Genomic DNA, 57098 nt, shown 5'->3' on the forward strand with positions numbered 1-57098 from the left:
AAGGCTCCCAGTAGACGACTGGGTTGATAGGCCGGATGTGGAAGCCCAGTAATGGGTGGAGCTGACCGGTACTAATAGGCCGAGGGCTTGTCCTCAGTTGCTCGCGTCCACTGTGTTAGTTCTGAAGCAACGAACAGTTGCTGGTTTCGGAGCTGGAACACAACTACAGAGTGTGCTTGTTCGCTCGAAACCGATAGGGTTTCGGTGGTCATAGCGTTAGGGAAACGCCCGGTTACATTCCGAACCCGGAAGCTAAGCCTTTCAGCGCCGATGGTACTGCAGGGGGGACCCTGTGGGAGAGTAGGACGCCGCCGAACAAATCTTCAGGACCTCTGGTCCCAGCGTTCACGCTGGGACCAGAGGTCCTTTTGTTTTTTTCTTGACTTTTCCGAGGCGCGGCCGGGTGCCGGCTGCGCGAGAATGACTGCAGTACCCGAAGACAGGAGTCACACCGATGTCCACCAACTCTCCCGACGACCGTCCGGAGCGCGAGCCGCGTCGCAGGGACGGTGCCGGTGGCGACCGGGGTGGCTACCGTGGGCCCCGTCGTGACGACAACCGTGGTGACAGCCGTGGCGACAACCGCGGTGGGGGTGGCTTCCGTCGCGACGACAACCGCGGTGGTGGCGGCTACCGCCGTGACGACCGAGGCGGCGACAGCCGTGGCGGTGACCAGCGCGGTGGTGGCGGTTTCCGCCGTGACGACCGTGGTGGCGACCAGCGTGGCGGCGGCTTCCGTCGCGACGACAACCGTGGCGGTGGCGGCTTCCGTCGCGATGACCGTGGTGGCGACCAGCGTGGCGGTGGGTTCCGTCGTGACGATCGTCGGGATGAGCGTCCGTCGTCGTTCCGTCGTGACGACCGTCCCTCCTTCCCGCGTGACGACCGCCGTGACGACCGTCGCGACGACCGTCGCGACGACAACCGCGGTGGCGGCTTCCGTCGTGACGACCGCGGTGGCGACCAGCGCGGTGGCGGCTTCCGTCGTGACGACCGCGGTGGCGACCAGCGCGGTGGCGGCTACCGCCGCGATGACCGCGGTGGCGACAACCGCGGCGGTGGCTTCCGTCGTGACGACCGTGGCGGCGACCAGCGTGGTGGCGGCTTCCGTCGTGACGACCGTGGTGGTGACCAGCGTGGCGGTGGGTTCCGTCGTGACGATCGTCGGGATGAGCGTCCGTCGTCGTTCCGTCGTGACGACCGTCCCTCCTTCCCGCGTGACGACCGTCGCGACGACAACCGCGGTGGCGGCTTCCGCCGTGACGACCGCGGTGGCGACCAGCGCGGTGGCGGCTACCGTCGCGATGACCGCGGTGGTGACCAGCGTGGCGGTGGGTTCCGTCGTGACGATCGTCGGGATGAGCGTCCGTCGTCGTTCCGTCGTGACGACCGTCCCTCCTTCCCGCGTGACGACCGCCGTGACGACCGCCGCGACGACAACCGCGGTGGCGGCTTCCGTCGTGACGACCGTGGCGGCGACCAGCGTGGCGGTGGCTACCGTCGCGATGACCGCGGTGGCGACAACCGCGGTGGTGGCTTCCGTCGTGACGACCGTGGCGGCGGTTTCCGTCGTGACGACCGTCGTGACGACCGTCGGGACGACCGCGGTGGGTACCGTGGGCGGGACGACCGGGGTGGTTACGGGCGTCGGGACGACCGTGGGGACCGGGAGCGGAGCGACCGCGCGCCGCTCAAGCGGCTGCCGATCCCGCCGGAGGTCACCGGTGAGGAGATCGACCCCGATGTGCGCCAGGAGCTGATGAGCCTGCCCAAGGGGCTCGCCGACGACGTGGCCCGTAACCTCGTCATGGTCGCGCAGCTGATCGACGAGGACCCCGAGAAGGCCTACGGCTACTCCCGGGTCGCGCTGCGGCTCGCCTCGCGCGTCGCCGCCGTCCGCGAGGCCGCCGGCTTCGCCGCGTACGCCAACCAGAAGTACTCCGAGGCGCTGGCCGAGTTCCGGGCCGCGCGGCGGATGAGCGGTGGCGTCGACCTGTGGCCCGTCATGGCCGACTGCGAGCGCGGCCTCGGCCGGCCCGAGCGGGCGCTCGCCATGGCCGGTGAGCCCGAGGTGCAGAAGCTCGACAAGGCCGGGCAGGTCGAGATGCGGCTCGTCGCCGCCGGCGCCCGCCGGGACATGGGGCAGCTCGACGCCGCCATCGTGACCCTGCAGAGCCCCGAGCTGGCGTCCAACGCCAACCACCCGTGGACCGCGCGGCTGCGGTACGCCTACGCCGACGCCCTGCTCGCCGCCGGGCGGGAGCAGGAGGCCCGTGAGTGGTTCGCCAAGGCCCTGGAGGCCGACAAGGACGGTGCCACGGACGCCTCCGACCGTCTTGCCGAGCTCGACGGGGTCGAGTTCGTCGACGCCTTCGACGAGGACGAGGACGAGGACGAGTCGGACGGCGAGCAGGCCGAGCGGGCCGAGCAGGACGCCGCCGACGAGGGCGACGACGATGAGGACGAGGACGACCGGAGCTGAGGCTCGGTGACATGAGGAAGGGGCGGCACCCGGTGGGTGCCGCCCCTTCCGCGTTCCGTGCGCGGGTCAGTCGAGGGCGAGGCTGCGGAGGACCAGGCCCGTGGCCGGCTTGGGGCCGAAGGAGGTCGACTTGCGGGGCATCGTGACGCCCTGGCGGGCCAGGTCGCGGACGACCTCCTCCCGTACCGGGTGCATCAGGACCGCCGTACCGCCGCGGCGCTCGGCCTGGGCGACGGCCGCGGCCGTGTCGTGGATGTAGGCGATGTCCTCGGGGGCGTCCGGGACGTGCCAGACGTGCTCCAGGAGCGTGGCGTGCAGGACGGTCGCGTCCAGGGTCCGCCAGGCCTCCGGGCGGTCGGCGCGGACCGTGCGGGCCAGCAGGGCCGGGTCCGGGTGGTCCAGGAGGTGGAAGGCGCCGTCACCGGCGAGGAGGAAGGCGTTGCCGTCGGCGGCGGCCTCGGCGAGGGCCTCCAGGGCCTGGGGCAGGGGGCGTTCGACGCGGCGGACGCGGAAGGCGTCGCCGACGGCGTCGAGGGCGTCCGCGACCGGCAGGCGGCTCAGGAGGCGGTGGATCGCGCGGACCCGCAGGGGGTAGCGGACCGTGTCGATGAGGAGGACCAGGCCCTGGTTCCAGGGGCCGGGGAAGGGGTGCTCGTCGCGCAGCCGCAGATAGGTCGCCCAGCGGTGGTGGCCGTCCGCGATGAGCGCCTGGTGGCGGGCGAGTTCGGCGGTGATCGCCGCCTGTTCGGCCGGGTCCGTGACCGCCCACAGGCGGTGGTGGAAGCCGTCCTCGGTGGTCGTCGCGAGCAGCGGTTCACGCAGGACCGCGCGCTCGATCACCGCGTCGGCGCCGTCGCCGTCCCCGGGGTAGGTGAGGAGCAGCGGCTCCAGGTTGGCGGCCGTCGTGCGCATCAGGGCCGCGCGGTCCTCGACGACGTGCGGCATGACGTCCTCGTGGGGGAGGACGATCCCCTCGGCGGGGGTGGACAGTTCGAGGGCGCCGATGATGCCGCGCTGGAGGATGCCGTCGCCGCGCTGCTCGTACACGTACAGGGCGGGGTCCGGATCGGGGGCGAGGACGCCGTCGGCGAGCCAGCGGTCCATCGTCACCGCGGCCTTGCGGTGGCGGGTGCCCGCCGCGACCGCCTGGGGGAGGATCAGCCGGACGATGTTGTGGGGGTCGGCGGATTCGAGGTGGAGCAGTCCGTCAGGTCGTACGACGACGTCATAGGGCGGGGAGGTGACGGCCGCGAGGCTGCCGACCCGGTCGGGGACGTACCGGATGCCGCGGAACGGGTGCAGGCGCAGTCCCGCCGTGTCGTCGCGGACGGCGTCGGCCGCGTGACCTGAGGTGTTCATCTCGTCATGGTAGGCGGGCGGCGGGCATGAGCGATGATCGGGGGAGCGGGGGACGGACCGGTGGTGAGTGAGGAGCGGGTGGTCATGGCGCGAGACGGCCAGGAGCGGCGGACGGAACGGAGTCGGCCCGGCGGCAGCGCGGTCGCGCTGAGCGAGGCGTACGACACGGCGCTGCTCGACCTCGACGGGGTCGTGTACTTCGCGGGCGGGGCGGCGATCCCGTACGCCGTCGAGGCGCTCGGGGCGGCGCGCGAGCGGGGGATGCGGCTGGCGTACGTGACGAACAACGCGCTGCGGACGCCGGACACGGTGGCCGGGCACCTCACCGAGCTGGGCGTGCCGGCCGAGCCGGGGGACGTGGTGACCTCGGCGCAGGCCGTGGCGCGGCTCGTCGCGGAGGACGTGCCGGCCGGGTCCCGGGTGCTCGTCGTCGGCGGCGAGGGGCTGCGGGTGGCGCTGCGCGAACGGGGGCTCGTGCCGGTCGAGTCGGCCGATGACGGGCCGGTGGCCGTCGTGCAGGGGTACGGCGGGCCGGACATGGCCTGGGGCCGGTTCGCGGAGGCGGCGTACGCGATCGGGCGGGGCGTGCCCTGGTACGCCTCCAACACCGACCTGACGATCCCGGGCGCGCGCGGGATCGCGCCGGGGAACGGCGCCGCCGTCGAGGTCGTGCGGATCGCCACCGGTGGGCGGGTCGAGCCGAAGGTCGCGGGGAAGCCGCAGCCGCCGATGCACCGGGAGACCGTGCTGCGGACCGGGGCGCGGCGGCCGCTGGTCGTCGGCGACCGCCTCGACACCGACATCGAGGGCGCCTTCCACGGCGGGGTCGACTCGCTGCTCGTGCTGACCGGGGTCACCGACGGGGCGACGCTGCTCGCGGCGGTGCCGGAGCACCGGCCGACGTATGTGGCGGCCGACCTGCGGGGGCTGCTCGTGGGGCAGCCGGAGGTCGTGGCCGAGGCGGACGGCGGTTTCCGGTGCGGCGGGTGGCGGGCCTCGGCGCGCGGGGAGGAACTCGTCCTGGAGGGCGCCGCGGACTCCGAGGCGGTCGACGGGCTGCGGGCGCTGTGCGGGGCGGCGTGGACGTGGGCGGGGTCCGGGGCGTGCGGGCTCGACGCGGGGAAGGCGCTGGCCCGGCTCGGACTCTAGGGAGAGCGGGGGCTTTCGGATTCGAGGCCCCGGTCGCTGCTAGATCAATATTGGGTAGGCTAACCTAACTCCGTGTTGGTCGAGAGTCCCTCCCGTACGAGCGCGGAGCCGGTGAAGTCCGGGCAGTCCCCGAAGCGCCGGAACTCCGTGCGCGCCCTCGGGCTGCTCGCAGCCGTCGGTGCCCTGCTGCTTGTCTGTGTCCTCAGCATCATGATCGGTGCCAAGCCGGTGCCGCTCGGTGACGTGTGGCACGGGCTGTTCCACGACAGCGGCGTCGGAAACGACGTCGTCATCCACGACGTGCGCGTGCCGCGCACCCTGCTCGGGCTGCTCGTCGGCCTGGCGCTCGGCCTGGCCGGCGCCGTGATGCAGGGGCTGACCCGCAACCCGCTGGCGGAGCCCGGGCTGCTCGGGGTCAACGCGGGCGCGTCCGCCGCCGTCGTCTCGGCCATCGCCTTCCTGGGCGTCACCGACGTCCGCGACTACGTGTGGTTCGCCTTCGTCGGCGCCGCCGTCGTCTCGGTCGTCGTGTACGTGCTCGGCGGCAGCCGCAGCGCGACGCCGGTGCGGCTCGCGCTCGCCGGCACCGCCGCCACGGCCGCCCTGTACGGCTTCGTCAACGCCGTGCAGCTGCTGAACTCGGCCGCCCTCGACCGGCTCCGCTTCTGGACCGTCGGCTCGCTGGCCTCCGCCGACATGGACACCGTCGGCCGCGTCGCGCCCTTCATCCTCGTCGGCGCCGTGCTGGCGCTCGGGATCGCCCGGCCGCTCAACGCCATGGAGATGGGCGACGACTCCGCCCGCGCGCTCGGCGTGAGCATCAACCGGACCCGGGTCGTCGCCATGCTCGCCGTCACCCTGATGTGCGGGGCCGCGACCGCCGCCTGCGGGCCGATCGTCTTCCTCGGCCTGATGGTGCCGTACATGGTCCGCGCGATCACCGGGCCGGACATGCGGTGGATCCTGCCGTACGCGGCCGTCCTCGCGCCCGTGCTGCTGCTCGGCTCCGACGTCCTCGGCCGGGTCGTCGTCCGGCCCGCCGAACTCCAGGTCGGCATCGTGACGGCGCTCGTCGGCGGGCCCGTCTTCATCCGACTCGTACGCCGCAAGAGGATGGCCCAGCTGTGACCACCAAGACCCTGCGGACCGGCGGCGGAGTCTCCGTACGGTACGCGCCGCGGGCGGCGTTCTCCGGCCTCGGGCTGATCCTGCTCGCCCTCGCCGTCGGCACCGTCCTCGTCTGCACCGGCGACTTCCCCATGACCCCGGGCGAGGTCCTCGACACGCTGCTCGGCCGGGGGACCGTCATCCAGGAGTTCGCGGTGATGGAGCTGCGGCTCCCGCGGGTCCTCGTCGCGATCCTCGTCGGTGCCGCGCTCGCCCTCGGCGGGGCGGTCTTCCAGTCGGTCTCGCGCAACCCGCTCGGCAGTCCCGACGTCATCGGCTTCGGGCAGGGCGCCACCGTCGGCGCGCTCACCATGATCGTCCTCTTCCAGGGCAGCGCGGTCGCCACCGCCCTCGGCGCCGTCGTCGGCGGCGTCCTCACCGGCGCCGTGATCTACCTGCTCGCCTGGAAGCGGGGCGTGCACGGCTACCGGCTCGTGCTCGTCGGCATCGGCGCCGCCGCCATGCTGACCTCCGTGATCCACTACCTCATCACCAAGGCCAACCTGGTGGACGCCACCCGCGCCACCGTGTGGATGACCGGATCCCTCGACGGCCGTGACTGGACCCAGTTCTGGCCGCTGCTCGCCGTCTGCTGCGTGCTCGTGCCGCTGGTCCTCGGCCACGGACGGGCGCTGCGGATGCTGGAGATGGGCGACGACGCGGCGTACGCGCTCGGCGTGAAGGTCGAGCGGACCCGGATCGTGCTGATGGCCTCCGCGGTGCTGCTCGTCGCCGTCGCCACCTCGGCGGCCGGGCCGATCGTCTTCGTCTCCCTCAGCGCCCCGCAGCTGGCCCGCCGGCTGACCCGCGCGCCCGGCCCGAACCTGGCGGTCTCCATGGTCATGGGCTCCGCGCTGCTGCTGAGCGCCGACTGGATCGCCACCCGCGCCTTCGGCGACCGCCAGCTGCCCGTCGGTGTCGTCACCGGCATCCTCGGCGGCTGCTACCTGCTCTGGCTGCTCGTCAGCGAACGCAAGGCGGGCCGGATATGAGCGCGCCCCAGGACCACCCGAACCAGGACACCAGGAGTACCCCCATGAGCGATCGGCAGCGGCAGCGGCTCGGGGCCGAGTCGGTCACCCTCGCGTACGAGCAGCGGGTCATCGCCCGCGACCTGTCCGTCGAGATCCCCGACCACTCCTTCACCGTCATCGTCGGGCCCAACGCCTGCGGCAAGTCGACCCTGCTGCGGGCCCTGTCCCGGATGCTCAAGCCCACCCAGGGCCGGGTGCTGCTCGACGGGCAGTCCATCCACTCCCTGCCGGCGAAGAAGGTCGCCCGGACCCTCGGCCTGCTGCCGCAGTCCTCGATCGCGCCCGACGGCATCACCGTCGCCGACCTCGTCGCCCGCGGCCGCTACCCCCACCAGGGGCTGCTGCGCCAGTGGTCGCCGGAGGACGAGCGGATCGTCCAGGAGTCGATGGAGTCCACCGGCGTCGCCGAACTCGCCGACCGCTTCGTCGACGAGCTCTCCGGCGGCCAGCGCCAGCGGGTGTGGATCGCCATGGCCCTCGCCCAGCAGACCCCGCTGCTGCTGCTCGACGAGCCGACCACGTACCTCGACATCCAGCACCAGATCGACGTCCTCGACCTCTGCGCCGAGCTGCACGAGACCCAGGGGCGGACGCTCGTCGCCGTCCTGCACGACCTCAACCACGCGGCCCGGTACGCCACCCACCTCATCGCGGTGCGCGGCGGCGAGGTCGTCGCCGAGGGCCCGCCGTCGGAGGTGGTGACCGCGGAGCTGGTCGAGCGGGTCTTCGGGCTGCGCTGCCAGGTCATCGAGGACCCGGAGACGGGCACCCCGCTCGTCGTCCCCGCCGGGCGGCAGGCGCGGGCCAGGCGGTCCGTGCCGGCGCAGGAGGCCGTTCCGGGCGATGCGCAGGAGGCCGCGCTACAGAAGTGAGCGCAGCCGCAGCAGGTCGCGGAAGCCGGCCTCCAGGCCGACCCGGCCGGAGGCCCAGGCCTTCGCGAAGTGCAGCCGGCCGTCCACCATCGCCACCAGGTCGTCGCCGGTCATCCTGAGGCGGATCTGCGCCTTCTCCGGCGGCGGCCCCGCCACCGTCGACTCCACGACCATCCGGCCGTCCGCGAGCCGGCCGGTGAAGGTCGTGTCCAGGTCCGTGAGGTGGCAGCTCAGGGTGCGGTCGAGCGCGGCCGCGCCCCGCACGGAGCCGTCCGCGCCCGCGAGGCCGTCCGCCAGCTTGTCGAGCGCCGCGCGGCACTCCGTGATCGTCGCCATCGCCGTCGACCGTACCCCAGGGCTTCGCGGTAGCGTCGAGGCATGAGCGAAGCGATGACGGACGCCGGTGCGGACGCCGGTACGGTTCCGGCCGCGGCGGACGGGCCCACCGCGGCGCCGCTGGGGGTCGACCGGGAGCCCACCGGACTGCCGGCCGTCGACGCGCTCCTGGAGCGGCTCGCCGAGACCGACCACCTCACGGCGGACGGACACCTCGCGGTGTACGAGGATGTACACCGAGGCCTGCGCGCCGAGCTGACCTCGCTCGACGCGCACCCCGCCTCCGCACCCCGTCCGCACGACCCCAGGAGCTGAACCCAACGTGGCAGGAGTGGCACGCCGCCGACTCGACGCCGAGCTCGTCCGGCGCAAACTCGCCCGCTCGCGCGAGCACGCCGGCCAGCTGATCGCCGCCGGCCGGGTGACCGTCGGCAAGACCGTCGCCACCAAGTCCGCCACCCAGGTCGAGACCGCCGCGGCGATCGTCGTCTCCCAGGACGACTCCGACCCCGACTACGTCTCGCGCGGCGGCCACAAGCTCGCCGGCGCCTTCGCGGCCTTCGTCCCGCTCGGGCTCGCCGTCGAGGGCCGCCGGGCGCTCGACGCCGGCGCCTCCACCGGCGGCTTCACCGACGTGCTGCTGCGCGCGGGCGCCGCACACGTCGTCGCCGTCGACGTCGGCTACGGACAGCTCGCCTGGTCGCTCCAGAGCGACGAGCGGGTCACCGTCAAGGACCGCACCAACGTGCGCGAGTTGACATTGGACGCCATCGACGGAATCCCCGTCGACCTCGTCGTCGGCGACCTCTCCTTCATCCCGCTGGGCCTCGTGCTGCCCGCGCTCGCCGCCTGCACCGCACCCGGCGCCGACCTCGTCCTGATGGTGAAACCGCAGTTCGAGGTGGGTAAGGAGCGGCTCGGCTCCGGCGGCGTCGTGCGCAGCGCCGAGCTGCGCGCCGACGCCGTGAAGAACGTCGCACGGCAGGCGGCCGAGCTGGGGCTGGGCGTGCTCGGCGTCACCGCGAGCCCGCTGCCCGGGCCGTCCGGGAACGTCGAGTACTTTCTGTGGCTGCGGGCCGGGGCGCCCGCACTCGATCCGGCGGATGTCGACCGAGCCGTGGCGGAGGGACCTCGTTGACAGAGACAGCGGCACCACAGGAACCACGTACCGTCCTGCTGCTCGCGCACACGGGCCGGCCGGCCGCCGTGCGCAGCGCCGAACTCGTCGTCCTGGGGCTGCTGCGCAGCGGCATCGGCGTCCGTGTCCTGGAGGCGGAGGCGGCCGACCTGCCGCTGCCGCCCTCCGTGGAGCGGATCCCGGACGAGTGCCCCGAGGCGCTCGACGGCTGCGAACTGATCATCGTCCTCGGCGGTGACGGGACGCTGCTGCGCGGCGCCGAGTTCTCCCGCGCCTCGGGCGTGCCGATGCTCGGCGTCAACCTCGGCCGGGTCGGCTTCCTCGCCGAGGCCGAGCGCGACGACCTCGACAAGGTCGTCGACCGGGTCGTCACCAAGGCGTACGAGGTCGAGGAGCGGATGACCCTCGACGTCGCCGTCTACCAGAACGGCGACACGCTGCACCGCGACTGGGCGCTCAACGAGGCGGCCGTCCAGAAGGTGTCCCCGGAGCGGATGCTGGAGGTCGTCCTCGCCATCGACGGACGCCCGGTGACCGGCTTCGGCTGCGACGGGGTGATCTGCGCGACGCCGACCGGTTCGACCGCGTACGCCTTCTCGGCCGGCGGCCCGGTCGTCTGGCCCGAGGTGGAGGCGCTGCTCATGGTGCCGATCGGGGCGCACGCGCTCTTCGCCAAGCCGCTCGTCACCACGCCCGAATCCGTCCTCGCCGTCGAGGTCGAGCCGCACACCCCGCACGGGGTGCTGTGGTGCGACGGGCGGCGGACCGTCGAGCTGCCGGCCGGTGCCCGGGTCGAGGTCCGGCGCGGCGCCGTCCCCGTCCGGCTCGCCCGGCTCCACCACGCCTCCTTCACCGACCGGCTCGTCGCCAAGTTCGCGCTGCCGGTCTCCGGCTGGCGGGGCGCGCCCCACTGACCACCCCGAGGTGGGGGTGATGTCGCGTCCCGGCACGGAAACCTCGTATGGTCTGGGGCGTGCTGGAGGAGATGCGGATACGGTCGCTCGGGGTCATCGACGACGCGGTGGTCGAGCTGTCGCCCGGCTTCACCGCGGTGACCGGTGAGACCGGTGCGGGCAAGACCATGGTCGTCACGAGCCTGGGGCTGCTGCTCGGCGGCCGGGCCGACCCGGCCCTCGTACGGATCGGGGCGGGATCGGCGGTCGTCGAGGGGCGGATCACCCTGCCGCCCGGCGCGCCCGCCGCGGCGCGGGCCCGGGAGGCCGGGGCGGAGCTCGACGAGGGCGCCCTGCTCGTGACCCGCACCGTCTCCGCCGAGGGGCGCTCACGGGCCCACCTCGGCGGGCGTTCGGTGCCCGTCGGGCTGCTCGCCGAGCTCGCCGACGAACTCGTCGCCGTCCACGGCCAGACCGACCAGCAGGGCCTGCTGAAGCCCGCTCGGCAGCGCGGCGCGCTCGACCGGTACGCCGGCGAGGCCGTCTCCGGTCCGCTCGCCGCCTACGGCGAGGCGTACCGCCGGCTGCGGGCCGTCACCACCGAGCTGGACGAGATCACCACCCGGGCACGTGAGCGAGCCCAGGAGGCCGATCTGCTGCGCTTCGGGCTCGCCGAGATCGAGGCGGTCGCGCCGCGGGCCGGTGAGGACGAGGAGCTGGCCGCCGAGGCCGAGCGGCTCGGGCACGCCGAGGCGCTGGCCTCCGCCGCGGCGCTCGCGCACGCCGCGCTCGCCGGGAACCCGGAGGACCCCGAGTCCGTCGACGCGACCACGCTGGTCGGCGGTGCGGGCCGGGCCCTGGAGGCCGTACGGTCGCACGACCCGGCGCTCGCGGCGCTCGCCGACCGGGCGGGGGAGATCTCCATCCTGCTCGCCGACGTGGCGCAGGAGCTCGCCGGGTACGCGGACGATCTGGACGCCGATCCGCTGCGGCTCGCCGCGGTCGAGGAGCGGCGGGCCGCGCTCACCCAGCTCACCCGGAAGTACGGCGAGTCCGTCACGGCCGTCCTGGCCTGGGCGGAGGAGAGCGCGGAGCGGCTCGGGGAGCTCGACGGCGACGACGAGCGGATCGGGGAGCTGACCGCCGAGCGGGACCGGCTCCGCGACGAGCTGTCCGTCCTCGCGCAGCGGCTCACCGACGCCCGCGCGGAGGCCGCGGACCGGTTCGCCTCGGCGGTCACCGCCGAGCTGGCCTCGCTCGCCATGCCGCACGCGCGCGTGTCCTTCGACATCCGGCAGACCGAGGCGGCCGAGGAGGCGAACGGCGTCCGGGTCGACGGGCGGTGGCTCGCGTACGGGCCGTCCGGCGTCGACGAGGTCGAACTGCTGCTCGCCCCGCACCCCGGCGCGCCGCCCCGGCCCATCGCCAAGGGCGCGTCCGGTGGTGAGCTGTCACGGGTCATGCTCGCCGTCGAGGTGGTCTTCGCCGGGGTCGACCCGGTGCCGACCTACCTCTTCGACGAGGTCGACGCGGGCGTCGGCGGCAAGGCGGCGGTGGAGATCGGCCGCCGGCTCGCCAAGCTGGCCCGTACCGCGCAGGTCGTCGTCGTCACCCACCTGCCGCAGGTGGCCGCCTTCGCCGACCGGCAGCTCCTGGTGGAGAAGACCAACGACGGCTCGGTGACCCGCTCGGGCGTCACCGTCCTGGAGGGCGAGGAGCGGGTCCGCGAACTCTCCCGCATGCTCGCGGGCCAGGAGGACTCCGAGACCGCCCGCGCCCACGCGGAGGAACTCCTGGCGGCGGCCAGGGCGGACGCCTGAGGGCGCCCGCTCCTGCGCGGGGGCTTCCCGCGCGGAGCCCGGTCTGTCGGGATCCGCGTGAGGGGGGTGCCGGGCGGGCCGGGCGCGCGCGGGGACTTCCCCTGCGGGGCCGGTCTGCGGGGATCTGCGTGTGCCGGGATCTGCCTGTGCCCGGGATCCGCGTGTGCCGGGATCCGCGTGAGGCGGGCGAGGGTGGGCCGAGGGGGCGCGCGGGGTTTCCCGTGCGCTCGCTCGGACGGGTGAATCTCGGGGTGGGGCCGTGCGACCGGCGCCCGGCGGGGCGGGGAACGTCGCGGTGTCGGTGCCGGAACGTGCGTACGGGTGGCCGCCGGGGCTGGCATCCTTGGGCGCGTGACACAGCTCCGTACGGTCCAAGTGCTGGGCGGCGGCAGCGCGGGCAGCAGCGCTCACGTCAGATCACTTGCCTCGGGGCTGGTGGCGAGGGGCGTCCGGGTGACCGTCTGCGCTCCGGCCGAACTCGACCGCCTCTACGACTACTCCGGGGTCGGCGCGCACGTCGTGCCGCTGGCGCGCCGCAACGACCCGGCGACCGTCGGCGTGCTCCGCAACGCCTGCATCGGCGCCGATGTCGTCCACGCGCACGGACTGCACGCCTCCGTACGGGCCGCGCTCGCCGTCTCCGGCGCCGTCGGGCCCGCCCGCACCCCGCTCGTCACCACCTGGCACGGGCGGCCGTACGCCGACGGGCCCACGGCAGGACTCGTACGGCTCCTGGAGCGGCGGACCGTACGGGCGGCGGCCGTCGTCCTCGGCACCTCCTCCGAACTCGTCGACCGGGCCCGGCGGCGCGGGGCGCGCGACGCCCGGCTCGCCCCCGTCACCGTGCCCGCCGCGGGCGGGCCCGTCTGCCTCCACGACGGCAAGGCCCGCGCCGAACTCGGCGCCGTCGACCGGCCGCTGCTCATGGCCGTCGGCGCGCTCGAACCCGGACGGGGATACGGGACGCTGCTCGACGCGGCGCGGGAGTGGCAGGAGCTGGAGCCGCAGCCGCTGCTCGTCATCGCCGGCGAGGGGCGCGACCGGGCCGCGCTGCAGCGGCGGATCGTGGCGGAGGGGCTCGCCGTGCGGCTCATCGGGCGCCGCGACGACATCGCCGAACTCCTCGCCGCGGCGGACGTCGCGGTGCTGCCGTCGCGCTGGGAGTCCCGGTCCCTGCTCGCGCAGGAGGCGCTGCGGCTCGGCGTGCCGCTGGTCGCCACGGCCGTCGGAGGCGTACCGGAACTCGTCGGCGACGCGGCGGAGCTGGTGCCGTACGGGGACGCGGAGGCGCTCGCGGCGGCGGTGCGGGGGCTGCTCGCCGACGCGGAGCGGCGGATGGACCTCGCGGCGGCGGGGCGGGTGCAGGCGGGGACGTGGCCCACGGAGGACGACACGATCGCCCACGTCCTGAGCGTGTACGACGAACTCGCGGCGACGCGCTAGCACACCGGACGGCGCCCTTGCCGGCCCACAGACCTACGGCGTGTGCCGCCGCGCCCTGAGCGCCAGTGACAGGGCCAGGACCGTCTGGGGGTCGTCGAGGTCCGTGCCGAGGAGTTCGGAGATGCGGGCCAGGCGGTTGTAGAGGGTCTGGCGGTTGAGGTGGAGCTCGCGGGCCGTCTCCGCCTTGCGGCCCGCGTGCGCCAGGTACGTCTCCAGCGTGGGCAGGAGCGGCGGACGGGAAGCGCGGTCGTGGTCCCGGAGGGGGCCGATCGCGCGGTCGACGAAGGCCGCCAGGTCCGGGTGGTCGCGCAGCCGCCACAGCAGCAGGTCGATGTCGAGGCGCCGGGCGTCGTACCAGGGCCGGTCCGTCAGGCCCTGCGCCGCCGTCGCGGTCTCCGCCGCGTGCCGCAGGCCCGCCGACGCCGCCGCCCAGCCGCCGGCCATGCCGACCACCACGACCGGCGGGTGCGCGCCGGCGCCTTCGAGGCCGGCCCGTTCGACGCCGGCCCGCAGCGCCGCCGCGACCCGGTCCGCGACCGCCGTCCGCTCCGACTCCGAGCGCAGGCCCAGGAGGAGCGGGACGCGGCCCTCGACCGGGCGGACGCCGAGGAGGGCGGGGACGCCGACGGCGGCCAGCTCCTCGTGGACGGCGCGGGCGAGCAGCGCCCAGCTGCCGGAGGGGGAGAGTTCGGGGGCGAGCCGCATGACGACGGGGAGCAGCGGGCCGTCGCCGGGGCGGAAACCGAGGACGCGGGCCTGCGCCGGGGCGTCCTCGGCCGAGATCCGGCCCTCCGCCAGGTCGGTCAGGAAGTCGCCGCGGCCCCGGGCCGCCAGCTCCTCCTCCTGCCGGGCCTGCATGAGGACGACGGCGAGGAGGCCCGCCGCCCGCTCGGCGGCCATCCGGTGGACGGGGGAGAGGGCGCCGGAGACCGCGAGGAGGACGAGACGGGCCCGCACCGAACCCGTGCCGGGGCCTCCCCCGCCGGGGACGTCGACGAGGACCGTGCCGGTCGGCGGACCGGACTCGCGGGCGGCGCGCTGGCCGCGGAGCCCGTCCCAGACCTGGAGCGGGTCGGCGGGCCCGGACTCGGTGCCCGCCGCGTACAGGAGCTGTCCCTCGGCGGTCTCCAGGAAGACCGGGTTCGCGGCGAAGTCGGAGAGGATCCGCAGGACCTGGGGCACCCCGCCGCCGCCGAGGAGCGCCTCGGTGCACTGCCGGTGGACCTCCTCGGCCCGTCGCTGGAGCGCGTAGTGGCCGTTGACGATCTCGGTGTGGATCTCCTCCGTGACGGCGACGAAGGGGACCTCGCGGTGGAGCTGGACGAGCGGCAGCCCGGCGGCCCGCGCGGTCTCCACTATCGTCGCCGGCAGGCGGGCGAAGCGCGGGCCGAGCTCGACGACGAGGGCGGCGATGCCGCGGTCGGCGAGGCGGCGGACGAAGGCCCGCTGCTCGGCCGGGCGGGTGCCGAGGCCCAGGCCGGTCGTCAGCAGCAGCTCGCCGCCCTTCAGCAGGGACGCGATGTTGGGCACCTCGCCGGCGTGCACCCAGCGCACGGTCCGCTGGAGCCGGTCCGCCCCGGCGACGACCTCCGGAAGGCCGCTGCGGAGCCCCGGCAGTTCGAGTGCCCGTTGTACGGTGATGCCGCCCTGCGTGTCCATGGGCGGACGGTATCGCCCGCCGTGTTTCCCGGACATCACCCGATCGTCAACCAGTCGGACAGTTCGTACAACGGACCGGCAACTCGTCGTGCCGTGGCGGGAATTGTGTGACCACCTGTCGCTTGTGGCCTACATCACTTCCGAGGATGCTCTCGCGCCATGGCAGACACCTCCAGCACGGGGCGGGCGCCCCGCGTCGACCGGCTCAAGGCGAACTCCGTCGGGCTCGTCGGCGTCGTCTTCATGGCCGTGGCCACCGCCGCGCCGATCACCGCGATGACCGGAAACCTCCCCATCGCCGTCGGCTTCGGCAACGGCACCGGCGCGCCCGCCGGCTACCTCTTCGCCACCCTCGTCCTCACCGTCTTCTCCGTCGGCTACGTGGCCATGGCCAAGCGGATCACCGCCGCCGGGGCCTTCTACGGCTACATCTCGCACGGCCTCGGCCGGATCGCCGGCATGGCCTCCGGCATGCTCGCCGTCCTCGCGTACATCGTCTTCGAGGCGTCCATCGTCGGCGTCTTCTCCTACTTCGCGAAGACCACCGTCGCCGACCAGCTCGGCGCCGACCTGCCGTGGATCCTCTACGCGGCCGCCATGCTGGCCGTCACCGCCGTCCTGTCGTACTTCGACATCAACCTGACCGCCAAGGCCCTCGGCGTCATGCTCATCGCGGAGATCGCCGTCCTCTTCGCGGTCGCCACCGCCGTCCTCATCCACGGCGGCGGCCCCGACGGCATCCCCGTCGAGCCCGTCAACCCGAAGAACGCCTTCACCGGCGCCTCCGCCGGGCTCGGCCTCTTCTTCGCCTTCTGGTCCTGGGTCGGCTTCGAGTCGACCGCCATGTACGGCGAGGAGTCCCGCGACCCCAAGCGGGTCATCCCCCGCGCCACCCTGATCTCCGTCATCGGCGTCGGCCTCTTCTACATCTACGTCTCCTGGATGGCGATCGCCGGCAACGGCCTCGCCGGCTCGGTGGAGCTGTCGTCCTCCGCCAGCCCGCTCGACCTCTTCTTCGCGCCCACCAGGACCTTCATCGGCGCCTGGGCCGTCGACGCCTTCCAGTGGCTGCTGCTCACCGGCTCCTTCGCCTGCGGCATGGCCTTCCACCAGTGCGCCTCGCGCTACCTCTACGCCATCGGCCGCGAGGGCTTCCTCCACCCGGCCCTCGGCCGCACCCACCCGAAGCACGGCTCCCCGTACCTCGCCTCCTTCGCGCAGAGCGCCATCGCCGTCGCCCTCGTCGGCGCCTTCTGGCTCACCGGCCAGGACCCCTACATCCACCTCTACACGCTGCTCGCGATCCTCGGCACGATGGCGATCCTCATCGTGCAGACGCTCTGCTCCTTCGCCGTCATCGGCTACTTCCGCAGGAACCACCCCGAGGACCGGCACTGGTTCAGGACCCTCACCGCGCCCCTCCTCGGCGGCATCGGCATGACCGTCGTCGTCGTCCTGCTCGTCGTCAACATGGAGACGGCGGCCGGGCTCGCCGCCGACTCCCTCTTCTTCGCGGCGATCCCGTGGATCGTCGGCGGGGTCTTCCTCGGCGGCCTCGCCCTCGGCCTCTACCTCAGGGCCAGGCGGCCGGAGCGGTACGAGATCATCGGCCGGATCGTCCTGGAGGACGCCGCCGAACGCGACGACGAGCAGGCGGAGCCCGTCACCGCAGCCCACAGCTGACCCCTCGTCCCCCCCCAGGAGCGCCCCATGGCACGCACCCACCCGATGCACCTCCTGAACCGCCTCGCCGCCGACCACGCCGACGCCCGCCGGCTCGGCCTGCCCGTCGACGAGCTGCGCGGCCTGCGGCAGGACCCGCTCGGCCGCCGCACCCTCCTCAAGGCCGCCGCCGCGGCCGGCCTCGCGGTCGCCGCCGGATCCGGAGCCGCGGCCGCGCCCGCCGTCGCCGCCGTGCCCGACCGGCCGGTGCGGTCCGACGCCCGGATCGCCGTCGTCGGCGCCGGCATCGCCGGACTCACCGCCGCCCTCACCCTCCAGGACGCCGGCCTCGCCCCCGTCCTCCACGAGGCCGACCCGGCCCGCGTCGGCGGCCGCATGTGGACCCAGCGCGACCACTGGGCCCACGGGCAGACCTCCGAGATCGGCGGCGAGCTCATCGACACCAGCCACAAGAAGATGCTGGAACTCTGCCGCCGCTTCGGCCTCCCCACCGAGGACTTCCTCGGCGGCGGCCCCAACGGCGCCGAGGAGGTCCTCTGGTTCGACGGCGGCTACTACCCGCGCCACCAGGCCGACGAGGACTTCAAAGGCGTCTACCAGGCGCTGCGCCGCGACCTGTCCGAGGCGGGGGAGGTCTTCTGGAACCGGACGACCCCGACCGGCACCGCCCTGGACGAGATGTCGGTGTACGAGTGGATCGAGAGCCGCGTCCCCGGCGGGCACGCCTCGCCGCTGGGGAAGTTCATCGACGTCGCCTACAACGTCGAGTACGGCGCCGACACCACCGAACAGTCCTCGCTCGCCCTCGTCCTGCTCATGGGCTACCAGACCAATCCCGGCAACTTCAACATCTGGGGCCTGTCCAACGAGCGCTACCACGTCACCGGAGGCAACGACCGGCTCCCGAACGCCATCGCCGGGGCCCTGAACCCCGGCACGCTCCGGATGGGCTCCTCCCTCCAGGCCGTACGGGCCAACTCCGACGGCACCCAGACGCTGACGTTCGCCGAGGACGGCACCACCCGGACCGTCACCGCCGACCACACCGTCCTGTGCGTCCCGCTGCCGGTCCTCCAGCGGCTCGACCTCACCCGGGCCGGCCTCGACCCGCTCATGACGAACCTGCTCCGGGACGCCCGCATGGGCCACTGCACCAAACTCAACATGCAGTTCGGCACCCGCCCCTGGCGCGGCACAGGACCCTGGCCCGGGGTCTCCGCCGGCGACTGCTTCACCGACCTGGACGTCCAGCAGACCTGGGACACCACCAAGGTCCAGGGCGGCACCGGCGGCATCCTCATCCAGTACAACGGCGGCAGCCTCGCCCGGAACCTGAACCCCGCCGGCCCCTTCTCCACCGAATCCGACCCGTACGTCCGCGGCCTGGTGAGCCGCTACCTCGCCGGGATCGACGCCTTCTTCCCCGGCACCTCACGGGCCTGGAACGGCCGCGCCCAGCTCTCCGCCTGGCACGAGAACCCGCACGCGCTCGGCGCTTACTCCTGCTGGCCGGTGGGCTACCTCCACCGGTACGCGGGGTACGAGGGCACCGCCCAGGGCAACGTCCACCTCGGCGGCGAGCACTGCTCCTACGATTTCCAGGGCTTCATGGAGGGCGGCGCCACCGAGGGCGAGCGGGCCGCGCGGGAGGTGATCGACGCCCTGCGGTAGGGCTCAGGCCGCCGGCCGGATGTTGTGGTTGTGGCGGAAGACGTTGTCGGGGTCGAAGGCCGCCTTCACCGCGGCGAGCCGGGGCAGGTTCTCCTCGCCGAACCCGGCGACGACCCGCTGCTCGCCCTCCGCGCCGATGAAGTTGAGGTACACGGCGTCCGTGGTCCACGGCCGCATGTCCGCGCGGACGTCGTGCACCCACTGCACCGCCCGCCCGTCGTCCGCCGGGTCCTCCCAGGTCGCGAACGGGTGCACCACCCACGGCGCGGTCCGCCACGGCAGCGGATAGCCGGACGGACCCGCCGCCACCGCCCCGCCCATCATGAACAGCACGTGCTGGGTCGCCGTCCCGGCCGGGATCCGCTCGCCGCGCGCGCAGAAGACGTCCACGGCCTCCTCGGGGAAGCCGCTCAGATACTCGGCCGACCAGTAGTTCCGCAGCCCCGGCGGGTCGTCCAGCATGCACTGCAGCTCCGCGTACGGGATGTCCGCGACGATCTCCACCACCGGCCGCAGCGCGAGCAGCGACTCGGCGACCTCGCGGACCCGGGACACCGGCCCCGCGCACGTCACCAGGGCGCCGCACACCAGCTGCCCCACCAGGTGCTCGGGCACGAACGGCTCCGGCGGGGCCGGGAAGTAGATGACCCCGCCCCCGGCCTCGTCCGGCGCCCACCCGGCCAGCTTCCGGTAGGCGTGCACGACCTCGGGGCCGTACCGCGGCAGGAAGAGGAGCATCGCCATGCTCATGTGCGGCAGCTCGTGCAGCCGCAGCGTCAGCGAGGTCGCCACGCCGAAGTTGCCGCCGCCGCCGTGCAGCGCCCAGAACAGCTCCGGGTTCTCCTCCTCGCTCGCCACCACGTGCCGGCCGTCGGCCGTGATCAGCTCGACGGCGAGCAGGTTGTCGCTGGCCAGGCCGAACTTCCGCTCCAGCCAGCCGGAGCCGCCGCCGAGCACGAAGCCGCCGACGCCGGTCGTGGAGACCCGCCCGCCGGTCGTCGCCAGGCCGAACGGCTGGGTCGCGTGGTCCAGGTGGCTCATGGTCGCCCCGCCCTCGACCCGTACCGTCATGTGCTCCGGGTCCGCGACCACCGCGTGCATCCGGCGCAGGTCGACCACGAGCGCCCCGTCGACGACGGAGGCACCGGCGACGGAGTGGCCGCCGCCGCGCACCGCGATCTGCAGCCCGGTCTCGCGGCCGAAGAGGATCGCGTTGGCCACGTCGGCCTGGGTCGCGCACTGGGCGATGACCGCCGGACGGCGGTCGATCATCCCGTTGTGGACGGTCCTGGCCTCGTCGTAGCCGGGATCGCCCGGCACGTACACCTCACCGGCCAGATCCTCGCGGAGTCCGGCCAGGGCGCTCGGCGGAACGGTGATGTGGGGAGCCATGGCCGCCCCCCTTTCGGTACGGGGGCCAGGAACACCTCTCATCGTAGATCCGGGCCCCCGGGGCCGCCGCTCAGCCGCCGTACGCGCCGCTCGCCGTCAGCCGCAGGGCCGTGTCGATCAGCGGGACGTGGCTGAACGCCTGCGGGAAGTTGCCGACCTGCCGCTGGAGCCGGGGGTCCCACTCCTCGGCGAGCAGCCCCAGGTCGTTGCGGAGCGCGAGGAGCTTCTCGAAGAGGGTGCGGGCCTCGTCGACCCGGCCGATCATCGCCAGGTCGTCGGCGAGCCAGAACGAGCAGGCGAGGAACGCGCCCTCGTCGCCCTCCAGGCCGTCGACGCCCGCCTCCTCGCCGGCCGTCGGATAGCGCAGCACGAAGCCGTCCTCCGTGGACAGCTCCCGCTGGATCGCCTCGATCGTGCCGATCACCCGCTTGTCGTCCGGCGGCAGGAAGCCCATCTGCGGGATCAGCAGCAGCGAGGCGTCCAGCTCCTTGGAGCCGTACGACTGGGTGAAGGTGTTCCGCTCCTTGTCGTAGCCCTTCTCGCAGACGTCCCGGTGGATGTCGTCGCGCAGCTCGCGCCAGCGCTCCAGCGGGCCGTCCGCGTCCCCGGACTCGATCAGCTTGATCGTGCGGTCGACCGCCACCCAGGCCATCACCTTGGAGTGGGTGAAGTGCCGGCGCGGGCCGCGGACCTCCCAGATGCCCTCGTCGGGCTGGTCCCAGTGGGTCTCCAGGTAGTTGATCAGCTTGATCTGGAGCAGGGAGGCGTAGTCGTTGCGGGACAGGCCCGTCATGTGGGCGAGGTGGAGGGCCTCCGCGACCTCGCCGTAGACGTCCAGCTGGAGCTGGTTCGCCGCGCCGTTGCCGACCCGGACCGGGCCGGAGTTCTCGTACCCCGGCAGCCAGTCCAGCTCCGCCTCGCCGAGCTCCCGCTCGCCCGCGATGCCGTACATGATCTGCAGGTTCTCCGGGTCGCCCGCGACGGCGCGGAGCAGCCAGTCCCGCCAGGCGCGGGCCTCGTCGCGGTAGCCGGTGCGCAGCAGCGAGGAGAGGGTGATGGCCGCGTCCCGCAGCCAGGTGTAGCGGTAGTCCCAGTTCCGTACGCCGCCGATCTCCTCCGGCAGCGAGGTCGTCGGCGCGGCGACGATCCCGCCGGTCGGCGCGTACGTCAGCGCCTTCAGGGTGATCAGCGAGCGGACCACCGCCTCCCGGTAGGGGCCGTGGTACGTGCAGTGCTCCACCCAGTCGCGCCAGAAGGCGACGGTCGCCTCCAGGGAGCCCTCCGGGTCCGGCAGCGCCGGCGGCTCCTTGTGCGAGGGCTGCCAGGACAGGGTGAAGGCGATCCGGTCGCCGGGAGTGACGGTGAACTCGGAGTAGGTGGTGAGGTGCTCGCCGTGGGTCTCGGCGTCGGTGTCGAACCAGACGGAGTCCGGTCCGGCGACGGCGACCGTCCGCTCGCCGACCTTGTGGACCCAGGGGACGATCCGGCCGTAGCTGAACCGCATCCGCAGCGCCGAGCGCATCCGCACCCGGCCGCTGATCCCCTCCACGATCCTGACCAGCTGGGGGGCGCCGTCGCGCGGCGGCATGAAGTCGGTCACCCGGACCGTGCCGCGCGGGGTGTCCCACTCGGACTCCAGGACCAGCGAGTCGCCCCGGTAGCGGCGGCGGTCCGCCGGGGCGGGCTCGGCGTCGGCGGGCCCGGCCGGGCCCACTCTCCAGAAGCCGTGCTCCTCGGTGCCGAGCAGCCCCGCGAAGACCGCGTGCGAGTCGAAGCGGGGGAGGCAGAGCCAGTCGACACTGCCGTCCCGGCAGACCAGCGCCGCGGTCTGCATGTCTCCGATGAGTGCGTAATCCTCGATACGCCCGGCCACGTGCTTCACTCCAGTCGAACGGCCCGTCCGCCCCTCGGGGCGCGTGCAGCAGATGTTGCGAGTTGCGAGAGGTGCCCGCGGTGCCAGTGTGCGGGATGGCCGGCTCCGGCAGCGGGTCGAGGGGAGGCGACACGGGCTCCCGGTCCGGTTCCACGGGCGGGGGTGGTGCCGTCGGCCGGCCGCCCGGCGACACGGCCGGGCGGGATGGTCCGCACAGTAGTGACCGTGGTGATCACCTGTGTAACGCGCTGCTCCACACGGGTGAACAGCTGCTGTCGATACGCCCCCGGAGCCCCGCCGAGCACCCCCGACGGCCCCGCCCAGGCCCCGGGAAGCTCCCGGAATAGGACCCGGGAAGGTCCCGGAAAAGACCCCGGGAAGGCCCGTCCCGCCCGGTCGGCGGGCGCGCCGCCCGTGTGGCCGGAAGCGGTCTCCGGATGTCACTGATACCCTGGTACCCCGTGGACCGGTGGGAAACGGCGCCAGCCGAAACCCCCGAAACCGCAGCGACGGCACCCCCGATTCTTCCGGAGGACCTGCCGCTTCGCACCTCCAGAACGCGACCACGGGAGCCCCCTCTTGGCGATGCCGCCCAAATCCACGACGACCAAGCACATCTTCGTCACCGGGGGTGTCGCCTCCTCGCTCGGCAAGGGCCTCACCGCCTCCAGCCTGGGTGCGCTCCTGAAGGCGCGGGGCCTGCGGGTCACGATGCAGAAGCTCGACCCGTACCTCAACGTCGACCCGGGCACGATGAACCCGTTCCAGCACGGTGAGGTGTTCGTCACCAACGACGGCGCCGAGACCGACCTGGACATCGGCCACTACGAGCGCTTCCTCGACGTCGACCTCGACGGCTCGGCCAACGTCACCACCGGCCAGGTCTACTCGCAGGTCATCGCCAAGGAGCGGCGCGGCGAGTACCTCGGCGACACCGTGCAGGTCATCCCGCACATCACCAACGAGATCAAGTCGCGGATCCGCCGCATGGCCACCGACGACGTCGACGTCGTCATCACCGAGGTCGGCGGCACCGTCGGCGACATCGAGTCGCTGCCCTTCCTGGAGACCGTCCGCCAGGTCCGCCACGAGGTCGGCCGCGACAACGTCTTCGTCGTGCACATCTCGCTGCTGCCCTACATCGGCCCCTCCGGCGAGCTGAAGACCAAGCCGACCCAGCACTCGGTCGCCGCCCTGCGCAACATCGGCATCCAGCCCGACGCGATCGTGCTGCGCGCCGACCGCGAGGTCCCCACCGCCATCAAGCGCAAGATCTCGCTGATGTGCGACGTCGACGAGGCCGCGGTCGTCGCCGCCATCGACGCCCCGTCGATCTACGACATCCCGAAGGTGCTGCACACCGAGGGCCTCGACGCCTACGTCGTCCGCAAGCTCGACCTGCCCTTCCGCGACGTGGACTGGACCGTCTGGGAGGACCTCCTGGACCGCGTCCACAACCCCGACCACGAGGTCACCGTCGCGCTCGTCGGCAAGTACATCGACCTGCCCGACGCCTACCTGTCGGTGACCGAGGCCATGCGCGCCGGCGGCTTCGCCAACAAGGCGCGGGTCAAGGTCAAGTGGGTCACCTCCGACGACTGCAAGACCCAGGCCGGCGCCGAGAAGCAGCTCGGCGACTGCGACGCCATCCTCATCCCCGGCGGCTTCGGCGACCGCGGCGTCTCCGGCAAGGTCGGTGCCATCCAGTACGCCCGCGAGCACAAGGTGCCGCTGCTCGGCATCTGCCTCGGCCTCCAGTGCATCGTCATCGAGGCGGCCCGCAACCTCGCGGACATCCCCGAGGCGAACTCCACCGAGTTCGACCCGGCCACCGCGCACCCCGTCGTCTCCACGATGGAGGAGCAGCTCGCCTACGTGGAGGGCGCCGGCGACCTGGGCGGAACGATGCGCCTGGGCCTCTACCCGGCGAAGCTCGCCGAGGGTTCGGTCGTCCGCGAGACCTACGACGGCGAGCCGTACGTCGAGGAGCGCCACCGCCACCGCTACGAGGTGAACAACGCGTACCGCGCCGAGCTGGAGAAGAAGGCCGGTCTGGTCTTCTCCGGCACCTCCCCGGACAACAAGCTCGTCGAGTTCGTCGAGTACCCGAAGGAGATCCACCCCTACCTGGTCGCCACCCAGGCGCACCCGGAGCTGAAGTCCCGCCCGACCCGCCCGCACCCGCTCTTCGCGGGCCTGGTCAAGGCGGCCGTCGAGCGCAAGACGGGCAAGAAGTAGCCAGGCGTTAACGTTGCCGGGGTACGGGTCCTGACGGGCCGGTACCCCGGTTTTCGTATGTGGTTCGGGTACGGGAGGACAGAGATGAAGGTGCAGGACACCCCGGAGGAGTGGCAGGTCGTCGCCACCACCACCCCCTTCACGGGAAAGAAGACGAGTGTCCGCACGGACGACGTGGTCATGCCGGACGGGTCGGTCGCCCGCCGCGACTACCAGGTCCACCCCGGCTCCGTCGCCGTGCTCGCCCTGGACGACCAGGACCGGGTGCTCGTGCTGCGGCAGTACCGCCACCCGGTGCGGCAGAAGCTGTGGGAGATCCCGGCGGGCCTGCTCGACGTGCCCGGCGAGAACCCGCTGCACGCGGCGCAGCGCGAGCTGTACGAGGAGGCGTACGCCAAGGCGGGGGAGTGGCGGGTCCTCGCCGACGTCTACACCACGCCGGGCGGCTGCGACGAGGCCGTACGGATCTTCCTGGCGCGGGACCTCGCCGAGGCGGAGGGGGAGCGGTACGCGGTCTCCGAGGAGGAGGCGGACATGGAGGTGGCGCGGGTGCCGCTCGCCGAGCTGGTCCGCGGGGTGCTCGCGGGCGAGCTGCACAACAACTGCCTGGTGGTGGGGGTGCTGTCGCTCGTCGCGGCGCGTGCGGGTGACGGGGTCGACGCGCTCCGCCCGGCCGACGCGCCGTGGCCGGCCCGCCCGTTCGAGGCGTAACGCCGTTGCCGGCCGCACCGCCGTCCGTTGTGGGCATGCGTTCCGCCGGGGCGATGGGGGTCCCCCCTGCTGGAGCGAAGCCGAGAGCTTGGGGGAGGGTGGGCACAACGGGCGGCGCCTTTGCCGGCGCCAGAGGCTTCCGCGCCTGGACCCGCACGCCTTGGTGCGCCGCGCTCGTGGTGCGGGTCAAGGCGCGGAACGCGGAGGCGCCGCTGAAGGGCGCCGTCCCGTGTGCCCACCCGTCCCGCCCTGCGGGACGCCTGCCCACACGGGCGGGGGTGGGCATGGCTCGTGATGGGGCGGTGTGACTGTCGGCTGATCCGATCGGGGGATGCGCCCGCCGCGCTCCGCAAGGTGGGCGGCAGGGGCTGAACTACGCTCGTACACGCCCGTGCGGAGTCCCCCGCGGGGATCGGCTCGTGCGCAGGTGGACGGGAGCGTGGCCCGTGACGGATCAGGCGGTGGCAGCGGCCGGCAGCCGGCAGTTCTACGGCCGGCAGCGGGAGTTGAAGGCCCTCCGCGCCGACATCGAGCGGACCGGTCTCGACACCCTCACCGGCCGCAAGGAGCCCCGCGCCCGCGTCCTCCTCGTCGCGGGCCGGCCCGGCTCCGGGCGGACCTCGCTCGCCGAGGAGCTCATCGCCTCGGTCGCCGCCCGCTACCCCGACGGGGTCTACCGGGCGCGGCTCACCGAGCCCGGCGGGGAACCCGTCCCCACCGCCAGGGCCGCCCGCGGGCTGCTGCGCGACCTCGGGGTCGCCGAGCCGCCCGGCGCCGCCGAGGACGAGCTGACCGAACTGGTCCGCGAGGCGCTCGGCACGCGCCGGGCGATCCTCCTGCTCGACGACGCCGTCGACGCCGAGCAGGCCGATCCGCTGCTCCCCGACAACCCCGACGCCCTGGTCGTCGCGGTGGCCCGGGGGCCGCTGACCGGGATCCCGGACGTCCGGCCCTGCACGCTGGGCGGCCTCGACCCGAAGTCCGCGATCGAGCTGCTGACCTCGGCCACCGGCTCGGTCCGGATCACCGTCGACCCGCAGGCCGCCGAGGCGCTGGTCGAGGAGTGCGGCGGACTGCCCGCCGCGGTGGTCCTGGCCGGCGGCTGGCTGGCCGGCCGGCCCGAGACCTCCGTCGCCGACCTCGCCAAGCGGCTGCGCGGCCTGAGCGGCGACCCCCTCACCCGTACCTTCCTCCTGGCCCACCAGGCGCTGCCCCAGCCGGCCGCCCGGATACTGCGCTTCCTGGCGCTCGCCCCGCTCGGCCGGGCCGACGCCCACACCGCCTCCGCCCTGGCCGGCTGCTCGGTCTCGGCGGCGGCGACCACGCTCGCGGACTTCGCCCGCCTCGGCCTGGTGGCCGAGACCGCCGACGGGCGGTACGAGGTCCCCGGCCACCTCGTCCCCCTCCTTCGCGCCCAGCTGGAGGAGCGCGACCGGCCCGCCGAGGTGCAGCTCGCCCGGGCCCGGATGCTGGAGCGGACCGTACGGCTCCTCCAGTCCTGCCGTGCGGTCACCGAACCCGAGGGCTCCCCGGCCCGGCGCAAGCTCGCCGGTCTGCCGCGCGCCCTGCGCTTCGCCACCGTCGAGGACGCCGCCGACTGGCTGGCCTCCCGCCGCACCGAGCTGCTCGCCTGCGCCCGGCTCGCGGTCGCGGACGGCGAGCTCGACACCCTCGCCCGCCGGCTCATCGCCTCCCTGGTGCGGGCGCTGACCGCGCACCGCGGGGCCGAGGCGGCGGCCCCCGACCTCTACGGGCTGCACCGGCTCGTCCTCGACGTGGCCGAGCGGCGCGGACTCCACCGCGAGCGGGCCGCCGCCCTCCTCAACCTCGGCGACCTCGACGCCAAGACGGGCCGCACGAAGGACGCCCTGCTGCGATATCGGTTGGCATGGGAGGTCGGAAGGCGGGCAAATGATCCGTACGCCACCGGTCGGGCGATGGAATCCGTAGGCGGCAGCTATCAGGAGCTCGGCGACTGGCAGCGGGCCGGCGACTGGTACGGCCGCGCCCTGGCCCAGCGGCTCGCCCATGACGAGCGGGCCGACCAGGCGCGCCTGTACGCCCGCCTCGGAGCCGTACAGACCTATGCCGGGCGGTACGGGGAGGCCCTGCGGCACTGGCGGGCGGCCGCGTCCGGCTACCGCAGGCTCGGCGATCTCCCGGGCCACGCACGGGCGTTGAGCGAGGCGGCCCGGGTGCAGGAGTACGCCGGACGGCCCGAGGAGTCGCTGCGGACCTGCGAGGAGGCGGTCGAGTGGGCCCGCCGTGCCCGGGACACCCGGCTCCAGGCGGCGCTCCAGCTGCGGCTCGCCGACACCCTGGACCGGCTCGGGGACCCGGCCGCGGCGCGGCTGCACCGGGCCGCCGCGGACCGTCTGCTGGAAACCGACCGCTGTGCCTACGAAATCCGCAGTGGGTCTGCGGAAGATTAGTACTTTGAAAGGCTAGACAGCGGGAACTCCTTCATTAGACTGGTTCCGCCGCGTTCGAACGTGGTCTGCTCCGGTGTGCCGCAGTGCATCCGGGTATGTATCGCAGTGCACCAGTTATCCCCCCGATTCAAGGACCGTGATCGACGATGAAGGTCGGCATCCCCCGCGAGGTCAAGAACAACGAGTTCCGCGTGGCCATCACCCCCGCCGGTGTCCACGAGCTCGTCCGCAACGGCCACCAGGTCTTCATCGAGCAGAACGCCGGCGTCGGCTCCTCGATCACGGACGAGGAGTACGTCGCCGCGGGCGCCGCGATCCTCGCCACCGCCGACGAGGTCTGGGCCACCGCCGACCTGCTCCTCAAGGTCAAGGAGCCGATCGCGGAGGAGTACCACCGCCTCCGCAAGGACCAGACGCTCTTCACCTACCTGCACCTCGCCGCCTCCAAGGAGTGCACGGACGCCCTCCTGGAGTCCGGCACCACCGCCATCGCCTACGAGACGGTCGAGACCGCGAACCGCGCGCTCCCGCTGCTCGCCCCGATGTCCGAGGTCGCGGGCCGCCTGGCCCCGCAGGTCGGCGCGTACCACCTGATGCGCTCGGCCGGCGGCCGCGGTGTCCTGCCCGGCGGCGTCCCCGGCACCCACGCCGGCAGGGCCGTCGTCATCGGCGGCGGCGTCTCCGGCTGGAACGCCGTGCAGATCGCCGTCGGCATGGGCTTCCACGTGACCCTGCTCGACCGCGACATCAACAAGCTCCGCGAGGCCGACAAGATCTTCGGCACCAAGGTGCAGACCGTCGTCTCCAACGCCTTCGAGCTGGAGAAGGCCGTCGTCGAGGCCGACCTCGTCATCGGCGCCGTCCTCATCCCGGGCGCCAAGGCCCCGAAGCTGGTCACCAACGAGCTCGTCGCCAAGATGAAGCCCGGAAGTGTCCTTGTCGACATCGCGATCGACCAGGGCGGCTGCTTCGAGGACTCGCACCCGACCACGCACGCCGAGCCGACCTTCCAGGTCCACAACTCGGTCTTCTACTGCGTCGCCAACATGCCCGGCGCGGTCCCGAACACCTCCACCTACGCGCTCACCAACGCCACGCTGCCCTACATCGTGTCGCTGGCGAACAACGGCTGGGTCGAGGCGATCCGCCGCGACGCCGCCCTCGGCCTGGGCCTCAACACCCATGACGGCAAGGTGGTTTACAAGGAGGTGGCCGAGGCGCACGGCTACGAGCACGTCGAGCTGAGCACCCTCGTCGGCTGACCTCGGAGCGCCCTCGCGAGGGCTCCGGCGGCGGCCCCGTCAACGCCCGCCGTCAATGTCACGCACCCGGCCGGACCTTGTTCGACAAGGTCCGGCCGGCTGTGTCTCCGGCCACGCCAAAACGTTCGGTCAACTCGCCTCGAACGTAACCCTTTAACCGTTTCGCACACCCCTGAAACGTGTGGATGCGTGGTCGCGCACCCTTGACAGAGCCGTGTTCGGTTGCCGACACAACGGGCCGGGTCCGGGCGATTGTGTTGCTGCGGAGCGGTGACACGCCATAGAGTCGCCAACCGTCGGCATGGTGCCACGCTGACAGATCGATAAATGTTCCTGGTCACATCCAAGGAGGTAAGACGACTTGTGAATAAGTCGACATTTACTCCCGGGAGCGGTGCGCCAGGTGCCCCGGTCGGCTCCGTCGCGGTGCGGACCTTCGCGACGCACCAGCCCATGACGACACCCCACACGCTGAAGACGATGGACGGCCTACACGTGAACGCCACGGCCGGCAACGAGATGGGCCGAGAGTCCACCCACTTCGCCGCCTACGACGAGCTGCCCGAGGGGCACTTCTACGACCCCGACGCCGAGTACGAGCCCGACCCGGAGTACGCGGCCACCCTCGCGCCCGACGCTGCCCGCCAGCGCCGCGAGCGGATCGGCCCCACCGGACGGCCGCTGCCGTACTTCCCGATCCCGGGCCCGCTGACCGACCACGGCCCCGCCAAGATCATCGCGATGTGCAACCAGAAGGGCGGCGTCGGCAAGACCACGTCGACCATCAACCTGGGCGCCGCGCTCGCCGAGTACGGACGACGGGTGCTGCTCGTCGACTTCGACCCGCAGGGCGCCCTGTCGGTCGGCCTCGGCGTGAACCCGATGGAGCTCGACCTCACCGTCTACAACCTGCTCATGGAGCGGGGCATGTCGGCGGACGAGGTGCTGCTCAAGACGGCGGTCCCCAACATGGACCTGCTGCCGAGCAACATCGACCTCTCCGCCGCCGAGGTGCAGCTGGTCTCCGAGGTCGCGCGCGAGTCGACGCTGCAGCGCGCCCTCAAGCCGCTGATGAACGACTACGACTACATCGTGATCGACTGTCAGCCCTCGCTCGGCCTGCTGACCGTGAACGCCCTGACGGCCGCTCACAAGGTCATCGTGCCGCTGGAGTGCGAGTTCTTCGCGCTGCGCGGTGTCGCCCTGCTGACCGAGACCATCGAGAAGGTCCAGGAGCGGCTCAACCCCGAGCTCGAGCTCGACGGCATCCTCGCCACCATGTACGACTCCCGGACCGTCCACTCCCGCGAGGTGCTCGCCCGCGTCGTCGAGGCCTTCGACGACCACGTGTACCACACGGTGATCGGCCGGACGGTGCGCTTCCCGGAGACCACCGTCGCCGGCGAGCCCATCACCACGTACGCCTCCAACTCCGTGGGCGCCGCCGCCTACCGCCAGCTCGCCAGGGAGGTGCTCGCCCGGTGTCACGCCGAGTGAGTCTGCCCGGAGCCGACGAACTCTTCCGTACGACCGGGGGGACGGCACTGCAGTCCTCGTCGCCCCGCCGAACCGTTCCCGCTCCGGCGGGAGAGAGCGACACGGCGGCCGGCGTGGACGGCGCCGCCGCCGGCTCCGCCGAGCACACGGCCGCCGACTCGGAGGCGGCCGAGCCGCGCGCCCGGGAGACCGAGTCGGTCCCCGCGCAGCAGCAGCCCGCCCCCGTGAAGGCGGCCGCCCAGGCCGGCGCCCCCGCACGGCGCCGGGGCGGCCGGGCCGCCGCGCGGCGGCCCAGCGGCCGGGAGCGGCACGACGAGAAGATCACGGTCTACGTCTCCGCCGAGGAGCTCATGGACCTGGAGCACGCGCGCCTCGTGCTGCGCGGCGAGCACGGCCTGGCCGTCGACCGCGGCCGGATCGTCCGCGAGGCGGTCGCCGTCGTCCTGGCGGACCTGGAGTCCCGCGGCGAGGCGAGCATCCTCGTCCGCCGTCTGCGCGGCCGCTGACGGTACCCTGCGGGCGGCCCCGCCCCCCGCACCTCCTGGAACCGCCCCGATGCACCCGCACGCCGACGAAACGTCCCGCCCACCGCGCCGCCGCACGCTGGGCCGGGGCGGCGGGCTCGACGGGCCCCCCGAGGGCCCCGCGACGGAGCCCGCACCGGAGCCGGAGCCCGAGCCCGTACCGGAGCCGGAGCCCGTACCCGCTCCGGAGCCGGAGGCCGAGGGGACGGGAGGCGCCGGGGACGGGCGGTTCACCGTGCGGCTCGCGAACTTCGAGGGGCCGTTCGATCTGCTCCTCCAGCTGATCACCAAGCACAAGCTGGACGTCACCGAGGTCGCGCTCTCGCAGGTCACCGACGAGTTCATGGCCCACATCCGGAACCTCGGTCCCGACGGGGACCTCGACCAGACCACCGAGTTCCTGGTCGTCGCCGCCACCCTGCTCGACCTCAAGGCCGCCCGGCTGCTGCCCGCCGCCGAGGTCGAGGACGAGGCCGACCTCGCCCTCCTGGAGGCCCGCGACCTGCTCTTCGCCCGGCTCCTCCAGTACCGCGCGTACAAGCGGATCGCCGAGATCTTCGCCGAGCGCTGGGAGGGCGAGGGCCGGCGCCACCCCCGGACCGTCGGCCTGGAGCCCCACCACGCCGAGCTGCTGCCCGAGGTCGTCATCTCGATCGGCGCCGAGGGCTTCGCGAAGCTCGCCGTGAAGGCCATGCGGCCCAAGGCCGCGCCCCAGGTGTACGTCGACCACATCCACGCCCCGCTGGTCAGCGTCCGCGAACAGGCCGGGATCGTCGCCGCCCTGCTGCGCGAGTGCGGCACCGCGGACTTCCAGGAGCTGGTCGAGGACGCCGGGGACACCCTGACCGTCGTCGCCCGCTTCCTGGCCCTCCTGGAGCTGTACCGGGAGAAGGCCGTCGCCCTCGACCAGGAGGACCCGCTGGGCCGGCTCACGGTCTCCTGGACCGGCGGCGACGGCGAGACCCGGGTGACCGAGGAATTCGACACGGAGGACCAGCCGGTATGAGCGACCTCAAGCCCGCCCTCGAAGCCGTCCTGATGGTCGTCGACGAACCCGCCACCGAGGCCCACCTCGCCAAGGTCCTCGACCGCACCCCGCGCGAGGTCGCCGACGCCCTCCACGAGCTGGCCGACGAGTACACCGCCGACGGGCGCGGCTTCGAGCTGCGCCGGATCGCCGGCGGCTGGCGCTACTACACCCGCCCCGCCCACGCCGCGGCCGTCGAGGCCTTCGTCCTGGACGGCCAGCAGGCCCGGCTGACCCAGGCCGCCCTGGAGACCCTGGCGGTGGTCGCGTACCGCCAGCCGGTCAGCCGTTCCCGGGTCTCCGCCGTCCGCGGGGTCAACTGCGACGGCGTGATGCGGACCCTCCTCCAGCGCGGCCTTGTGGAGGAGGCGGGCGCGGAACCCGAAACAGGTGCGATCCTGTACAGGACGACGAACTACTTCCTGGAGCGGATGGGCCTCAGAGGCCTGGACGAGCTCCCGGAGCTCGCGCCCTTCCTCCCCGAGGCGGACGCGGTCGAGCCGGACTCCCTGGAAGGCGTTCCGTCGTTCGATCCCGACCGGGACGAAGAACCCGGCCGGGGCGAGCCAGCGGACGAAGAGACGACGGAAGTGTGATGCGAAGCAGCAGCGGCAGGAACAGCGGAAACAACGGCGGGAGCCGTGGTGCCAAGAGCGGCGGCCGCGGCAACAACTACCGGGGCGCGGGCAACGGCCGCGACGAGCGCGGCCAGAGCGCCGGCCGCCCCCGGAAGACCCGCCCCGAGGAGCGCAGCTACGACGTGAGCATGCCCTCCGACGCCCCCCGCAAGGGACGCGGCGACGCGGCCCGCGGCGGCGCCAAGGGCGGCCCCAAGCAGTCCCCGAAGCAGCCCGCGGGCGGGCAGCGGCGGGGCCCCGGCGGCCGTACGGCCCCGGCGCGCTCGCGCGAGTACGACGCCAGGACCGAGGAGCGCAACCGCGAGCGGTACGCGAACAAGCCCCAGGTCAAGACCCCCAAGACCTTCCCGGGCGCCGAGCAGGAGGGCGAGCGGCTGCAGAAGGTCCTCGCCCGCGCCGGCTACGGCTCCCGCCGCGCCTGCGAGGAGCTGATCGAGCAGGCCCGCGTCGAGGTCAACGGCGAGATCGTCCTGGAGCAGGGCCTCCGCGTGCAGGACAGCGACGAGATCCGCGTCGACGGCCTGTCCGTGGCGACCCAGTCGTACCAGTTCTTCGCGCTGAACAAGCCGGCCGGCGTCGTCTCCACCATGGAGGACCCCGACGGCCGCCAGTGCCTGGGCGACTACGTCACCAACCGCGAGACCCGGCTCTTCCACGTCGGCCGGCTCGACACCGAGACCGAGGGCATCATCCTGCTCACCAACCACGGCGAGCTGGCCCACCGTCTCACCCACCCCAAGTACGGCGTGAAGAAGACCTATCTGGCCGCCGTCACCGGCCCGCTGCCCCGCGAGGTCGGCAAGCGGCTCAAGGACGGCATCGAGCTGGAGGACGGCTACGCCCGCGCCGACCACTTCCGCGTGGTCGAGCAGCTCGGCAAGAACTACCTGGTCGAGGTCGTGCTCCACGAGGGCCGCAAGCACATCGTGCGCCGGATGCTCGCCGAGGCGGGCTTCCCGGTCGAGAAGCTGGTCCGCACCGCCTTCGGTCCGATCGGGCTCGGCGACCAGAAGTCGGGCTGGCTGCGCCGCCTGTCCAACACCGAGGTCGGCATGCTGATGAAGGAGGTCGGTCTCTAGGACCGCCTGGTTCCCGTGCTTTCCGGCAGGGGCCCGTATCCGCGACGCGGATACGGGCCCCTGCCGTCTTTCGGGCTTGTGCGCGACCCCCGCCGCCTTTTATAGTCAGAATGACTCTTAAGGAGGCGGGCGTGAGCCTCGCGGACGTACTCGAACCCCTCCAGCGGCCCCTCTTCACACTCCTCGACACCCCCGTCGGCTGGACCGAGGTCCTCGGCTTCGGCAGCGGCGCCCTCTGCGTCTGGCTCGTCGCCCGGCAGCACCTCGCCAACTGGCCGATCGGCATCGCCAACAACCTCTTCTTCGTCCTGCTCTTCACCCAGGCGGGCCTCTACGCCGACGCCGGCCTCCAGATCGTCTTCATCGTCCTCGCCGCGTACGGCTGGTGGACCTGGACCCACGGGGGTGGACCAGGCTCCGCCGAGACCCTTCCGGTGCGGCGCACCACCCGCACCGAATGGACCTGGCTGCTCGCGGCGGGGACGGTGGGGACCCTCGCCCTCGCCCTCCTCCTCGACCGGGCCACCGACTCCACCGTCCCCTTCTGGGACGCCCTCACCACCGGCCTCTCCCTCATGGCCACCTACGGCCAGTGCCGCAAGCGCCTGGAGTCCTGGTGGCTGTGGATCGCCGCCGACGTCGTCTACGTGCCGCTGTACGCGTACAAGGGCCTCTACCTGACCTCGCTGCTGTACGTCGGCTTCCTGGCCCTCTGCGTGGCCGGCCTGCGCGGCTGGAGCCGCGACCCCGCCGCCGCGCGCCGCCCGCTGGAGGCCGTGGCATGACCTCGTACGGCCACGGGCTCGTCCTCGGCAAGTTCTATCCGCCGCACGCCGGCCACCACCACCTCGTCCGCACCGCCCTCGCCGCCTGCGAGCGCGTCACCGTCCTCGTCTGCGCCTCCTCCGTCGAGTCCCTGCCGCTGGAGGAGCGGGTCGCCTGGATGCGCGAGGTCCACCCCGACGCCCTCGTCGTCGGCGCCGTCGACGACATCCCCGTCGACCTCACCGACCCCGACGTCTGGGACGCCCACATGGCGGTCTTCAGAGCCGCCGTCCCCGAGCCCGTCGACGCCGTCTTCACCTCGGAGCCGTACGGCGAGGAGCTCGGCCGCCGCTTCGGCGCCGCGTCCGTCGCCGTCGACCCCGAGCGGCTCCGCCACCCCGTCTCCGGCACCGCCGTCCGCGCCGACCCCGCCGGATGCTGGGACTTCCTGGAGCCGCCCGTGCGGGCCGCGCTTACCCGCCGGATCGTCGTCCTCGGCGCCGAGTCCACCGGCACCACCACCATGGCCCTCGCCCTCGCCGACCACTACCGGCGGCGCGGCGGGATCTGGGCACGCACCCGGTACGTCCCCGAGTACGGCCGCGCGTACAGCGAACTCAGACTCGCCGAACTGCGCGAGCGCGAACCGGACGCCACCTGGCCCGACGTCGCCTTCCGCACCACCGACTTCCCCGTCATCGCCCAGCGCCAGGCCGAGCTGGAGGAGGAGGCCGCCCGCGACGGCTCGCCCGTCCTCTTCTGCGACACCGACGCCTTCGCCACCACCATCTGGCACGAGCGGTACCTCGGCACCACCAGCGCCGCCACCGGGGAGATCGCCGCCCGCGGCAGGCAGCACCTCTGGCTGCTCACCGACCACCGGGGCGTCGCCTTCGAGGACGACGGGCTCCGCGACGGGGAACACCTCCGCCCCTGGATGACCGCCCGCTTCCTCACCCAGCTCGCCCACAGCGGCCGCCGCACCGTCGTCCTCACCGGCCCCCACGAGGAGCGCCTCGCCACCGCCGTCGCCGCCGTCGACGCGCTGCTCGCCGAGGGCTGGCACCTCGCCGACCCCCTCCCGGAGCGCCGATGACCACCCCGCCGCGCCCCGAGGGGTACGACCCCCGGGCCTTCGAACCCTTCGCCGTCACCGTCGACCTCGCCGTCCTCACCGTCCGCGCCGGCCGGCTGCACGTCCTGCTCGTCCAGCGCGGCCAGGAGCCGTACGCGGGCGCCTGGGCGCTCCCCGGCGGCTTCGTGCTGCCCCGCGAGTCCGCCGGCACCGCCGCCCGCCGCGAACTCGCCGAGGAGACCGGACTGCCCGAGGCCACCGTCGCGGGCCTCCACCTCGAACAGCTCCGCACCTACACCGAACCCGACCGCGACCCGAGGATGCGGGTCGTGTCGGTGGCGTACACCGCGCTCGTCCCCGACCTGCCCGAACCGCGCGGCGGCGGCGACGCGGCCGAGGCCCGCTGGCTGCCCTACGACGAGGTCCCGGCACTCGCCTTCGACCACGACGAGATCCTCGCCGACGCCCGCGGGCGCGTCGGCGCCAAGCTGGAGTACACCTGCCTCGCCACCGCCTTCTGCCCGCCCGAGTTCACCCTCGGCGAGCTGCGCGAGGTGTACGAGACGGTCTGGGGCGTCCCGCTCGACCGCCCCAACTTCCGGCGCAAGGTCCTCACCACCCCCGGCTTCGTCGAGCCGGTCGAAGGACCCCCGCGCCGCACCGGCGGACGGGGGAAACCGGCCGCGCTCTACCGGGCGGGGGAGGCCACCGCCCTCCACCCGCCACTGCTCCGACCGGAAGGACGATCCGCATGAACAGCACGCCGAAGAAGGCCGCCACGGGGACGCTGATGGGGCTGGCGCTGGGGGACGCGCTGGGCTTCCCGACCGAGTTCAACGACGTCCCGGCGATTCTCGCCACATGCGGGCCGTGGCGGACGATGGAGCTGCCGGTGACACGGGGGACCGCGTACGTCACCGACGACACCCAGATGACCCTCGCCCTCGCGCGGGGCATCAGGACCGCCCTTGACCGCGGCCCGCTCACCCCGCTCCGGCTCGCCCGGCCCGTCCGCGACGAGTTCGTCGACTGGTACCACTCGCCGGAGAACAACCGCGCCCCCGGTAACACCTGCCTGCGGGCCTGCATGCTCCTCGACGGCGACCGCCCCTGGCAGGACGCCAGCCAGATCGGCTCCAAGGGCTGCGGCGCCAACATGCGCGTCGCGCCCCTCGGCCTCGTTCCCGGACTGAGCGAGGACCAGCGGGCCGGCGCCGCCCAGCTCCAGGCCGCGCTCACCCACGGGCACCCCACCGGTCTCGCCGCCTCCGACCTCACCGCGCGGGCCGTGTGGCTGCTCGCCCAGGGCGTGGACCCGGCCGGGCTCGTCGGACAGCTGCGCTCGTACGCGTACGAGAACCGCGACACGTACCACGAGCGCTGGCTCGGCGACCTCTGGACCCGCTCCCAGGACCCGAGCGCCCGGCACTTCGTCCGGCGCGGCTGGGACGAGTGCCTCGCCGTCCTCGAACGGCTCGACTCCGTGCAGCGCACCGCCGACCCGGAGCTCGACCCGTGCACGTACACCGGCGACGGCTGGATCGCGGAGGAGGCGCTCGCCACCGGGCTGCTCTGCTTCCTGCTCTTCCCCGGCGAACCGCTCACCGTCCTGCGCCGGGCCGCCTGCACCCGCGGCGACTCCGACTCGATCGCGGCCCTCGCCGGCGCCTTCGCCGGTGCCCACCTGGGCGCGGACGCCTGGCCGGCGGAGTGGACCGACCGGATCGAGCACCGCGACGAACTGCTCGGACTCGGGGCCCTCTGGGACGCGTGAGGCCGGTGGCGGAAATGCCGGTGCCCCGGCGGAAGATCCGCCGGGGCACCGGTTCCTGCTGTTCAGCCGTCCGTCAGTCCCACCAGAACGTCCACTCGGTGGAGCCCGCCTGGCCGTTCCCGATCAACTCGGGGTCACCGAGGTCCGGGCAGTAGACGTACTGCTCCACCGCGGCCTCCGCGCGCTCGCCCCGCGAACGGGGCGGGCGCGCGACGACGAGGTGCAAGGTGGCCGAGTCCGCGAAGAGGAACTCCGCCCCGTGCCGCTCGTGCCAGTGCCGCAGCACCGCCACGTGGTCGGCGGGGAGCAGCTCACGGTCCGGGTGGCCCGACCAGTTGGGCGTCGAGATCAGCCGGGGGAGCAGCGCGGGCAGCGCGTAGCTCCCCTCCGCCTCGACGAAGACGAGCCACAGGGGCTCCTCCCCGCCGTCCGCCGGAGCGGGGGGTGGCGCCGTGACCGGCGGGGCGGCGGAGAGTTCCGCCGCCACCGCCTCCGGATCGAGGAGCAGTTCGTACTCCGCGATCTCCCGACGATCGGCGTCGTCCCGTGGGGGGACGTAGATGTCGATCATCTCGCGCAGGCGTGCCGCCTTCAGCTCCGCCACGACGTCCGCGGGGACGGGCCGCAGCGCCGACGCCAGCAGTTCCCGGCTGCCGCGGCGCCAGGGCCCCTCGCCCCGGTCGAGCTCGACCAGGGCGAGGGGGCTGTGGCCGGACAGGAAGGGCACGAGACCGGACCGGTCGTGCCGGTCCCGCCACCACTCCCAGGCGCGACGGGCGGCCGCGGCTTCCACGGGGAAGCCGTGGAGGACGACGCCGGAGGCCGAGACGGCGACCTCGACGTCCGTGTCACGCACGGACAGCCCCAGGTGCTGCCGGGTCTCCCCGGCCAGCGTCGCCGGGACGGCGGTGTGGTGGTGCACTGCGACCTGTTCCTCGTCTACTTGAAGTGGAGCGGCTTGATGCCGTCCTCGTGAACGATATAGACCGTCGTCAGGTTGACGGTGCGACGGGTGTCACCCGCCCAATCGTTGACGATGCCCTCGGCTTCGTCCACGTCGAACTCCTTGAGCTTGACGTACACGGCGTCCGCTCCCTTCTTGTTGGCGTCGGACAGCGCATCCTTCACCGTCCTGACCTTGTCGGTCGACAGGATCTTGAACTCGGAGCGGACACCGTCCACCCAGGCGTCGAAGCGCTTGTCTCCCTCGGCGCCCGGTGCCCCGATGTTCTCTCCACGGGACACGACGGTCTGTCCCTCACGCGCGAGTTGGAGTGCCAGGAGGAACTCTTCCTCGCTGAACGCGTGGGGATCCTTCACCTTGCCCTCGTCCCTCCAGCCCTCGTCGATGCGGTCGAGGGCCTCGCCGAAGATCTGCTCCGCGGTGTGCTCCTTGAACCAGTCGGAGTTGACCTCCACCGAGCAGGCGACACGTCCGATCCCGCGTCCCCTGCGGCACGCCTTCTCGGCCTGGTCGACGATCTCGTCGACCTCTTCGCTGTTGTGCGCGAGGAACTTCAGGCGGTGCTCCCGGGTCTTCTTCCGCTGCTCCTTCTTCCAGTACTGCCTGCGCTGCTCGTGGTCGACCTTCGCGTACTTCTTGGTGTAGTGGTTCGGCTCGGCGGCGGCCTCTTCCTTCGTCTGCTCCTGGACGTCCCAGCCGTTCCCCGTGTACTTGCAGGTGACGCCGTGCTCCAGGCAGTCGGCCGGCTTCAGACCGCTCGGGTCCGACAGCGTGACCGGGTTGTTGTTGGAGTACGTGTAGCCGTGCGTCTGCTGCGGGTCCGTCAGGTCCATCAGCGGGTCGACCGAGACGAAACGGCCGATGGCCGGGTCGTACTCGCGGGCGCCGAGATGGGTCAGCCCGGTGTCGGCGTCCTTGGTGCCGCCGACGAAGCCCTTGTCGCCGCGCCAGGCGGCGGGCTGGGTGCCGCGCGCCTCGCCGAAGAGGCCCGTCTTGCGACGGACCACCGTCTGCGCCGCGTCGGCCGAGACCTGCGTCGAACCGGTGCCGTGGTGGTCGTTGAAGACGAACGTCAGCTTGCCGCCGCTGCGCATCGCGATGGTCTGGCCCGCGACGCTGTAGTAGCGGGTGCCGGTGACCACGCCGGCCTTGTCGAGCTTGAGCTCGTTGCCGCCCGGCAGGTAGAGCGTGGTGCCGGTGGAGTCCCGGCCGATCAGCCGCTGACCGGCGGCGTCGTACAGGTACGAGGTGGTCTTCGTGCCCTGGACCACCGAGCCCAGGCGTCCCTCGTCGTCCCAGTTGAGCGTCTGTACGGCGTTCGACCCGATGGTCCGCGTCCGGGTGTTGCCCGCCGCGTCGTAGGTGAAGGTCTCGTCGTGCGGGTCGGTGCCCGTCTGCGTGACCTTCGGGAGGCGGTGGGTGCCCGTCGTGGCCGCCGCGTAGGTGCGTACGGTGTCGACGGTCGGACCGGAGGCCGTCTTGTGGTCGGTCTCCGTCTTGCGGTTGCCGACGGCGTCGTAGGTGTACGACGTCCAGTAGGCGTCCGGGCCGCCCACGACGGACGCCGAGGGCGCCGCGGCACAGGTCGTGCCCGTGTTGGTCCACGCCTGGGTGATCCGGCGCAGTGCGTCCAGCTGGAAGCACTGGGTGTCCGTGGTGCGGGTCGCGTCCTGGCCGTACGCCGTGGCGAGCGAGGTGATGTTGCCCGCGGGGTCGTACGAGTACTGCACGTCCTCGATGCGCTGCGGAGCCACCTCACGGTCGAGGTAGCGGCGCTTCACCGCCCCGGTGTGGTCGTCGTACTCGTTGCTCACCCAGAGCGCCTGGGCGAACGAACCGTACTCCTGACGGGTGTTGCGCCCGTAGTGGTCGTAGGTGTTCCCCGAGACGAGCGAGTCGGTGCCCGCGCCGACGGTCTTCAGGAGACCGGAGACGGGCGTGTAGGTGTTGGCGATCTTCTCCGCGGGCAGTCCGCCCGCGGCCGGCTGCATCATCCACATGAGCTGGCCGGTGTTGCGGTTGTACGAGTTGGTCCACTTGTACGTGCCGGCCAGGGCGCCCTCGCTGTCGGGGACGGTGACCTGGCTGAGGACCGGCTGGTAGAAGCTGTTGTACGAGGTGATGGCGGAGATGTACGCCTTGCCGCCGACCCAGCGCGTCGACTTCGACGGCCGACCCTTGGCGACGGTGTCGTACTCCCAGGTCGTGAGGGCAGTGGAGCCCCGCTTCAGGGCGGTCCGCCGACCCAGCGCGTCGTACTCCGGCGTCAGGGTGTACCCCCGGGCGTCGGTGACGCCGACCGCGCGGTCGCCCTGGTCGTAGGTCGTCTTGGTCGTGCCCAGGTCGGGGTCCCGGGACTCGACCTTGCGGCCGCGGACGTCATAGACGTACGACCAGGTCGCGCCCGACGGGTCCTTGACCTCCTTGAGCCGCCCGAGCTTGTCGTAGGCGTAGTGGGTCGACTGGGAGGTGGTGCGGGCGGCGTCGGTGTACTGCTTCTGTTCGACGGTGCGCCCGAGCGCGTCCACCACGGCTGTGGTGGCGACCCCTCCCTTCGGCGGGACCACCGTGGTGGTGTCACCCGTGTACTGGGTCGTGGAGCGCTTGGTCTCGTCGCCGAAGGTCCGCGAGATGACCGCCGTCACCCGGCCCGCGCCGTCGTACTCGGTGTCGGTGGACGCCGGGTACTTCAGCTCCTGACCGGTGACGAGCGCGGGCTCCGCCGCGCCGCTCGCGAAGAACGAGCCGGAGTGCCGCCAGAGCTGGCCCCGGGTGTCGTAGAACGATTCGGAGACGATGCGGCCCGCGCCGTCCGGCGACGGTTCCTGGGTCTGCCGGGAGCGCAGCAGTCCGTCGGCGAAGGCGTACGCGGACTTGTACTGCGAGTCGTGGGTCAGGACCTTCGTCGTGGTGATGTTCGGGCCGTCCTTGCGGACGAGGTAGTCGAAGACATAGTTGGGGGAGTCGGGGTACGTGGCCTTCGCCCGGGTCGGCAGCCAGACCTTGGTGACCCGACCGAGTCCGTCGTGCGTGGTGGAGGTCACCTTGTTGTTGGCGTCCGTCACCTGCGTGGCCTGGCCGCGCAGGGGCTCCAGCACCGACGTGACGGTGTGGCCGAGCGGGTTGGTCACGACCATCGAGGTCGGCACCTCGCCGGTGGCCGGGGTGAAGGCGGTCGTGGTGACCTTGCCGTACGGGTCCGCCGCCGAGAGGGGACGGCCGTAGACGTCGAAGTCGGCGGTCGGCGTGCTGGTCACGACGTCGTAGCCGGTACCGGTGCCGTTGATCCGCTCGACCTTGGTGACGTCGCCCTTGGTCGGCGCCGTGCCGAACGCGCCGCCGTCGTAGGACGTCCGGACGTCGTCGATGATGTCCGCCGGCCGGGAGACGCTCTCCCCGCAGGCCACGGCGACCGTCTCGACCCGGCTGACCACATCGAGGATGTGGGCGGTGGTGTTGCGGGCGTACGTCGTCGTCGCGCACCGCTCGTCGCCGGGCACGTCCGGGTCGCCGGTGGACGACTCCGTGGAGACCATGCCGTATGCGTCGAAGCCGCGGGTGAGCTCGGTGGTGCGGGTGCCGCCGGTGACCGTGGTGCGGGTCTTCTGCTTCTGCACCCCGGTCTTGTACGAGACGAGGTCCGGCAGCCCGGGACGGGTGCGGGTGGCGACCGCGGTGGACCGCCAGGGAGTGTAGGACGTCGCGGAGACCAGCTTCGTGGTGTCGTCGCCGTTGTAGGTGGCGACGTCCCGGACCATGCCCGCGAACTGCTCGCGGTCCGTCACCGTCGCTCCCGCGGAGTCCGCCACGGTCTGACCGTCACGGCCGCGGAAGTACCGGGTCTCCGAGAGGGTCCTGGGGTCGTCCGCCGCGCCGGTGCGGGTCTGCACCCGCTCGTAGCCGCGGGCGATCGAGTGCACGCGGTCCTCGGCCTTCGTGAACTCGTCGTCGTTCTTCGCCCAGGCCGCTCCGCCGAGGTAGGAGTACGTGGTCACCTTGTCGGGGGACTCGACGAGGTTGTCGCCCTCGACGACCTGCTGGACCCGGTAGCTGTTGAACCAGTCGAGCTGGGCGGTAGTGCCCTCGTAGGCCCACTTCACCGGGTAGCAGCTGGTGGTGTTGGTGGCGTCGGGCGCGGCTGGTTGTTCGACGCGGCCGTCCGGCCGTCGACACTCTGCGAGCTGTACTGCAGGGCGATGCTCGGTTCGAGCTCGCTCGGCACCGTCGGCACGTTGATGGGATAGGTCCACGAGAAGGCGCCGGTGGAACCTCCGGCGCTCCAGGTGCCGGACGGCTGGAGCGGGGTCGCCTTGAAGTCGCCGGTGGGACCGGCGGCGCTCGCCGTGGCGGCCAGCACGGTGGCGGACGAGGCGAGGGCCGAGCTCACCCCGGTGGGGCCGGCCTTCCTGCCCGTGAGGGTGCCGGACGACAGGCCGGCAGTTCCACGAGTCGCAGCCGGGCTGCGTAGTCGCCGCCGTAGGCGTGACGGAAGGCGTTGTAGTCGACCTTGACGTCCACGGAGCCGCTGACGGGGCTGCCGTCGGTGCTGCCCAGGGTTATCAGCAGACCGTCGACGCCGGCCTTGCGTGTGGCGTTCCGGTCGGCGACCGAGACCCGCAGGCTCTGAGGCGGGTGGCTCTGTCCGACGCGGAAGGGTTGGTCCCCACCCGCCCGGGTGGCGACGGTGGCGGCCGCCGGACGGAGGCTGACCGGAAGGTCGCCTGCCCGGCCACCGCCGTCGCTCAGTCGAATCTCGGCAGATCCGGCGGAAGGCCAGTGAACCCCCCTTTTCCGGTCCGTCACGGAAACGCTGGCAGCGTCCGGCTTTTTCTTGCCGCCTATTTTCGCCGCGGAAACCGCGACCGCCGGCGGCTGCCGAAGTTCCGGAAGCCGCGGCTCCCCCTTGCTTTCCACGGCTATGGCTGTACTGGGCAGTGCTCCAGCCAGGAATGCGACGGCCAAGGCCGTCGGCAATCCAGGTCTACGGAAACGTTGCACGTCCCCCCCTGTGTGAAGAAATAGAAAACAGCGGGGGCAGAATAACACTTCGTGATCTTGATAAATGGGAGTAAAAGGGAGGGTAGAGGAGCCTTTCAAGAAAGGTGCCGGAAGGGGGTGTTCAGGGGATTCATCCCTTTTTTGTGGTGACTTTCAGACGGAGGCCCGGCGGGCGCGGATCAGGAGGTCCTGCACGCGCGCGTGGTCGGGGGCGGGCGGCAGGGGGCTGGTGCCGAGGGCGGTGTCGGCCTCGTCCTGGAGGCGGTTCATCCAGGACTCCACCTCCGGCCACGGGACCTCGCCGCGCTTGACGGCGAGGAGGCGCTCCCGGTCCGCGCCCACGTCGATCCGCAGCTCGCCCGTACGCAGCAGGTCCCGGCAGCTGCCGAGCAGCCGCAGCAGGTGCATGGCGTGCTTCCAGCGCGGGTGGCCGTACTGGCGGACGTCCGCCTCCAGCTTGCGGCGCTGGCCGCCCGCGTACCGGACGAAGGTGGCGTGGGCCTGGCGGGAGAGGAAGGCGCCGCGCAGGGCGAGGAGCTCGCGGCCCCACTCGGTGGTGTGGACGACCAGCGGGGAGTGGAGGCACTCCAGGACGTTGGGGTTGTTGCGGAGGGCCAGCTCGCAGAAGCGTTCCAGCTCCCAGCTGAACTGCTCGGGGGCCGGGCCCTCCACATGCGCCGGGGGCTTGTCGAAGCGCCAGAAGAGCGGCGTCGGGGCGAGGTAGACGCCCCGGGTGTCGGTGTCGCTGTCCTCGGTCGCCAGACCGAAGGCGCGCGAGCCCATCACACAGGCGTAGACGGTGTGCTCGCGCACCAGCGCCTCGGGGGTCATGTCCACGGCGGTCATGGCGGTCAGGCTACGCGAGGGTGATCGTCTCCCCGGAGACGGTGATCTCCTCGGCGGGCAGCGGACGCGGCGCCGGGCCGGCCGTCACCGCGCCGTCCGTGATGCTGTACTTCGAGCCGTGGCAGGGGCAGTCGATCGTGCCGTTCGCGACCTTGTTCACCGTGCAGCCCTGGTGGGTGCAGATCGCCGAGAAGGCCTTGAACTCGCCCTCCGTGGGCTGCGTCACGACCACCTTGCGGTCCGCGAAGACGGTGCCGCCGCCCACCGGGATCTCCGAGGTGCTCGCCAGCGGGGTGCCGCCGGCCGTTCCCGACGGGGAGGGCGGGGCGCTCGACTCCGTACCGCCGTCACCGCCCCCGCCGTCGTCCGAGCCGCAGCCGGTGGTCGTCGCGGCCGTCGCCGTGGTCAGGGCCGCCGCCGCGAGCAGGACCGTCCGGCGGGGTGTCGTGGGTGTCGTCCGTGTCGTCCGTGAAGTCATGCGGGCCAGCTTCCCGCCGTCCGCGCCGCCGCCCCCGCAACACGCCGGGCCGGGACTACACCCAGGGCACCAACTCCCTCGCACGGCCGTCCGCGTCCCGCAGCACCTCCAGGACGGCCGTCACCGCCGCCCGCTCCACCGGCCCGTACACATGCGGGAAGAGCCGGTCCTCCGAACCCTCCCAGCGGACCTCCCCGGACAGCAGACCGGTGTCGATCACCAGGACCAGGAGCGGGCCCGGCGCGTCCCGGTAGTGGGCGTCGGCGATCGCGAGCGCCGCCTGCTCGTCCGGCGAGCAGTGCACGAAGCCCTCGGCGGCGAGCGACGGCGGGGCGTAGGGGAGGGCGGGGTCCGCGGACCACTCGTCCAGCGGTACGACATGGAGCAGCATCCGCCCTTTCTACCGCCTCGGCGCCCGCGCCTACACCGAGTGGCGGAATCAACCTGTATAGGTGAGATTGGGGCGATCGATGCTGTTCACCGGACGGAAGGCGGAACCACCATGGCGGGCAACGATCTCGGCGGTCTCCTCGGCTCCCTGCTCGGCGGAGGCGGCGGACAGGGCGGAGGCGGCGGCGCCGGCGGCATCCTCGGCTCCCTGATCGGCGCGCTCGCGGGAGGCGGACAGGGCGGCGCCGCGGCGGGCGGAGGCGGCCAGAACCCGCTCGGCGGGCTGCTCGACATGCTGACCAAGTCCGGCCTCGCCGACCAGGCCCAGTCCTGGATCGGCACCGGCGAGAACAAGCCCGTCGACGGCGCCCAGATCGCCCAGGCGCTCCCCGACGAGACCCTCCAGAAGGTCGCCCAGGACGCCGGAGTCACCCCCGAGCAGGCCGCCGACGAGATCGCCCGGTCGCTGCCGCAGGCCGTCGACAGGCTGACGCCGGGCGGATCGCTGCCGCAGGGCGGGTCGCTGGAGGACATCATCCGGGCGCAGAAGCTCTGACGTCGCCGGTCGTACGTGGCGCCCGCCCTGCGCCCGCCCCGCGCGTCTCGCAGGGCGGGCGCACGCGCGCGTGCCCTCCGCGGGCTGACTAGGCTGGCCCCTCACCGTCGTCACCGCCTGCCGCGTCACCAAGGACATCCCCCCGTGAGAACAGCGCTCGTCATCGGAACCGGACTGATCGGCACCTCCGCCGCACTCGCCCTCGCCGGCCGGGGCGTCACGGTCCACCTGCGCGACCACGACCCGGCGAGCGCCCGGACCGCCGCGGCGCTCGGCGCGGGCACCGACGCGGAGCCCGAGGGCCGGGTGGACCTCGCGATCGTCGCCGTACCGCCGGCGCACGTCGCCGCCACGCTCGCCGACGCCATGCGTGCCGGGGCGGCCCGCGGCTACCTCGACGTGGCCAGCGTCAAGGGCGGGCCGCGGCGGGACCTGGAGGCGACGGGCCTCGACCTCGCCTCGTACATCGGCAGCCATCCGATGTCCGGCAAGGAGCGCTCGGGCCCGCTGGCGGGCACCGCCGACCTGTTCGAGGGCCGGCCCTGGGTGCTCACGCCGACCCGGGACACCGACACCGAGGTGCTCAACCTCGCGCTGGAACTCGTCGCGCTGTGCCGGGCCGTGCCCGTCGTCATGGACGCCGACGCCCACGACCGGGCGGTCGCCCTCGTTTCCCACACCCCGCAGCTCGTCTCCTCGATGGTCGCGGCGCGGCTTGAGGAGGCGGAGGAGTCGGCCGTACGGCTCTGCGGGCAGGGGATACGGGACGTGACGAGGATCGCCGCGTCGGATCCGCGCATGTGGCTGGAGATCCTCGCCGCGAACCCCGGGCCGGTCGCGGACGTCCTCGCCGGGGTCGCGGCGGACCTCGACGAGACGGTGCGGGCGCTGCGGTCCCTCCAGTCCCCGGACGAGGAGGAGCGGCGGGGCGGGGCGGCGGGCGTCGAGGACGTGCTGCGGCGCGGCAACGCGGGCCGGGCGCGGGTGCCGGGCAAGCACGGTGCGGCCCCCGCGGTGTACGAGACCGTCGCGGTCCTGATCAGCGACCGGCCCGGGGAGCTGGCGCGGATCTTCGCGGACGCGGGGCGGGCGGGGGTCAACATCGAGGACGTGCGCATCGAGCACGCGACGGGCCAGCAGGCGGGCCTGGTCCAGCTCATGGTCGACCCCAAGGCCGCCCCCACCCTCTCCCACTCCCTCCAATCCCAGGGCTGGTCCCTCCGCACCCCCTGAGCACGCTGCGGTTTCGTTGTGGGCATACGTTCCGCTAGGGCGGAACGGGTGGGCACAACGGAACGGCACGTTCTGCGGGTGCCTCCGCTCCTGCGCCTGGACCCGCACCGGTACGGAGCCGTACATCGTGGTGCGGGTCCAGGCGCAGGAGGCCGAGGCGCGGCAGGGGGCGCCGTCCCTGTGCCCACCCGTCCCGCCCTTGCGGGACGTATGCCCACAGGGACGCCGGGCTACGGGCCTGCAAAGGGCGTCGGGCGCGGGCCCGTAGGGACGGGGCGTTGGGGGGTTCGGGGACTCGGTAACCTTGTAGGGGTCCGGGCTGTCGCCGGGGCCCCGCTCACCCAGGAAGGTCACCCACCGTGGAATCCGTGATCGTCGCCATCGACGGCCCCTCCGGCACGGGCAAGTCGAGCACCTCGAAGGCGGTCGCCGCCAAGCTGGGCCTGAGCTACCTGGACACCGGCGCCCAGTACCGGGCGATCACCTGGTGGATGATCAGCAACGGGGTCGACGTGGACGACGCCGACGCCGTGGCGAACGCGGCCGGCAAGCCCGTCATCGTCTCCGGCACCGACCCGTCCCGCCCCACCATCACCGTGGACGGCGTCGACGCCGCGGGCCCGATCCGGACCGAGGCGGTCACCTCCCGGGTGAGCGCGGTCAGCGCCGTCCCGGAGGTGCGCGCCCTCATCACGGAGCTCCAGCGCTCCATCGCCCGCGATGCCGGGACCGGCATCGTCGTCGAGGGCCGGGACATCGGCACCACCGTCCTCCCCGACGCCGACCTCAAGATCTTCCTCACCGCCTCGCCCGAGGCCCGCGCCGCCCGCCGCTCCGGCGAGCTGAAGGGCGTCGACGTGCGGGCCACCCAGGAGGCCCTGGTCAAGCGCGACGCGGCGGACTCCAGCCGCAAGACCTCCCCGCTCGCCAAGGCCGGGGACGCGGTGGAGGTCGACACCACCGAGCTCACCCTCGACCAGGTCATCGAGTGCGTCGTCACCCTGGTGGAGGAGAAGAGGGCGGCCGTCAAGTGACCCAGCCGTCCGCGAAGGGCGCCGCGGTCGGCCGCCGCATAGGCATCGGACTGATGTACGGCTTCTGGAAGCCGCGCGTCCTCGGAGCCTGGCGGGTGCCGGCCACCGGCCCCGTCATCCTGGCCGTCAACCACGCCCACAACATCGACGGCCCCATGCTCATGGGCACCGCCCCGCGCCCCGTGCACTTCCTCATCAAGAAGGAGGCGTTCGTCGGGCCGCTGGGCGGCTTCCTGGAGGGCATCGGGCAGGTCAAGGTCGACCGTGACTCCACCGACCGGAACGCGATCGGCAACGCCCTGGGCATCCTGGAGCGGGGCGGCGTCCTCGGGATCTTCCCCGAGGGCACCCGGGGCGAGGGCGACTTCGCCTCGCTCCGCGCCGGGCTCGCCTACTTCGCGGTCCGCTCCGGCGCCCCGATCGTGCCGGTCGCGGTCCTCGGCAGCACCGAGCGGCCCGGACGGCTCGTGAAGGGCCTGCCGGCCCTCCGCAGCCGGGTGGACGTCGTCTTCGGGGAGGCCTTCGAAGCCGGCGACGGCAGCGGGCGGCGTACCCGCAAGGCGCTCGACGAGGCCACGCTCCGCATCCAGGAGCACCTCACCGGCCACCTGAAAAACGCCAGGCGCCTCACCGGGCGCTGAGTGACACTTCAGTAGTGGGACCACGGCTCCGGCCGCCGGGACCACCGACCACGAATGATCAAGGAACGGACTTCATGAACGACCAGCACGACCACGGGGCACTTGGCGACGCCGAGTACGCGGAGTTCATGGAGCTCGCCGCGGAAGAGGGCTTCGACGTAGAGGACGTGGAGGAGGCGATCGAGGAGGCCGGCCACGGCCCGCTCCCCGTCCTCGCCGTCGTCGGCCGTCCGAACGTCGGCAAGTCGACCCTGGTGAACCGCATCATCGGCCGCCGCGAGGCGGTCGTCGAGGACAAGCCGGGCGTCACCCGCGACCGCGTCACCTACGAGGCCGAGTGGGCGGGCCGCCGCTTCAAGGTCGTCGACACCGGCGGCTGGGAGCAGGACGTCCTCGGCATCGACGCCTCCGTCGCCACCCAGGCCGAGTACGCCATCGAGGCCGCCGACGCCTGCCTTTTCGTCGTGGACGCCACCGTCGGCGCCACCGACACCGACGAGGCCGTCGTCAAGCTGCTGCGCCGCGCCGGCAAGCCGGTCGTCCTCGCCGCCAACAAGGTCGACGGCCAGTCCGGCGAGGCCGACGCGGCCATGCTCTGGTCGCTCGGCCTCGGCGAGCCGTTCCCCGTCTCCTCGCTGCACGGCCGCGGCACCGGCGACCTCCTCGACGAGGTCCTGCGGAAGCTCCCCGAGGCCCCCGAGCAGACCTTCGGCAGGGCGATCGGCGGCCCCCGCCGCATCGCCCTCATCGGCCGCCCCAACGTCGGCAAGTCCTCCCTCCTCAACAAGGTGGCGGGCGAGGACCGGGTCGTCGTCAACGAGCTGGCCGGCACCACCCGCGACCCGGTCGACGAGCTCATCGAGCTCGGCGGCGTGACCTGGAAGTTCGTCGACACCGCCGGCATCCGCAAGAAGGTCCACCTCCAGGCCGGCGCCGACTACTACGCCTCGCTGCGCACGGCCGCCGCCGTGGAGAAGGCCGAGGTCGCGGTCATCCTCATCGACACCACCGACCAGATCTCGGTGCAGGACCAGCGGATCATCACGATGGCCGTCGAGTCCGGCCGCGCCATCGTCATCGCGTACAACAAGTGGGACGAGCTCGACGAGGAGCGCCGTTACTACCTGGAGCGCGAGATCGAGACCGAGATGCAGCAGGTCTCCTGGGCGCCCCGGGTCAACGTCTCCGCGAAGACCGGCCGCCACATGGAGAAGCTGGTCCCGGCGATCGAGACCGCCCTCGCCGGCTGGGAGACCCGCGTCCCCACCGGCCGGCTCAACGCCTTCCTCGGCGAGCTGGTCGCGGCCCACCCGCACCCGGTCCGCGGCGGCAAGCAGCCCCGCATCCTCTTCGGCACCCAGGCCGGCACCAAGCCGCCGCGCTTCGTGCTCTTCGCCTCCGGCTTCCTGGAGGCCGGCTACCGCCGCTTCATCGAGCGCCGGCTGCGCGAGGAGTTCGGCTTCGAGGGCACCCCGATCCACATCTCGGTCCGCGTGCGCGAGAAGCGCGGCAAGAAGAAGTAACCCGCGCCGTGAGCACGGCTGAGGGCCGGAGTCGTACCGTACGCGTACGACTCCGGCCCTCAGCCGTTCTCTCGTTCCCGGCCGTGCTCAGAGGCCGCGGCGGGGGCCCGGCGGCAGCGCCGCCTGCGGGGGATGGTGCTGGGGGGCCGACCAGGCCGACGGGTACGCCGCGTGGTGCTGGCCGTGGAACCCCGAGAGGCCGGTGAAACCGGACAGGCCCGTGCTCATCGCCGTGCCGAAGGCCCGGAACGCCAGCTCCTCCTCGCCGCTGCGGTCACCCGGAAGCGTGCGGAACGACCGGCGGTACTCCGAGTACAGGGCATCGAAGATCGGCGTCGCCGAATACCCGGCCGGAACGTCCTGCGCCGGGCGCATGGCGGGGATCGGACTCGGATACGGCTGGGGGAATGGGTCGTATGCGTGCACGTAGGTGCCAACGACCCCGCCGTCCGTCGGATGCGGGCGGCTCTCCGAAAGAGGGGCCCGCCGGGGACGGGGCACGGTCGGGACCCCCGGCCCGCGCACCGGCCCTATCCCCGGACGCCCGTCGTCCATCAGGTCCCGGCCAGCGGCATCGCGGCGGCGACCAGGCGCCCGTTGGCCGCGGCCTTCTCCAGGGCGTCCCGCAGCAGGTCCTCGCGCGGCTGCTGGCCGATGGAGCCGACCGGCGCGGCGAAGACGAGGACCGTGTGCGACTTGTTGGCCGCCGCGCGCCAGCCCTCGGTGACCTGGAGCGGCTGGTGCGCCTGCCACCACGCGGACTGGCCCGTGCCGCCCGCGCCGGGCTGGAGCACCGAGTGCAGCTGGCCCATGGCGACCAGGACCGACCAGCCGGGCAGCGCGGCCGGCTTGGTGTTCAGGTCCTCGACGGGGTGGAAGCCCTGCTCGGAGAGGAGCGACAGGAACTCGTCGGTGAGCCCGCCGGAACCGGGCCGGGCCACCGGCGCGGTCGGCTCCACGACCAGCGCCGGGTGCAGCTCGCCGTCGATCAGGACGAGGCCGCTGGTGACGCCGAGCACGGCCTGCTCGGGGTGGGCCGCGGAGAGGGCGTCGGCGGCGTCGGCGGCCGTGATGGAGGCGACGGCGCCCTGGAGCTGGTCCTCGGCGACCTTGACCACCTGCGACGGGATGCAGCTGGCGTGGGCGAACGCGAGGACCGCGGTCTCCTCGCCGACGAACAGCACCGTGGAGGTGCGCTCCTGCTCGGAGTCGCCCGGCGTGCGGCAGGAGGTGCAGTCGTAGCTGCCCGGGGCGTTGTCGCCGGCGAGCAGCCGGTCGGCTTCTTCGTCGCCGATCTCGGCGCGTACGTCCTCGCTGACGTCGAGCATGCGCGGCACGGAGGGCTCCCTGGATTCGGTACGGACGGACCCCGGGCCTTTCCCGGGCGTCTCATGCCGAGTTCAACGGGTCAGGCGCGGGCGGGGTCACGCGCGGAAGCGAGGCAAGTTGCCACTGGCGCGTGCGGGTGCCTCCGGCGGTGGGCGCGGTGGTGCCTCCGGCGGTGCGTCCGGCGGTGCCTCGGACGGGGCTCCGGCGGTGCCTCGGTCGGCGGCACCGAGGGTGCCGCCGACCGGGTGGGAAGTGAACAGTGTTCCGCGCGGCACGGGGGTGGGGTCCGGGCGGCCGACCTAGCCTGCGGCGATGTCGATGATCCGATTTTGGACAGCCGGCTCGCTCGCGGCGGCCTCCGCGGCGGCGCTGCTCGCCCTCCACCAGGCGCCCGTCGCCCTGGCCGCGCCCGGCGACGACGGGCCCGGCACGGCGGGAGCGCCCGGAGCGCCCGGAGTACCGGTCGTGCCCGTGCTGCCTGACGCGGCGGCCGGAGCGGTCGCGGACGCGCTCTCCGACGCCGCGGCCGCGATGGAAGCGGCGCAGGGCGGCGTCGGGGCGGTGCCGCCGCCCCCGTCGGCGGGACCGGCGGGCGCGCCCGCGTACGCCTGCGCGGAGGACCAGTGGCCCTGGGGCTGCGTCGCCGAGTGCGAGAGCAGCGGGCGCTGGGACATCAACACCGGCAACGGCTACTACGGCGGGCTCCAGTTCTGGCAGCCGACCTGGATCGAGTACGGCGGCCTGAAGTACGCCCGCCGGGCCGATCTCGCCACCCGGCAGCAGCAGATCACCGTCGCCGAGGACGTCCTCCGCGTGCAGGGTTGGGGCGCCTGGCCCGTCTGCTCCAAGCGGTACGGGCTCAGCGGCCGCGCCCACACCGTGCAGCCCGGAGACACCCTCGCCGGCATCGCCCGCCGCTTCGCGGTCAAGGGCGGCTGGCAGCGGCTCTACGAGGCCAACAAGACCGTCATCGGCCCCGACCCGAACCGCCTGTACGTCGGCATGATGCTGCGCATCGCACCGCTCTGAGCGGTTATCGGCCCCGGAGTTCCGCCGCCTCGCCGCTGAAGACGCGGGTGCCGCGGCGCAGCTCGTGGAGGAGGGTGCCGGGCGGGAGGCCGTCCGGCACGCGCTGTTCGGCCAGGACGACCGCCGCGCCGGTCTCCGTCGCCAGGGTGGCGAGCAGGGCGTACGTACGGGCCGCGACCGGAGGGGCCATGCCGAGGGCCGGCTCGTCGACCAGGACCACGCGGGCGGGGCGCAGCAGGGCGCGGGACACGGCCAGCATCCGGCGTTCGCCGCCGGAGAGGGTGCCCGCGGTGCGGTGGAGCAGCGGGACGAGGGCCGGGTACGGGACCGGGGCCGCCGGGCCCGCGAGGGCCAGGTTCTCGGAGACGGTCAGGCCCTCGTACACGGCGCCCCGGTCCGGTACGAAGCACAGCCCGCGGCGGGCGCGTTCGTGCGGGGGCAGCGCGGTGACGTCCTCGCCGCGCCACAGGACCCGGCCGGCCGAGAGCCGTGCCGTCCCGGCGAGGGCGCGCAGCGCGGTGGTGCGCCCGGCGCCGTTGCGGCCCGTCAGGACGGTCACCGTGCCCGCCGGGACCGGGAGGTCCAGGCCGTGCAGGGCCTCCAGGGGGCCGTAGCGGACGCGGGCGCCGCGCAGCTCCATCTCGGTGGTCATGGGAGGAGCCGGCCTCCCTCCATCGTGTGGACGGTGGCGGCCGTGCCGGCGACGAGGTCCGGGTCGTGTTCGACGACGAGGACGGTCAGGCCGTCGGCGGCGAGCGCGGTCAGGAGCCGGGACAGGGCCTCGGCCTCGGCCGCGTCCAGGCCGGCGGCCGGCTCGTCCAGGAGCAGGACGCGCGGGCGGCCCGCGAGCGCGCGGGCCAGCTCGACGCGGCGCAGCAGGCCCGTCGGGAGGCCCGCCGTGCGGCGGTGCCGTACGGGCCCGGCGAGGCCCGCGAGGCGGAGGGCGCGTTCGGTGGCGGCGGCGGGGTGGTCGCGGTGGTCGCGGTGGTGGCCGTGCTCGGCGCCGACGCGGACGTTCTCCTCGACGGAGAGGGACGGGAACAGGGCCGGTTGCTGGAAGGTCCGCGCGATGCCGAGGCGGGCGCGGGTGTGGGCGGGGCGGTGCGTGACGTCCCGGCCGTCCAGGAGGACCCGGCCGTCGCGCCTGCCCGTGCGGGCGGCGCCGGCCAGGCAGTCGAAGAGGGTGCTCTTGCCGGCGCCGTTCGGCCCCACCAGCGCGGTGACCTGGGCGGTCGGCAGCACCAGCCCCACGTCCCGCAGGGCCGTCACCCCGCCGGGGTGCACGAACCGGAGCCCCTCGGCGACGAGCCGGGCGCGTGGCGGGCTGTGGGGGGTGCCCCGGCCTTCGGCCGGGATGGTGTGCCCACCCGCTCCGCCCGTGCGGGTGGGTGGGTCGGGTGCGGGTTCTCCCGTGGGGGGTTGCGGAGCGTCGGCGGCCGGCGGGCCGTGGGGGGTTTCCCGGCCTTCGGCCGGGGTGGTGTGCCCACCCGCTCCGCCCGTGCGGGTGGGATGGTCGGGTGCGGGTTCTCCCGCGGGGGGTTGCGGGCCGTCGGCGGCCGGCGGGCCGTGGGGGGTGCCCCGGCCTTCGGCCGGGTGTGTCCGGGTAGGGGCTGCCGGTCGGTCCTCGGGCGGGCGCGTCCGGGGGGTGGTGGCCGGTCGGGGGGTGGCTCCGTGCGTTCGGGGGGTGGTGGCCGGTCGGGGGGTGGCCCCGTGCGTTCGGGGGGTGGTTCCGGGCGTTCGGGGGGTTGGTGTCGGGTGGGTCTCTGGTGGGTTCAGGAAGGTGGTCAGTGGGGGGAGGCGGCCTGTCTGGGTGGCCAGGAGGCCTAGGGTCAGGGCGGCCAGGGCGGTGGGGGTCGTGGTGGCGGTGGTCAGGAGGAGCGGGGCCGCCAGGAGGGGCGTGAGGAGGTTGTCCGCGCCCAGGACCATGACCGCGGCGAACCAGAGGAGGCCGCGCAGGGGGTCGTATGCCGTGGGGTCGAAGGCTTCGGTGGCCATGGTGAGGAGGGCGCCGCCCAGGGCGGCCAGGGCGGCGGCCAGGGTGAAGGCCAGGAGCCTGAGGCGGGTCGCGGGGATGCCGGCCGCCTCCGCGGCGGGTTCGTGGTCGCGCAGGGCCGCCAGCGTGCGGCCGGTGCGGCCCCGGCGGAGGGCCGCCACCAGGAGGAGGGCCAGCGTGAGCAGGAGGAGTTCCAGGGCGTAGTAGGCGCGGTCCGTGGTGAAGAGGGCGGGGCGGGTGGGGGCGGCGAGGTTCGCCGTGGCGTAGGGCTGGGTGAGGACGAAGCGGCTGACCGCGACGCCCACCGCGAGGGTCGCCAGAGCCAGCGCCAGGCCGTGGCGGCGGATCGCCGGACCCGCCGTCAGGAGGCCCGCCATCGCCGTCAGGGGGACCGCCAGGGCCAGGGCCGGGAGGGGCGGGACGCCCGCCGTCGTGAAGAGGGTGGTGAAGAGGGCCCCCAGGCCCGCGTAGGCCGCCTGGCCCAGGGCGATCTGGCCCGTGCGACCCGTCACCACGACCAGGGAGAGCAGGATGATCGCGAGGGCGGGGATCTGGGTCGCCGTGGGCAGCTCGGCGCCCCCTGCCGCCAGGGGGAGGAGGAAGCAGACCGCGGCGAGCGGCCAGAGCGCCGGGGGTGTGCGGGCCGCCCGCGTCGGCGGCGGCAGCGCGTCCTGGCCCCTGCCGCCGATGCCCGGCAGGAGCAGCGCCGCGGCCAGCAGCGCGAGGACGAAGAGGTTCGCCCCCACCGAGCGCAGCAGGGGGTCCGCCCATCCTTCCGGGTGGAAGCGGGTCAGCTGCGCCTGGGCCACCCCGATGAGCAGCGCCGCGCCGATCGCGACCGGCAGCGACCGCATCCGGGCGATGACCGCGACCGCCATCACCTCCACCACGAGCAGCGGCAGCCCGTACGGGTCGAGCCGGACGTACGGGGCGAGCAGCACGCCCGTGAGCCCGGCGGTGAACCCGCCGAACGCCCAGCCGGCCGCCGCGATCCGGTCCGCGTCGACCCCGGAGAGGACGGCCAGCGGGCGGTTGTCGACCACCGCCCGCAGCTCCCTCCCGAAGCGGGTCCACCGGGTCACCGCCGTGACCAGGCAGGCCACCGCCACGACCGTCGCCAGCTGCAGCCAGGGATCGCCGCCGAGGAGCACCGGCGCGTCGGTCCTGGCCCCGGAGCCCCAGAGCAGGACCGCCGCGCCCACGAGGAGGACGAAGACGCCGGTGGACGCGACCAGGGTGCGGGCCGGACCGGCGCCCGCCCGGGCCAGCGGGCGGAAGACGGCCCGGTCGAGGACGAGGCCCAGCGCGGGGGCCACCAGGAGGAGGGTCAGCAGGGCGGCCGGCCACAGCGGCCAGCCCCAGGGCACGACCAGCTGGCGGAGCACGTACGCGCAGATCATGGCGACCGCGCCGTGCGCGAGGTTCAGCACGCCGGTCGCCCGGTGGGTGACGATCAGGCCGATGCCGGTGAGCGCCGCCGCGCTGCCGACCGCGAGGCCGGCCAGCGTCAGCTCGTACGTCAGAGAGGCCACGGCTCACACACCGGGCAGGGCGCGAGCGCCGGGTCCCCGGCGGCCGGTACCGCGTCCGCGCGGTCCGCCACCAGCGGGCAGTCCGGGCGGTGCGCCAGCGTCCCGCCGGGGACGCGCAGCGGCGGGCCGTCGGAGGAGGGGGCCGGGGGGTCCGGGAGGTCCGTTTCGGGGGGCTCCGAGTCGGCCGGGCGTGCGGACGCGCGCAGCGCCGCCGTGCCGATCAGGACGGCGCCCGCGACGATCAGCGCCGCCCCCGGCACGGTGCACGAGGCGAGGTACGGGAGCTGGCGCTCGGCGAACCGCTCGCCGGAGATCCCGTACCAGCCGAGGACGCACAGGAGCGCGCCCCCGGCGGCCGCCACCAGGCCGCCCCACAGCAGGAACCGCGCCGTCGGCACCGAGAGCCTCCGCTTCTTCCTTCCTCCGGCTATGCCCGTATTCTTCCGTATTCTTGCGCTCCGCCGCGTATCGTCCGACCCTGGAAGCACCACGCCGAACGGTGGTGAGCCCGATGGTTCTCAGGCGACGAGCGGCCGCCCTCGCGGCCGCCGCGGTGCTGCTCCTCACCCCGGCCGTCACGGCCTGTTCCGACGACGAGCCGGCGACCAACAACCAGGTCACCTCCACCTATCCGCCCGGCATGACGGCCCAGCCGCCCGGCGCGGAGGAGCCCGACGACCCGGCCGCCGCCGAGGCGGAGATCACCCGGAACTGGGTGGCCTTCTTCGACGCGGACACCCCGGCCGCCGAGCGGGTGAAGCTCCTGGAGAACGGCGAGGAGATGGAGGCCGTCCTGGCCGCCTTCGCCGGCAACCCGCAGGCCGCGGCGACCGGCGCCGAGGTCACCGACGTGGCGTTCACCTCCGCCTCCGGCGCCGACGTCACCTACGACCTGCTCGTCGGCGGCAACCCGGCGCTGCCCGACTCCCGGGGCACCGCGGTGCTCCAGGACGACACCTGGAAGGTCTCCGTGAAGACCCTGTGCGGCCTGGTGAAGCTCAGCGGTGTCGCCGTCGAAGGCTGCTGAGGCGGCCGCGGCGCGGCTCCCGGCCCTGCTGCTCGTCCTCCTCCTGCTCCTCCTCGCGGGATGCGGCAGCCGGCTTCCGGAGCGCGCCTTCGGGACGCGGCCCACCGCCCACCCCTCCGGCGGTGAGCCGCTCCGCGTCGGCATCATCACCAGCGCCACCAGCCCGGTCGGCGGCGCCGCCCTCACCGGCCCGCGCGACGGCGCCCGCGCCTGGTTCGACGCCCTGAACGCCGCCGGCGGGCTCGACGGGCGCCGGGTCGAGGTCGAGACCTGCGACGACGGCGGCAGCGGCGTCGGCAACACCGCCTGCGTCCGCGAACTCCTCGACGAGAAGAAGGTCTTCGCCCTCGTCGCCACCACCGCCCTCGACTACGCGGGCGCCCCGCTCGTCTCCCGGGCCGGCGTGCCCGACGTCGGCGGCCAGCCCCTCACCCCCGCCTACGAGACCTACCCGCACCTCTACTCCCTCTACGGCAGCTCCGCCCCGCGCACCGGCGCCTCGCCCGGCTGGGACGGCACCCTGTACGGCGGG

At 73.4% G+C, this 57098-nt stretch carries 51 protein-coding genes and 2 rRNA genes (1 of these 53 running past the window's edge); 36 read left to right on the plus strand and 17 right to left on the minus strand.

Annotated features, from left to right (window positions below):
- The 4 genes from HHL19_RS24175 to HHL19_RS36865 form a co-directional block, all read left to right on the plus strand.
- Positions 1–95, plus strand: a 23S ribosomal RNA gene (locus HHL19_RS24175); the annotation flags it as partial.
- 105 nt (positions 96–200) lie between these two features.
- A 5S ribosomal RNA gene (gene rrf, locus HHL19_RS24180) occupies positions 201–317 on the plus strand.
- A 231-nt stretch (positions 318–548) separates the two neighbouring features.
- On the plus strand, positions 549–1760 hold the full coding sequence (locus HHL19_RS36860) for a hypothetical protein (RefSeq protein ID WP_206325775.1): 1212 nt from the start codon (positions 549–551) through the stop codon (positions 1758–1760).
- Positions 1700–2482: a tetratricopeptide repeat protein gene (locus HHL19_RS36865; protein WP_206325743.1), complete on the plus strand. Its 783-nt coding sequence runs from the start codon at positions 1700–1702 to the stop codon at positions 2480–2482. Before HHL19_RS36860 ends, HHL19_RS36865 begins: the two co-directional genes overlap by 61 nt.
- A 66-nt stretch (positions 2483–2548) precedes the next feature.
- Here the strand turns inward: HHL19_RS36865 and HHL19_RS24190 are convergent, their stop codons facing one another.
- Positions 2549–3841: a DUF1015 domain-containing protein gene (locus HHL19_RS24190; protein WP_169092450.1), complete on the minus strand. Its 1293-nt coding sequence runs from the start codon at positions 3839–3841 to the stop codon at positions 2549–2551.
- Between the two features lie 84 nt (positions 3842–3925).
- Between HHL19_RS24190 and HHL19_RS24195 the strand changes: the two genes are divergently transcribed.
- The 4 genes from HHL19_RS24195 (at position 3926) to HHL19_RS24210 (ending at position 8063) form a co-directional block, all read left to right on the plus strand.
- On the plus strand, positions 3926–4990 hold the full coding sequence (locus HHL19_RS24195) for an HAD hydrolase-like protein (protein WP_169092451.1): 1065 nt from the start codon (positions 3926–3928) through the stop codon (positions 4988–4990).
- A gap of 111 nt (positions 4991–5101) precedes the next feature.
- Positions 5102–6118: an iron chelate uptake ABC transporter family permease subunit gene (locus tag HHL19_RS24200; protein ID WP_346768537.1), complete on the plus strand. Its 1017-nt coding sequence runs from the start codon at positions 5102–5104 to the stop codon at positions 6116–6118.
- Positions 6115–7149, plus strand: coding sequence for an iron chelate uptake ABC transporter family permease subunit (locus HHL19_RS24205; RefSeq protein WP_169092452.1), 1035 nt, complete (start codon positions 6115–6117; stop codon positions 7147–7149). Before HHL19_RS24200 ends, HHL19_RS24205 begins: the two co-directional genes overlap by 4 nt.
- Positions 7150–7193: 44 nt before the next feature.
- Positions 7194–8063 carry an ABC transporter ATP-binding protein gene (locus HHL19_RS24210; protein ID WP_169092453.1) on the plus strand — a complete coding sequence of 290 codons (870 nt, stop codon included), beginning with the start codon at positions 7194–7196 and terminating at the stop codon, positions 8061–8063.
- Here the strand turns inward: HHL19_RS24210 and HHL19_RS24215 are convergent.
- Positions 8052–8399 (minus strand): SCP2 sterol-binding domain-containing protein, encoded by a 348-nt coding sequence (locus HHL19_RS24215; RefSeq protein ID WP_169092454.1) that lies wholly within the window; start codon positions 8397–8399, stop codon positions 8052–8054. The two genes, HHL19_RS24210 and HHL19_RS24215, sit on opposite strands and share 12 nt — an antisense overlap.
- A 54-nt stretch (positions 8400–8453) precedes the next feature.
- Here HHL19_RS24215 and HHL19_RS24220 point away from each other — a divergent pair, with 54 nt between their 5' ends.
- From HHL19_RS24220 to HHL19_RS24240, 5 genes are all read left to right on the plus strand, one after another.
- Positions 8454–8714, plus strand: coding sequence for a hypothetical protein (locus HHL19_RS24220; RefSeq protein ID WP_169092825.1), 261 nt, complete (start codon positions 8454–8456; stop codon positions 8712–8714).
- A 7-nt stretch (positions 8715–8721) separates the two neighbouring features.
- Positions 8722–9537: a TlyA family RNA methyltransferase gene (locus tag HHL19_RS24225; protein ID WP_169092455.1), complete on the plus strand. Its 816-nt coding sequence runs from the start codon at positions 8722–8724 to the stop codon at positions 9535–9537.
- Positions 9534–10451 carry an NAD kinase gene (locus HHL19_RS24230; protein ID WP_169092456.1) on the plus strand — a complete coding sequence of 306 codons (918 nt, stop codon included), beginning with the start codon at positions 9534–9536 and terminating at the stop codon, positions 10449–10451. The genes HHL19_RS24225 and HHL19_RS24230 overlap by 4 nt, the downstream gene beginning before the upstream one ends.
- 47 nt (positions 10452–10498) lie before the next feature.
- Positions 10499–12250: a DNA repair protein RecN gene (gene recN, locus HHL19_RS24235; RefSeq protein WP_169092457.1), complete on the plus strand. Its 1752-nt coding sequence runs from the start codon at positions 10499–10501 to the stop codon at positions 12248–12250.
- A 351-nt stretch (positions 12251–12601) separates the two neighbouring features.
- Entirely contained in the window at positions 12602–13693 is a 1092-nt protein-coding gene (locus HHL19_RS24240; protein WP_169092458.1) for a glycosyltransferase family 4 protein, read from the plus strand.
- Positions 13694–13726: 33 nt separating this feature from the next.
- Here the strand turns inward: HHL19_RS24240 and HHL19_RS24245 are convergent, their stop codons facing one another.
- Complete coding sequence (locus tag HHL19_RS24245; protein ID WP_169092459.1) at positions 13727–15352, minus strand: PucR family transcriptional regulator; 1626 nt, start codon at positions 15350–15352, stop codon at positions 13727–13729.
- A 159-nt stretch (positions 15353–15511) separates the two neighbouring features.
- On the opposite strand from HHL19_RS24245, the gene HHL19_RS24250 reads away from it, so the two are divergent.
- Entirely contained in the window at positions 15512–17035 is a 1524-nt protein-coding gene (locus HHL19_RS24250; RefSeq protein ID WP_169092460.1) for an APC family permease, read from the plus strand.
- Positions 17036–17062: 27 nt separating this feature from the next.
- Positions 17063–18706, plus strand: a complete 1644-nt coding sequence (locus HHL19_RS24255) for an NAD(P)/FAD-dependent oxidoreductase (protein WP_169092461.1) — start codon at positions 17063–17065, stop codon at positions 18704–18706.
- A 3-nt stretch (positions 18707–18709) separates the two neighbouring features.
- Here HHL19_RS24255 and HHL19_RS24260 read toward each other — a convergent pair whose 3' ends face one another.
- Positions 18710–20098 carry an FAD-binding oxidoreductase gene (locus tag HHL19_RS24260; RefSeq protein ID WP_169092462.1) on the minus strand — a complete coding sequence of 463 codons (1389 nt, stop codon included), beginning with the start codon at positions 20096–20098 and terminating at the stop codon, positions 18710–18712.
- A gap of 70 nt (positions 20099–20168) precedes the next feature.
- On the minus strand, positions 20169–21971 hold the full coding sequence (locus tag HHL19_RS24265; protein ID WP_169092463.1) for a glycoside hydrolase family 15 protein: 1803 nt from the start codon (positions 21969–21971) through the stop codon (positions 20169–20171).
- Positions 21972–22556: 585 nt separating this feature from the next.
- On the opposite strand from HHL19_RS24265, the gene HHL19_RS24270 reads away from it, so the two are divergent.
- From HHL19_RS24270 to HHL19_RS24330, 13 genes are all read left to right on the plus strand, one after another.
- Complete coding sequence (locus HHL19_RS24270) at positions 22557–24209, plus strand: CTP synthase (protein ID WP_169092464.1); 1653 nt, start codon at positions 22557–22559, stop codon at positions 24207–24209.
- Between the two features lie 84 nt (positions 24210–24293).
- Positions 24294–24920, plus strand: a complete 627-nt coding sequence (locus tag HHL19_RS24275) for an NUDIX hydrolase (RefSeq protein ID WP_169092465.1) — start codon at positions 24294–24296, stop codon at positions 24918–24920.
- A gap of 446 nt (positions 24921–25366) precedes the next feature.
- Positions 25367–27352, plus strand: a complete 1986-nt coding sequence (locus HHL19_RS24280) for an NB-ARC domain-containing protein (protein WP_346768534.1) — start codon at positions 25367–25369, stop codon at positions 27350–27352.
- Between the two features lie 146 nt (positions 27353–27498).
- Positions 27499–28614 (plus strand): alanine dehydrogenase, encoded by a 1116-nt coding sequence (ald, locus tag HHL19_RS24285; protein WP_169092467.1) that lies wholly within the window; start codon positions 27499–27501, stop codon positions 28612–28614.
- Positions 28615–29067: 453 nt separating this feature from the next.
- Complete coding sequence (locus HHL19_RS24290; protein ID WP_240981853.1) at positions 29068–30111, plus strand: ParA family protein; 1044 nt, start codon at positions 29068–29070, stop codon at positions 30109–30111.
- Positions 30096–30617, plus strand: a complete 522-nt coding sequence (locus tag HHL19_RS24295; protein WP_346768535.1) for a hypothetical protein — start codon at positions 30096–30098, stop codon at positions 30615–30617. Before HHL19_RS24290 ends, HHL19_RS24295 begins: the two co-directional genes overlap by 16 nt.
- Before the next feature lie 49 nt (positions 30618–30666).
- A complete protein-coding gene (locus HHL19_RS24300; RefSeq protein WP_169092468.1) occupies positions 30667–31641 on the plus strand; it encodes a segregation/condensation protein A in 975 nt (324 codons plus the stop codon).
- The gene (gene scpB / locus HHL19_RS24305; protein WP_169092469.1) at positions 31638–32258 is read left to right on the plus strand and encodes an SMC-Scp complex subunit ScpB; all 621 of its coding nucleotides are present in this window, start codon (positions 31638–31640) and stop codon (positions 32256–32258) included. Before HHL19_RS24300 ends, scpB begins: the two co-directional genes overlap by 4 nt.
- Positions 32258–33379: a pseudouridine synthase gene (locus HHL19_RS24310; protein ID WP_169092470.1), complete on the plus strand. Its 1122-nt coding sequence runs from the start codon at positions 32258–32260 to the stop codon at positions 33377–33379. The genes scpB and HHL19_RS24310 overlap by 1 nt, the downstream gene beginning before the upstream one ends.
- Before the next feature lie 131 nt (positions 33380–33510).
- Positions 33511–34164 carry a nicotinamide riboside transporter PnuC gene (gene pnuC / locus HHL19_RS24315; protein ID WP_169092471.1) on the plus strand — a complete coding sequence of 218 codons (654 nt, stop codon included), beginning with the start codon at positions 33511–33513 and terminating at the stop codon, positions 34162–34164.
- Complete coding sequence (locus HHL19_RS24320; RefSeq protein ID WP_169092472.1) at positions 34161–35240, plus strand: AAA family ATPase; 1080 nt, start codon at positions 34161–34163, stop codon at positions 35238–35240. The genes pnuC and HHL19_RS24320 overlap by 4 nt, the downstream gene beginning before the upstream one ends.
- Entirely contained in the window at positions 35237–35974 is a 738-nt protein-coding gene (locus HHL19_RS24325; RefSeq protein ID WP_169092473.1) for an NUDIX domain-containing protein, read from the plus strand. Before HHL19_RS24320 ends, HHL19_RS24325 begins: the two co-directional genes overlap by 4 nt.
- The gene (locus HHL19_RS24330; RefSeq protein ID WP_169092474.1) at positions 35971–36993 is read left to right on the plus strand and encodes an ADP-ribosylglycohydrolase family protein; all 1023 of its coding nucleotides are present in this window, start codon (positions 35971–35973) and stop codon (positions 36991–36993) included. Before HHL19_RS24325 ends, HHL19_RS24330 begins: the two co-directional genes overlap by 4 nt.
- A 73-nt stretch (positions 36994–37066) precedes the next feature.
- Here HHL19_RS24330 and HHL19_RS38585 read toward each other — a convergent pair whose 3' ends face one another.
- The 7 genes from HHL19_RS38585 to HHL19_RS24355 form a co-directional block, all read right to left on the minus strand.
- Positions 37067–37915, minus strand: coding sequence for a DUF4253 domain-containing protein (locus tag HHL19_RS38585; RefSeq protein WP_169092475.1), 849 nt, complete (start codon positions 37913–37915; stop codon positions 37067–37069).
- Between the two features lie 17 nt (positions 37916–37932).
- On the minus strand, positions 37933–42057 hold the full coding sequence (locus HHL19_RS37665) for an RHS repeat-associated core domain-containing protein (protein WP_346768536.1): 4125 nt from the start codon (positions 42055–42057) through the stop codon (positions 37933–37935).
- The gene (locus tag HHL19_RS37670; RefSeq protein ID WP_240981854.1) at positions 42054–42344 is read right to left on the minus strand and encodes a hypothetical protein; all 291 of its coding nucleotides are present in this window, start codon (positions 42342–42344) and stop codon (positions 42054–42056) included. The genes HHL19_RS37665 and HHL19_RS37670 overlap by 4 nt, the downstream gene beginning before the upstream one ends.
- Entirely contained in the window at positions 42341–42871 is a 531-nt protein-coding gene (locus HHL19_RS37675; protein WP_240981855.1) for a hypothetical protein, read from the minus strand. Before HHL19_RS37675 ends, HHL19_RS37670 begins: the two co-directional genes overlap by 4 nt.
- Before the next feature lie 237 nt (positions 42872–43108).
- On the minus strand, positions 43109–43786 hold the full coding sequence (locus tag HHL19_RS24345; RefSeq protein ID WP_169092828.1) for a nucleotidyltransferase domain-containing protein: 678 nt from the start codon (positions 43784–43786) through the stop codon (positions 43109–43111).
- Positions 43787–43811: 25 nt separating this feature from the next.
- Positions 43812–44279 (minus strand): Rieske (2Fe-2S) protein, encoded by a 468-nt coding sequence (locus HHL19_RS24350; RefSeq protein WP_169092476.1) that lies wholly within the window; start codon positions 44277–44279, stop codon positions 43812–43814.
- A 55-nt stretch (positions 44280–44334) separates the two neighbouring features.
- On the minus strand, positions 44335–44670 hold the full coding sequence (locus tag HHL19_RS24355; RefSeq protein WP_169092477.1) for a DUF952 domain-containing protein: 336 nt from the start codon (positions 44668–44670) through the stop codon (positions 44335–44337).
- Between the two features lie 111 nt (positions 44671–44781).
- Here HHL19_RS24355 and HHL19_RS24360 point away from each other — a divergent pair, with 111 nt between their 5' ends.
- The 5 genes from HHL19_RS24360 (at position 44782) to der (ending at position 49656) form a co-directional block, all read left to right on the plus strand.
- A complete protein-coding gene (locus HHL19_RS24360) occupies positions 44782–45225 on the plus strand; it encodes a YidB family protein (RefSeq protein WP_169092478.1) in 444 nt (147 codons plus the stop codon).
- Between the two features lie 144 nt (positions 45226–45369).
- Entirely contained in the window at positions 45370–46458 is a 1089-nt protein-coding gene (locus tag HHL19_RS24365) for a prephenate dehydrogenase (RefSeq protein WP_169092479.1), read from the plus strand.
- Positions 46459–46817: 359 nt separating this feature from the next.
- A complete protein-coding gene (gene cmk, locus HHL19_RS24370; RefSeq protein WP_169092480.1) occupies positions 46818–47492 on the plus strand; it encodes a (d)CMP kinase in 675 nt (224 codons plus the stop codon).
- Complete coding sequence (locus HHL19_RS24375; RefSeq protein ID WP_169092481.1) at positions 47489–48133, plus strand: lysophospholipid acyltransferase family protein; 645 nt, start codon at positions 47489–47491, stop codon at positions 48131–48133. Before cmk ends, HHL19_RS24375 begins: the two co-directional genes overlap by 4 nt.
- Positions 48134–48207: 74 nt before the next feature.
- Positions 48208–49656, plus strand: a complete 1449-nt coding sequence (gene der, locus HHL19_RS24380) for a ribosome biogenesis GTPase Der (protein WP_169092482.1) — start codon at positions 48208–48210, stop codon at positions 49654–49656.
- Positions 49657–49743: 87 nt separating this feature from the next.
- Here der and HHL19_RS24385 read toward each other — a convergent pair whose 3' ends face one another.
- The gene (locus HHL19_RS24385) at positions 49744–50031 is read right to left on the minus strand and encodes a hypothetical protein (RefSeq protein WP_206325734.1); all 288 of its coding nucleotides are present in this window, start codon (positions 50029–50031) and stop codon (positions 49744–49746) included.
- 179 nt (positions 50032–50210) lie between these two features.
- Positions 50211–50993 (minus strand): hypothetical protein, encoded by a 783-nt coding sequence (locus HHL19_RS24390; RefSeq protein ID WP_169092484.1) that lies wholly within the window; start codon positions 50991–50993, stop codon positions 50211–50213.
- Between the two features lie 304 nt (positions 50994–51297).
- Between HHL19_RS24390 and HHL19_RS24395 the strand changes: the two genes are divergently transcribed.
- A complete protein-coding gene (locus HHL19_RS24395) occupies positions 51298–52014 on the plus strand; it encodes a transglycosylase family protein (RefSeq protein ID WP_169092485.1) in 717 nt (238 codons plus the stop codon).
- A 4-nt stretch (positions 52015–52018) separates the two neighbouring features.
- Here HHL19_RS24395 and HHL19_RS24400 read toward each other — a convergent pair whose 3' ends face one another.
- From HHL19_RS24400 to HHL19_RS24410, 3 genes are read right to left on the minus strand one after another with little or no spacing between them, the layout of a single operon-like run.
- Positions 52019–52666: an ATP-binding cassette domain-containing protein gene (locus tag HHL19_RS24400; RefSeq protein ID WP_169092486.1), complete on the minus strand. Its 648-nt coding sequence runs from the start codon at positions 52664–52666 to the stop codon at positions 52019–52021.
- The gene (locus HHL19_RS24405; protein WP_169092487.1) at positions 52663–55539 is read right to left on the minus strand and encodes an ATP-binding cassette domain-containing protein; all 2877 of its coding nucleotides are present in this window, start codon (positions 55537–55539) and stop codon (positions 52663–52665) included. The genes HHL19_RS24400 and HHL19_RS24405 overlap by 4 nt, the downstream gene beginning before the upstream one ends.
- Positions 55527–55937 carry a hypothetical protein gene (locus tag HHL19_RS24410; RefSeq protein WP_169092488.1) on the minus strand — a complete coding sequence of 137 codons (411 nt, stop codon included), beginning with the start codon at positions 55935–55937 and terminating at the stop codon, positions 55527–55529. The genes HHL19_RS24405 and HHL19_RS24410 overlap by 13 nt, the downstream gene beginning before the upstream one ends.
- Before the next feature lie 113 nt (positions 55938–56050).
- Between HHL19_RS24410 and HHL19_RS24415 the strand changes: the two genes are divergently transcribed.
- Together HHL19_RS24415 and HHL19_RS24420 are read left to right on the plus strand one after the other, a co-directional pair.
- Positions 56051–56566 carry a hypothetical protein gene (locus HHL19_RS24415; RefSeq protein WP_169092489.1) on the plus strand — a complete coding sequence of 172 codons (516 nt, stop codon included), beginning with the start codon at positions 56051–56053 and terminating at the stop codon, positions 56564–56566.
- On the plus strand, positions 56544–57098 hold the 5' portion of the coding sequence (locus HHL19_RS24420; protein WP_169092490.1) for an ABC transporter substrate-binding protein. The gene runs 759 nt beyond the window's last position; only the first 555 of its 1314 coding nucleotides appear in the window; the start codon lies at positions 56544–56546; its stop codon lies off the right edge, out of view. The genes HHL19_RS24415 and HHL19_RS24420 overlap by 23 nt, the downstream gene beginning before the upstream one ends.

Origin of the sequence: Streptomyces sp. R302 (genome assembly GCF_012927245.1) — a bacterium.
Taxonomy (GTDB): domain Bacteria; phylum Actinomycetota; class Actinomycetes; order Streptomycetales; family Streptomycetaceae; genus Streptomyces.

Coding starts and splice junctions, on each gene's coding strand:
- HHL19_RS24325 (WP_169092473.1), top strand. CDS start 35,237: ATGACCACCCCGCCGCGCCCCGAGGGGTACGACCCCCGGGCCTTCGAA.
- HHL19_RS24400 (WP_169092486.1), bottom strand. CDS start 52,666: ATGACCACCGAGATGGAGCTGCGCGGCGCCCGCGTCCGCTACGGCCCC.
- HHL19_RS24345 (WP_169092828.1), bottom strand. CDS start 43,786: ATGACCCCCGAGGCGCTGGTGCGCGAGCACACCGTCTACGCCTGTGTG.
- HHL19_RS24290 (WP_240981853.1), top strand. CDS start 29,068: ATGACGACACCCCACACGCTGAAGACGATGGACGGCCTACACGTGAAC.
- HHL19_RS24255 (WP_169092461.1), top strand. CDS start 17,063: ATGGCACGCACCCACCCGATGCACCTCCTGAACCGCCTCGCCGCCGAC.
- HHL19_RS24245 (WP_169092459.1), bottom strand. CDS start 15,352: ATGGACACGCAGGGCGGCATCACCGTACAACGGGCACTCGAACTGCCG.
- HHL19_RS24355 (WP_169092477.1), bottom strand. CDS start 44,670: ATGCTGCTCCATGTCGTACCGCTGGACGAGTGGTCCGCGGACCCCGCC.
- HHL19_RS24270 (WP_169092464.1), top strand. CDS start 22,557: ATGCCGCCCAAATCCACGACGACCAAGCACATCTTCGTCACCGGGGGT.
- scpB (WP_169092469.1), top strand. CDS start 31,638: ATGAGCGACCTCAAGCCCGCCCTCGAAGCCGTCCTGATGGTCGTCGAC.
- HHL19_RS24210 (WP_169092453.1), top strand. CDS start 7,194: ATGAGCGATCGGCAGCGGCAGCGGCTCGGGGCCGAGTCGGTCACCCTC.
- ald (WP_169092467.1), top strand. CDS start 27,499: ATGAAGGTCGGCATCCCCCGCGAGGTCAAGAACAACGAGTTCCGCGTG.
- HHL19_RS24300 (WP_169092468.1), top strand. CDS start 30,667: ATGCACCCGCACGCCGACGAAACGTCCCGCCCACCGCGCCGCCGCACG.
- HHL19_RS24330 (WP_169092474.1), top strand. CDS start 35,971: ATGAACAGCACGCCGAAGAAGGCCGCCACGGGGACGCTGATGGGGCTG.
- HHL19_RS24190 (WP_169092450.1), bottom strand. CDS start 3,841: ATGAACACCTCAGGTCACGCGGCCGACGCCGTCCGCGACGACACGGCG.
- HHL19_RS24260 (WP_169092462.1), bottom strand. CDS start 20,098: ATGGCTCCCCACATCACCGTTCCGCCGAGCGCCCTGGCCGGACTCCGC.
- der (WP_169092482.1), top strand. CDS start 48,208: ATGAACGACCAGCACGACCACGGGGCACTTGGCGACGCCGAGTACGCG.
- HHL19_RS24385 (WP_206325734.1), bottom strand. CDS start 50,031: ATGCGCCCGGCGCAGGACGTTCCGGCCGGGTATTCGGCGACGCCGATC.
- HHL19_RS24415 (WP_169092489.1), top strand. CDS start 56,051: ATGGTTCTCAGGCGACGAGCGGCCGCCCTCGCGGCCGCCGCGGTGCTG.
- HHL19_RS24350 (WP_169092476.1), bottom strand. CDS start 44,279: ATGACTTCACGGACGACACGGACGACACCCACGACACCCCGCCGGACG.
- HHL19_RS24320 (WP_169092472.1), top strand. CDS start 34,161: ATGACCTCGTACGGCCACGGGCTCGTCCTCGGCAAGTTCTATCCGCCG.
- HHL19_RS24360 (WP_169092478.1), top strand. CDS start 44,782: ATGGCGGGCAACGATCTCGGCGGTCTCCTCGGCTCCCTGCTCGGCGGA.
- HHL19_RS24215 (WP_169092454.1), bottom strand. CDS start 8,399: ATGGCGACGATCACGGAGTGCCGCGCGGCGCTCGACAAGCTGGCGGAC.
- recN (WP_169092457.1), top strand. CDS start 10,499: ATGGTCTGGGGCGTGCTGGAGGAGATGCGGATACGGTCGCTCGGGGTC.
- HHL19_RS24195 (WP_169092451.1), top strand. CDS start 3,926: ATGGCGCGAGACGGCCAGGAGCGGCGGACGGAACGGAGTCGGCCCGGC.
- HHL19_RS24275 (WP_169092465.1), top strand. CDS start 24,294: ATGAAGGTGCAGGACACCCCGGAGGAGTGGCAGGTCGTCGCCACCACC.
- HHL19_RS24220 (WP_169092825.1), top strand. CDS start 8,454: ATGACGGACGCCGGTGCGGACGCCGGTACGGTTCCGGCCGCGGCGGAC.
- HHL19_RS24250 (WP_169092460.1), top strand. CDS start 15,512: ATGGCAGACACCTCCAGCACGGGGCGGGCGCCCCGCGTCGACCGGCTC.
- HHL19_RS24395 (WP_169092485.1), top strand. CDS start 51,298: ATGTCGATGATCCGATTTTGGACAGCCGGCTCGCTCGCGGCGGCCTCC.
- HHL19_RS24310 (WP_169092470.1), top strand. CDS start 32,258: ATGCGAAGCAGCAGCGGCAGGAACAGCGGAAACAACGGCGGGAGCCGT.